This is a genomic window from Nocardiopsis sp. NPDC006198 (assembly GCF_040613895.1).
GTDB lineage: Bacteria > Actinomycetota > Actinomycetes > Streptosporangiales > Streptosporangiaceae > Nocardiopsis > Nocardiopsis tropica.
This window is the reverse complement of sequence record NZ_JBEXSY010000005.1, coordinates 112,272-169,596: the sequence shown is the minus strand read 5'-3', so window position 1 is coordinate 169,596 and position 57,325 is coordinate 112,272. Positions and strand designations below refer to the sequence as shown.

General features: G+C 73.8%; 47 protein-coding genes (1 of these 47 running past the window's edge). 20 read left to right on the top strand and 27 right to left on the bottom strand.

What is annotated here, in order from left to right; all coding sequences use genetic code 11:
• Positions 1-299: 299 nt before the first annotated feature.
• Positions 300-1,646, bottom strand: coding sequence for a lysine 2,3-aminomutase (locus tag ABZ234_RS06035; protein ID WP_267950233.1), 1,347 nt, complete (start codon positions 1,644-1,646; stop codon positions 300-302).
• A 425-nt stretch (positions 1,647-2,071) separates the two neighbouring features.
• On the opposite strand from ABZ234_RS06035, the gene plsX reads away from it, so the two are divergent.
• The 3 genes from plsX (at position 2,072) to ABZ234_RS06020 (ending at position 5,973) form a co-directional block, all read left to right on the top strand.
• Positions 2,072-3,208 carry a phosphate acyltransferase PlsX gene (plsX, locus tag ABZ234_RS06030; protein ID WP_344179895.1) on the top strand — a complete coding sequence of 379 codons (1,137 nt, stop codon included), beginning with the start codon at positions 2,072-2,074 and terminating at the stop codon, positions 3,206-3,208.
• Positions 3,209-3,320: 112 nt separating this feature from the next.
• Entirely contained in the window at positions 3,321-5,066 is a 1,746-nt protein-coding gene (gene argS, locus ABZ234_RS06025; RefSeq protein WP_267947974.1) for an arginine--tRNA ligase, read from the top strand.
• A 301-nt stretch (positions 5,067-5,367) separates the two neighbouring features.
• Positions 5,368-5,973: a YceI family protein gene (locus ABZ234_RS06020; RefSeq protein ID WP_267947973.1), complete on the top strand. Its 606-nt coding sequence runs from the start codon at positions 5,368-5,370 to the stop codon at positions 5,971-5,973.
• Positions 5,974-6,064: 91 nt separating this feature from the next.
• Here the strand turns inward: ABZ234_RS06020 and ABZ234_RS06015 are convergent, their stop codons facing one another.
• Both ABZ234_RS06015 and ABZ234_RS06010 read right to left on the bottom strand, forming a co-directional pair.
• Complete coding sequence (locus ABZ234_RS06015) at positions 6,065-7,021, bottom strand: ribokinase (protein WP_355011191.1); 957 nt, start codon at positions 7,019-7,021, stop codon at positions 6,065-6,067.
• On the bottom strand, positions 7,018-7,851 hold the full coding sequence (locus tag ABZ234_RS06010; protein WP_355011190.1) for an exodeoxyribonuclease III: 834 nt from the start codon (positions 7,849-7,851) through the stop codon (positions 7,018-7,020). The genes ABZ234_RS06015 and ABZ234_RS06010 overlap by 4 nt, the downstream gene beginning before the upstream one ends.
• Before the next feature lie 438 nt (positions 7,852-8,289).
• On the opposite strand from ABZ234_RS06010, the gene ABZ234_RS06005 reads away from it, so the two are divergent.
• Positions 8,290-9,516, top strand: a complete 1,227-nt coding sequence (locus tag ABZ234_RS06005; RefSeq protein WP_355011189.1) for a crosslink repair DNA glycosylase YcaQ family protein — start codon at positions 8,290-8,292, stop codon at positions 9,514-9,516.
• Between the two features lie 75 nt (positions 9,517-9,591).
• Here the strand turns inward: ABZ234_RS06005 and ABZ234_RS06000 are convergent, their stop codons facing one another.
• Both ABZ234_RS06000 and ABZ234_RS05995 read right to left on the bottom strand, forming a co-directional pair.
• Positions 9,592-10,734 carry an acetyl-CoA C-acetyltransferase gene (locus tag ABZ234_RS06000; RefSeq protein ID WP_267947969.1) on the bottom strand — a complete coding sequence of 381 codons (1,143 nt, stop codon included), beginning with the start codon at positions 10,732-10,734 and terminating at the stop codon, positions 9,592-9,594.
• Between the two features lie 80 nt (positions 10,735-10,814).
• Positions 10,815-12,845 (bottom strand): MDR family MFS transporter, encoded by a 2,031-nt coding sequence (locus ABZ234_RS05995; protein WP_355011188.1) that lies wholly within the window; start codon positions 12,843-12,845, stop codon positions 10,815-10,817.
• Between the two features lie 197 nt (positions 12,846-13,042).
• Between ABZ234_RS05995 and ABZ234_RS05990 the strand changes: the two genes are divergently transcribed.
• Together ABZ234_RS05990 and ABZ234_RS05985 are read left to right on the top strand one after the other, a co-directional pair.
• Entirely contained in the window at positions 13,043-14,185 is a 1,143-nt protein-coding gene (locus tag ABZ234_RS05990) for an acyl-CoA dehydrogenase family protein (protein WP_355011187.1), read from the top strand.
• Between the two features lie 32 nt (positions 14,186-14,217).
• Complete coding sequence (locus ABZ234_RS05985) at positions 14,218-14,385, top strand: hypothetical protein (RefSeq protein ID WP_267947966.1); 168 nt, start codon at positions 14,218-14,220, stop codon at positions 14,383-14,385.
• 101 nt (positions 14,386-14,486) lie between these two features.
• Here the strand turns inward: ABZ234_RS05985 and ABZ234_RS05980 are convergent, their stop codons facing one another.
• The 5 genes from ABZ234_RS05980 to ABZ234_RS05960 form a co-directional block, all read right to left on the bottom strand.
• Entirely contained in the window at positions 14,487-15,326 is an 840-nt protein-coding gene (locus ABZ234_RS05980) for an NPP1 family protein (protein ID WP_344179907.1), read from the bottom strand.
• Between the two features lie 402 nt (positions 15,327-15,728).
• On the bottom strand, positions 15,729-18,005 hold the full coding sequence (locus tag ABZ234_RS05975; protein ID WP_267947964.1) for a SpoIIE family protein phosphatase: 2,277 nt from the start codon (positions 18,003-18,005) through the stop codon (positions 15,729-15,731).
• 152 nt (positions 18,006-18,157) lie between these two features.
• Positions 18,158-18,859 carry a metal-dependent transcriptional regulator gene (locus ABZ234_RS05970; RefSeq protein WP_344179910.1) on the bottom strand — a complete coding sequence of 234 codons (702 nt, stop codon included), beginning with the start codon at positions 18,857-18,859 and terminating at the stop codon, positions 18,158-18,160.
• Positions 18,860-19,250: 391 nt separating this feature from the next.
• Positions 19,251-19,904 (bottom strand): pyridoxamine 5'-phosphate oxidase, encoded by a 654-nt coding sequence (gene pdxH, locus ABZ234_RS05965; RefSeq protein WP_267947962.1) that lies wholly within the window; start codon positions 19,902-19,904, stop codon positions 19,251-19,253.
• 60 nt (positions 19,905-19,964) lie between these two features.
• Positions 19,965-23,489, bottom strand: coding sequence for an ABC transporter substrate-binding protein (locus ABZ234_RS05960; RefSeq protein ID WP_355011186.1), 3,525 nt, complete (start codon positions 23,487-23,489; stop codon positions 19,965-19,967).
• 232 nt (positions 23,490-23,721) lie between these two features.
• Here ABZ234_RS05960 and serC point away from each other — a divergent pair, with 232 nt between their 5' ends.
• Together serC and ABZ234_RS05950 are read left to right on the top strand one after the other, a co-directional pair.
• Positions 23,722-24,846, top strand: a complete 1,125-nt coding sequence (gene serC / locus ABZ234_RS05955) for a phosphoserine transaminase (protein WP_355011185.1) — start codon at positions 23,722-23,724, stop codon at positions 24,844-24,846.
• A 97-nt stretch (positions 24,847-24,943) separates the two neighbouring features.
• Entirely contained in the window at positions 24,944-25,957 is a 1,014-nt protein-coding gene (locus tag ABZ234_RS05950) for a glycerophosphodiester phosphodiesterase family protein (RefSeq protein WP_355011184.1), read from the top strand.
• Between the two features lie 78 nt (positions 25,958-26,035).
• On the opposite strand, the gene ABZ234_RS05945 is transcribed toward ABZ234_RS05950, so the two are convergent.
• Positions 26,036-26,485: a VOC family protein gene (locus tag ABZ234_RS05945; RefSeq protein ID WP_355011183.1), complete on the bottom strand. Its 450-nt coding sequence runs from the start codon at positions 26,483-26,485 to the stop codon at positions 26,036-26,038.
• Positions 26,486-26,559: 74 nt separating this feature from the next.
• On the opposite strand from ABZ234_RS05945, the gene ABZ234_RS05940 reads away from it, so the two are divergent.
• On the top strand, positions 26,560-27,171 hold the full coding sequence (locus ABZ234_RS05940; RefSeq protein WP_355011182.1) for an ABATE domain-containing protein: 612 nt from the start codon (positions 26,560-26,562) through the stop codon (positions 27,169-27,171).
• 148 nt (positions 27,172-27,319) lie between these two features.
• On the opposite strand, the gene ABZ234_RS05935 is transcribed toward ABZ234_RS05940, so the two are convergent.
• Complete coding sequence (locus ABZ234_RS05935) at positions 27,320-28,387, bottom strand: hypothetical protein (RefSeq protein WP_267947956.1); 1,068 nt, start codon at positions 28,385-28,387, stop codon at positions 27,320-27,322.
• A 90-nt stretch (positions 28,388-28,477) separates the two neighbouring features.
• Here ABZ234_RS05935 and ABZ234_RS05930 point away from each other — a divergent pair, with 90 nt between their 5' ends.
• On the top strand, positions 28,478-29,203 hold the full coding sequence (locus tag ABZ234_RS05930; RefSeq protein ID WP_267947955.1) for a 3-keto-5-aminohexanoate cleavage protein: 726 nt from the start codon (positions 28,478-28,480) through the stop codon (positions 29,201-29,203).
• Between the two features lie 358 nt (positions 29,204-29,561).
• Here the strand turns inward: ABZ234_RS05930 and thpR are convergent, their stop codons facing one another.
• On the bottom strand, positions 29,562-30,152 hold the full coding sequence (gene thpR, locus ABZ234_RS05925; protein WP_267947954.1) for an RNA 2',3'-cyclic phosphodiesterase: 591 nt from the start codon (positions 30,150-30,152) through the stop codon (positions 29,562-29,564).
• A 90-nt stretch (positions 30,153-30,242) separates the two neighbouring features.
• Between thpR and ABZ234_RS05920 the strand changes: the two genes are divergently transcribed.
• Positions 30,243-30,965 carry a sulfite exporter TauE/SafE family protein gene (locus ABZ234_RS05920; RefSeq protein ID WP_355011181.1) on the top strand — a complete coding sequence of 241 codons (723 nt, stop codon included), beginning with the start codon at positions 30,243-30,245 and terminating at the stop codon, positions 30,963-30,965.
• A 70-nt stretch (positions 30,966-31,035) separates the two neighbouring features.
• Here the strand turns inward: ABZ234_RS05920 and ABZ234_RS05915 are convergent, their stop codons facing one another.
• Together ABZ234_RS05915 and ABZ234_RS05910 are read right to left on the bottom strand one after the other, a co-directional pair.
• On the bottom strand, positions 31,036-32,424 hold the full coding sequence (locus ABZ234_RS05915) for an MFS transporter (protein WP_355011180.1): 1,389 nt from the start codon (positions 32,422-32,424) through the stop codon (positions 31,036-31,038).
• 157 nt (positions 32,425-32,581) lie between these two features.
• A complete protein-coding gene (locus tag ABZ234_RS05910; RefSeq protein ID WP_267947951.1) occupies positions 32,582-34,051 on the bottom strand; it encodes an NCS2 family permease in 1,470 nt (489 codons plus the stop codon).
• A 219-nt stretch (positions 34,052-34,270) separates the two neighbouring features.
• Between ABZ234_RS05910 and ABZ234_RS05905 the strand changes: the two genes are divergently transcribed.
• Entirely contained in the window at positions 34,271-34,537 is a 267-nt protein-coding gene (locus ABZ234_RS05905; protein WP_267947950.1) for a DUF2530 domain-containing protein, read from the top strand.
• A 54-nt stretch (positions 34,538-34,591) separates the two neighbouring features.
• On the top strand, positions 34,592-36,088 hold the full coding sequence (locus tag ABZ234_RS05900; RefSeq protein ID WP_344179927.1) for a methyltransferase: 1,497 nt from the start codon (positions 34,592-34,594) through the stop codon (positions 36,086-36,088).
• Positions 36,089-36,190: 102 nt separating this feature from the next.
• Here the strand turns inward: ABZ234_RS05900 and ABZ234_RS05895 are convergent, their stop codons facing one another.
• From ABZ234_RS05895 to ABZ234_RS05885, 3 genes are read right to left on the bottom strand one after another with little or no spacing between them, the layout of a single operon-like run.
• Positions 36,191-36,826: an SRPBCC family protein gene (locus tag ABZ234_RS05895; protein WP_355011179.1), complete on the bottom strand. Its 636-nt coding sequence runs from the start codon at positions 36,824-36,826 to the stop codon at positions 36,191-36,193.
• A 23-nt stretch (positions 36,827-36,849) separates the two neighbouring features.
• Positions 36,850-37,209 carry a metalloregulator ArsR/SmtB family transcription factor gene (locus ABZ234_RS05890; protein ID WP_344179931.1) on the bottom strand — a complete coding sequence of 120 codons (360 nt, stop codon included), beginning with the start codon at positions 37,207-37,209 and terminating at the stop codon, positions 36,850-36,852.
• A 60-nt stretch (positions 37,210-37,269) separates the two neighbouring features.
• On the bottom strand, positions 37,270-37,689 hold the full coding sequence (locus ABZ234_RS05885; protein ID WP_355011178.1) for a hypothetical protein: 420 nt from the start codon (positions 37,687-37,689) through the stop codon (positions 37,270-37,272).
• A 101-nt stretch (positions 37,690-37,790) separates the two neighbouring features.
• On the opposite strand from ABZ234_RS05885, the gene ABZ234_RS05880 reads away from it, so the two are divergent.
• Positions 37,791-38,651 (top strand): MOSC N-terminal beta barrel domain-containing protein, encoded by an 861-nt coding sequence (locus ABZ234_RS05880; protein ID WP_355011177.1) that lies wholly within the window; start codon positions 37,791-37,793, stop codon positions 38,649-38,651.
• A 46-nt stretch (positions 38,652-38,697) separates the two neighbouring features.
• On the opposite strand, the gene ABZ234_RS05875 is transcribed toward ABZ234_RS05880, so the two are convergent.
• The 4 genes from ABZ234_RS05875 to ABZ234_RS05860 all read right to left on the bottom strand — a co-directional run bounded on the left by ABZ234_RS05875 (position 38,698) and on the right by ABZ234_RS05860 (position 44,857).
• The gene (locus ABZ234_RS05875) at positions 38,698-41,958 is read right to left on the bottom strand and encodes an ATP-binding protein (RefSeq protein ID WP_355011212.1); all 3,261 of its coding nucleotides are present in this window, start codon (positions 41,956-41,958) and stop codon (positions 38,698-38,700) included.
• A gap of 150 nt (positions 41,959-42,108) precedes the next feature.
• Positions 42,109-42,864, bottom strand: coding sequence for a DUF3027 domain-containing protein (locus ABZ234_RS05870; RefSeq protein ID WP_267950231.1), 756 nt, complete (start codon positions 42,862-42,864; stop codon positions 42,109-42,111).
• A 185-nt stretch (positions 42,865-43,049) separates the two neighbouring features.
• Entirely contained in the window at positions 43,050-43,433 is a 384-nt protein-coding gene (locus tag ABZ234_RS05865; protein ID WP_344179937.1) for a cold-shock protein, read from the bottom strand.
• A gap of 629 nt (positions 43,434-44,062) precedes the next feature.
• The gene (locus tag ABZ234_RS05860; protein ID WP_355011176.1) at positions 44,063-44,857 is read right to left on the bottom strand and encodes a hypothetical protein; all 795 of its coding nucleotides are present in this window, start codon (positions 44,855-44,857) and stop codon (positions 44,063-44,065) included.
• A gap of 165 nt (positions 44,858-45,022) precedes the next feature.
• Here ABZ234_RS05860 and ABZ234_RS05855 point away from each other — a divergent pair, with 165 nt between their 5' ends.
• The 5 genes from ABZ234_RS05855 (at position 45,023) to ABZ234_RS05835 (ending at position 51,550) form a co-directional block, all read left to right on the top strand.
• A complete protein-coding gene (locus tag ABZ234_RS05855; RefSeq protein ID WP_355011175.1) occupies positions 45,023-47,584 on the top strand; it encodes a helicase-associated domain-containing protein in 2,562 nt (853 codons plus the stop codon).
• Positions 47,585-47,955: 371 nt separating this feature from the next.
• Positions 47,956-48,471 (top strand): hypothetical protein, encoded by a 516-nt coding sequence (locus ABZ234_RS05850; protein ID WP_355011174.1) that lies wholly within the window; start codon positions 47,956-47,958, stop codon positions 48,469-48,471.
• Positions 48,472-48,605: 134 nt separating this feature from the next.
• A complete protein-coding gene (locus ABZ234_RS05845; RefSeq protein ID WP_355011173.1) occupies positions 48,606-49,064 on the top strand; it encodes a hypothetical protein in 459 nt (152 codons plus the stop codon).
• A 142-nt stretch (positions 49,065-49,206) separates the two neighbouring features.
• Positions 49,207-49,668, top strand: a complete 462-nt coding sequence (locus ABZ234_RS05840; protein WP_355011172.1) for a DUF4190 domain-containing protein — start codon at positions 49,207-49,209, stop codon at positions 49,666-49,668.
• Between the two features lie 235 nt (positions 49,669-49,903).
• A complete protein-coding gene (locus ABZ234_RS05835) occupies positions 49,904-51,550 on the top strand; it encodes a DNA repair helicase XPB (protein WP_355011171.1) in 1,647 nt (548 codons plus the stop codon).
• A gap of 74 nt (positions 51,551-51,624) precedes the next feature.
• Here ABZ234_RS05835 and ABZ234_RS05830 read toward each other — a convergent pair whose 3' ends face one another.
• The 4 genes from ABZ234_RS05830 to ABZ234_RS05815 all read right to left on the bottom strand — a co-directional run bounded on the left by ABZ234_RS05830 (position 51,625) and on the right by ABZ234_RS05815 (position 55,784).
• A complete protein-coding gene (locus ABZ234_RS05830) occupies positions 51,625-54,003 on the bottom strand; it encodes an ABC transporter permease (RefSeq protein ID WP_355011170.1) in 2,379 nt (792 codons plus the stop codon).
• Positions 54,000-54,728, bottom strand: coding sequence for an ABC transporter ATP-binding protein (locus ABZ234_RS05825; RefSeq protein WP_355011169.1), 729 nt, complete (start codon positions 54,726-54,728; stop codon positions 54,000-54,002). Before ABZ234_RS05825 ends, ABZ234_RS05830 begins: the two co-directional genes overlap by 4 nt.
• Positions 54,725-55,252 carry a PadR family transcriptional regulator gene (locus ABZ234_RS05820; RefSeq protein ID WP_355011168.1) on the bottom strand — a complete coding sequence of 176 codons (528 nt, stop codon included), beginning with the start codon at positions 55,250-55,252 and terminating at the stop codon, positions 54,725-54,727. The genes ABZ234_RS05825 and ABZ234_RS05820 overlap by 4 nt, the downstream gene beginning before the upstream one ends.
• Before the next feature lie 295 nt (positions 55,253-55,547).
• A complete protein-coding gene (locus ABZ234_RS05815) occupies positions 55,548-55,784 on the bottom strand; it encodes a hypothetical protein (RefSeq protein WP_267947936.1) in 237 nt (78 codons plus the stop codon).
• Between the two features lie 226 nt (positions 55,785-56,010).
• Between ABZ234_RS05815 and ABZ234_RS05810 the strand changes: the two genes are divergently transcribed.
• The gene (locus tag ABZ234_RS05810; RefSeq protein ID WP_355011167.1) at positions 56,011-57,015 is read left to right on the top strand and encodes a R2-like ligand-binding oxidase; all 1,005 of its coding nucleotides are present in this window, start codon (positions 56,011-56,013) and stop codon (positions 57,013-57,015) included.
• Positions 57,016-57,164: 149 nt separating this feature from the next.
• Here ABZ234_RS05810 and ABZ234_RS05805 read toward each other — a convergent pair whose 3' ends face one another.
• Positions 57,165-57,325, bottom strand: the 3' portion of a protein-coding gene (locus tag ABZ234_RS05805; protein ID WP_355011166.1) for a BldC family transcriptional regulator. 19 nt of this gene lie beyond the right edge of the window; only the last 161 of its 180 coding nucleotides appear in the window; its start codon lies off the right edge, out of view; its stop codon occupies positions 57,165-57,167.

The window sequence follows — 57,325 nt, the reverse complement described above, 5'->3', positions numbered from 1 at the left end:
CCCCCGCCCCCGGTCCCCCGCGACCGCCCCACCGAGACCAGCCCCGGAAGACGTCCGCGCCGATGGCCCCCGTGACCACCCCGGTTCACGGGGAGGCCTCTCCGTCCACGGCGCGGACGCACGCGGAGCCCGGCACCACGATGTGGTGCCGGGCTCCGTCGCGTCCGGCCGGGGCCGCCGGCGCGGCCCGCCCCAGGGACGCTCCAATTCCCCTGGGACGGGGCGCCGACGGCCCCACCGGGCCTCCGCGGTCCTTCCGATGCCCTGCGCCCGGGCCCCGCTCCGCGGACGGGCGGTTCCTACAGGCGGGTGGGGTCCACCGGTCCGCCGCTCCCGCCGACCGGCGGAGCCTCCCACGGGAAGTGGGTGGCGCCCAGGGCGGGCTTGAGGTCGAACAGCCACGCCGCCTTCTCGTCGTACTTGGCGAAGAAGGGGCGGCCGACCAGCTCCGGGTCCCGGGCCTGGATGAAGCGCAGGACGAAGACCTTCTCGCCCGCCACCTCCGCCACGCCGTCGACGCAGACCTTGCCCGGCGTCGCCGACATCGAGGGCCCCCGCACCGTGCGGGCCAGCCCGGACACCTTCGTGTAGGCGCCGCGGAAGATCTCGTAGGCCTCGGCGAGCGGGACCGCGAAGTAGTCCTGGGGACCGGTGTCGCGCTCCACGAACATGTAGTACGGGACCATCCCGTGCCGCAGGTGGGTGCGCCACATGCTCTCCCACACGGCGGGGTCGTCGTTGATCGTGCGGATCAGCGGCGCCTGCGTGCGGATGACCGCCCCGGTCGAGCGGACGCGGCGGACCGCCTCCTGGACCAGCTCGGGACGCATCTCGTTCGGGTGCGAGAAGTGGGCCATGAACGCGAGGTTCTTGCCCGACGCGACGACCTTCTCGAAGAGGCGCAGGGTGTCGTCGGCGTCCGGGTCGGTGACGAAGCGCTGCGGCCAGTAGGCCAGCGCCTTCGTACCGATGCGGATGGCCTCCAGGTGCTCGATCTCCAGCAGCGGCTCGATGTAGCGGGAGATCACCCCCTCGCCCATGATCATCGGGTCGCCGCCGGTGAACAGCACGCTGGTGACCTCGGGGTGCGTGCGGACGTAGTCGACCAGCTGGTCGATCTCGCTCGACGCGAACTTGAGGTCGGCGTCGCCGACGAACTGGGCCCAGCGGAAGCAGTACGTGCAGTACGCGTGACAGGTCTGCCCCTGCTTGGGGAAGAAGAGCACGGTCTCCTTGTACTTGTGCTGGACGCCGGGGATGGGCTCCTCGTCGGCCGTCTTCGGCACGTTGAGGTCCATCTGTCCCGCCGGGTGCGGGTTCAGACTCGCCCTGATCCGGTTGGCCGCGTCGTTGAGCTCCTTGCGCGGAGCGCCGGAACGCAGCAGGTCGGACATCCTGGACACGTCGCCCGGGGGCAGCATGTCGGCTTGTGGGAAGACCAGCCGGTAGATCGGATCGTCCGGAGCGGCATCCCAGTCGATCAGCTCGTCGACGACGTAGCTGTTGACGCGGAACGGCAGCACCGTGGCCACCGCCTGCACCGCGAGCCGCTCATCGGCGGCGAGACCGGCTCGCGCGGTGAGCTCGTCGAGGTGTTTCGTCGTGTAGGCACGAAACCGACGTCCGGCGGACGGGGACTGTGCCACGTCTGGCGTAACGCTCACGCTTCTCCTCTCCTGTGTGTGTGCAGGGCCGCCCCCGGGCAATCGGGCAGCCCTGATCCGGCGGCTCCGGTGCGGGTGCACCGGTCGACCTCCGAAACGGGATCCAGTGTGGTTGTCCTACGCTCTCGGAGCGTGATGAGGCCCTGAGCCAGCGAGCGGATATACCCGGATTAGGGCTTTTGTACCCATCTCACTCCAAGTCCAGCCCTGACCAGGACATACGGGAAGTATCCTCGCATGAGTGGACGAACAGGCCTTACGGCGTCGCCCCGGGAGCGAACCGGTAGCGTGGCACCACACCCTCGCGCGACCCTGGCCCCCGCGTGCCCTCCGGCGCCGCCGGAACAACGGGACCTGCGCGCACACAGTGCGGAACGCCCACCACGACCCGTGAGGGAAGCACCGAGTTGACTGGTACATCCGACGCGGAAGCGCCCGCCCCATCCCGCACCTCCCCGCCGATCATCGCCGTGGACGCCATGGGTGGTGACAACGCGCCCTCCGAGATCGTGAAGGGCGCCGTCATGGCCGTCCGCGAACTCGGGCTCCGTGTGCTCCTCGTGGGCAGGCGCACCGAGATCGCCGCCCTCCTCGCCGAGGAGGGCGCCCTGCGGGACATCCCCGTCGTCCACGCCGAGGACAACCTGGCCATGCACGAGGGCGCCCTCGCCAGCTGGCGCCGCCCCCGCTCCAGCGCGGCCGTCTCCTGCCGCCTCATCCGGCGCGGCGACGCCGACGCCCTCGTCTCCGCGGGCTCCACCGGCGGCATCGTCGCGACGTCCACCGTCCGCCTGCGCACCCAGCCCGGGGTCCTGCGCCCCGCCCTCGCCGTGACGCTCCCCACCGGCGAGACGCCGACGATCATGGTGGACGCCGGGGCCAACGCCGACGCCAAGCCCGAGATGCTCGTCCAGTTCGCCCACCTGGGCTGCGCCTACGCCCAGACCGCCTTCGGCGTGCGCCGTCCGCGCGTGGGCCTGCTGACCATCGGGTCCGAGCCGGGCAAGGGCAACAAGCTCGTCCGCAGGGCCACCGAGCTGCTGTCCGCGACGGCGGAGGGCTCCCCGTCCATGGACTTCCGCGGCAACATCGAGGGCCACGACCTCCTCGCCCGCAAGGTCGACGTGGTGGTCACCGACGGCCACACCGGCAACGTCGCCCTCAAGTCCGTGGAGGGCACCGCCGCCTTCGCCATGGACCTCGTCCGCGACGCGCTGACCTCCACCGCCGCGGCCAAGGCCGGGGCCCTGCTCCAGCGCAGGGCGCTCCGCCGCCTGCGCGAACGGCTCGACAGCGAGACCTACGGCGGCGCCGCCCTCCTCGGCCTCAACGGAACCGTGGTCATCGCCCACGGCGGCAGCCACGCCAAGGGCGTCGCCCGGGCCTGCCAGCTGGCGCACGACCTGGCCGGCGGCCGCATCGGCGAGCAGATCCGCCGCCGGGTGCACCACCGCTCCTCCAACTGGCTCCACCGCCTGGCCCAGTCCGAGGCCCCGCCCCCGTCCCCTCCCGGCGCCCTGCCGCCGGCCCCGGAGGGCCGCTGAGCGGGATCCGGGCCGGGCCTCGCGCCCCGCTCCCGGGCGCAGGAGAGGGCCCCGTGCCGTGTCACCCCGCGAGGGGCGGGGACAGGGGGCTCAGGTCGGTACGCTTAGGGGCATGGCCGACCCGCAGGAAGTACTCTCGCGACGGGTCCAGTCCGCCCTCGGCGCCGCCTTCGGCCCCGAGTTCGCCGACACCGACCCCGTCATCCGCCCGTCCCAGTTCGCCGACTACCAGGCGAACGCCGCCCTCGCGCTCGCCAAGCGCCTGGGCCGAAAGCCGCGCGAGGTCTCCGCGGCGATCATGGAGCACCTCGACGTGGCCGACGTCTGCCGCGCCGTCGAGGTGAGCGGGCCGGGCTTCATCAACCTGACGCTGCGCGAGGACTGGATCGCGGACCAGACCCGCCTGCTCCTGGAGGACCCGCGCGTGGGCGTCCCCGTCCAGGAGCGCCTCGACATCCCCCTCGACTACTCCGCGCCCAACGTGGCCAAGGAGATGCACGTCGGGCACCTGCGCACCACCGTGGTCGGCGACTCCCTCGCCCGCACCCTGGAGTTCCTGGGCCACAACGTCATCCGGCAGAACCACATCGGCGACTGGGGCACCCCCTTCGGCATGCTCATCGAGCACCTGCTGGAGGTCGGCGAGGAGTCCGCCGAGGCGGACCTGCTCACCAGCGACCCCAACGCCTTCTACCAGTCGGCGCGCACCAAGTTCGACTCCTCCGGGCCCGGCGCGGACGACTTCGCCGCGCGTGCGCGCCGCCGGGTGGTGGCCCTCCAGGGCGGGGACGAGGAGACCCTGCGCCTGTGGCGCGAGCTCGTCGGGCTGTCCAGGGTCTACTTCAACAAGGTGTACGCCAAGCTCGGGGTGACCCTCACCGACGACGACCTCGCCGGGGAGAGCACCTACAACGCCGTGCTCGCCGACGTCTGCGACGAGCTGGAGGCCAAGGGCATCGCGGAGGTCAGCGAGGGCGCGCTCTGCGTGTTCCTGGAGGGCTTCATCGGCCGCGAGGACAAGCCGGTCCCCCTGATCATCCGCAAGAGCGACGGCGGCTACGGCTACGCCACCACCGACCTGGCGACCGTCCGCCACCGCGTGGAGGACCTCAAGGCCGACCGCATCCTGTACGTGGTGGGCGCCCCGCAGGCCATGCACTTCAAGATGGTGTGGGCGACCGCCCGCAAGGCCGGGTGGCTGCCGGACGGCGTCGAGGTCACCCACGTGCAGATCGGCAACGTGCTCGGCGGCGACGGCAAGATCCTGCGGACCCGCAGCGGCGCGCCCGTCCGCCTGATGGCGCTGCTGGACGAGGCCGTCGAGCGGGCCGCCGCCGTCGTGGCGGAGAACCGCCCCGACCTCGGCGCCGAGGAGCAGGCCGAGATCGCCCGCCAGGTGGGCATCGGCGCGGTCAAGTACGCGGACCTGTCGGTCTCCCACGACACCGAGTACACGTTCGACTTCGACCGCATGCTGGCCCTGACCGGCAACACCGGCCCCTACCTCCAGTACGCGCAGGCGCGGATCCGGTCCATCTTCCGCAAGGGCGGGCTGGACCTGTCCTCGCCCCGGGGCGGGATCACCGTCTCCGAGGGCGCGGAGCGCGACCTCGCGCTCAAGCTGCTGGAGTTCGGCGCCGTGGTGGAGCAGGTCGGCGCCCTGCTCCAGCCGCACCGCCTCTCCGCGTACCTGTTCGAGCTGGCGCAGACGCTCACGGCGTTCTACGAGCACTGCCCGGTGCTGACCGCCCCGACCGAGGCCGAGCGCGAGTCGCGCCTGGCGCTGGTGTCGGTGGCCTTCCGGGTCCTGGTGCAGGGCCTGGACCTGCTGGGCGTGGAGGCTCCCGAGCACATGTAGCGGCGGCGGACCGCACCGGTCCGGCACGCAGCACGACCACCGGACCCGAGGGGGCCGGGGCGGACGACCGCCCCGGCCCCCTCCGCCGTCCGCGGGCACGCCTGGCCGGTTCCGGCCCCGCTCCCGACCCGGGGCCGCGAAGGGGTGACGTGCCTCGTCAGCGGGGGTTTCGCCGCCGTCGGGGACGACAGAGTCCAATGTCTCGTGCCCGGTCGCGCCAGAACTTCGCGTTCCGGGTGGACGTCAGACCTAAGGTATGTGGACAAAAGCCACAGACCGGACAAATAGGGAGCAAATGGCTATGACATCCACCCCCGAGATCGGACCGGGGCCGGGCACCTGGTACCTGGACCCGCTCCACTCCAGCTTGATCTTCGTCGCCCACTACCTGCGCTTCGGCCGGGTCCAGGGCACGTTCGGACGGGCGCGCGGGCATGTGCTCGTCACCGGGGACCCCGCGCGGTCCGAGGTGGAGGTCGTCCTCGACGCGGCCAGCGTCAACACCGGCGTGGGCGCGCGCGACGCCCACCTGCGCTCGGCCGACTTCCTGGACGTGGACCACCACCCCGAGATCCGCTTCGCCTCCACCGGGCTGGAGCCGAGCCGGCGCGGACAGCACTCCTTCCGGCTGTTCGGCGACCTGACCATCCACGGGACGACCCTCCCGGTCACCCTCGACTCCCAGTGGGTCGGCGAGTCCCCGGACTACGTGTCGCCCGCCGACACCTACGGGCACTTCTTCTCCGCGAACACCCGGATCCGCCTCTCCGACTTCGGCGTGGGCGACGGCGGCGAGGTCCCGTGGGGCGGCCGGCTCGTCGGCGACACCGTCGACATCGTGCTGGAGGTCCGCCTCCAGAACCAGGACCCGCGCCCGTTCCTCCAGCAGATCGGGCACACGGCCTGAGGGGCGCCCGTCCCGGGAACCGCACGGGGCGAGCGCCGACACGTCCCGGGACCGTCCCCCGGAACCCGTCCGCCCCCGCCCCGGACCGGCCTCAGGCGACGCCGCCGAGCAGCGCCTCGACCTCCTCGCGGGTGGGCATGGACGAACTGGCGCCGGGCCGCTGGACCGAGAGCGACGCCGCCGCCGCGGCGAACGCCATCGCCTCCTCCGGCGACCGGCCCTCCGCCCTCGCCACCGCGAACGAACCGCAGAAGGTGTCCCCCGCGGCCGTGGTGTCCACCGCCCTCACCTGCCGTGCGGGCGAGGCCACCGCCGCCCCGCCCCTGCGGCCGTGGAGCGAGCCGTCCTCGCCCAGGGTCAGCAGCACCTCCGGGACCAGCTCCAGCAGGGCGGCCAGCGCCTCGCGCGGGTCCGTGCGGCCGGTGATCGCGGCCGCCTCGTGCTGGTTGGGGACCAGGACGTCCACCGACTCCAGCAGCTCCGCGGGCAGGTCGCGCGCGGGGGCCGGGGTCAGGTAGACCGGCACGCCGAGCGCGCGGCCGGTCCGCGCCGCGGAGACCACGGCCTCCATCGGCAGTTCGAGCTGGAGCAGCAGGGCCGCGCTCCCCTCGATGAGCGCCGCGTCGCCGTCGGCCACGCCGGCGACCCCGCCGTTGGCGCCGGGGACGACGATGATCGAGTTGCCCCCCTTGCCGTCCACGACGATGTGGGCGACGCCCGACACCCCGGGGACCGTGCGCAGACCGGACACGCCGACCCCGGCGGCCGCCAGGTTGGCGCGCAGCTCCTCGCCGAAGGCGTCGTCGCCCACCGCTCCGAGGAAGGCCACGTCGGCCCCCGCCCGTGCCGCGGCCACCGCCTGGTTGGCGCCCTTGCCGCCGGGCACCTGGCGGAAGTCGGTGCCCGTCACGGTCTCGCCGCTCGCGGGCACCTCGTCCACGTAGGCGACCAGGTCCATGTTGACGCTGCCGAAGACGGCCACGCGCGGCGCGCCGCCGGAGGCGCCCCCGCCGTCCGTGGTCCCGACCGCTCTGCTCCCGGCGCTCATGCCCCGGCCTCCTTCACCTTGGCGACGGACGCTCCGTCGTTCCCGTCGAGCCCCACGATGACCGGTGCGTGGTCGGAGGCCCCCTTGCCCTTGCGCTCCTCGCGGTCGATGCTCGCGCCGCTCACGCGGGAGGCGAGCGCCGGGGAGGCGAGGACGAAGTCGATGCGCATGCCCCTGCGCTTGGGGAAGGCCAGCCCCTTGTAGTCCCAGTAGGTGTACACGCCGGGTCCCGGGGTGTGCTCCCGGACGACCTCGCGGAACCCCGCGCCGACGAGCTCCTCGAAGGCCGCGCGCTCGGGCGCGGTGACGTGGGTGCTGCCCTCGAACGCGGCCATGTCCCACACGTCGTCGTCCTGCGGGGCGATGTTGAAGTCGCCGACGTAGGCGATCTGCGCGTCGGGGTCCTGCGCGAGGCTCGCGGCGCCCGCCTCGCGCAGCGCCTTCAGCCAGCGCAGCTTGTAGGCGTAGTGGGGGTGGTCGACCTCGCGGCCGTTGGGCACGTACAGGCTCCACACCTGGACACCGCCGCACGTCGCCCCGACGGCGCGCGCCTCGGACTCCTCGGGGTCACCGTATCCGGGCTGGCCGGGGAAGCCGATCCGCACGTCCTCCAGCCCGACGCGGGAGGCGATCGCGACCCCGTTCCACTGGGAGAGGCCGTGGTGGGCGACCTCGTAGCCGCGGTCGGTGAAGACGGAGGCCGGGAACTGGTCGTCCCTGGCCTTGGTCTCCTGGATGGCGAGGACGTCGACGCCGCTCCGGTCCAGCCAGGCCCCGATCCGGTCGACCCTGGCCCTGGCACTGTTCACATTCCAAGTCGCGATACGCACAGCAGAAGGCTAGGCCATGGAGGGGGCCCGGGTGTTCGACGCGGGCTGTGCACGAGGGGGGAACGCCCAGCTGGGCGGGCAGGAACAAAAGGTGCCCCGGTGCGGCCGTCCTCCGCACCGGGGCGTGTGCGACTCCCGGCACGTGTCCGGTCGTTCGTGTCGCCTCTGTTGTGACGGCCGGGACCCCCTCGGGGTTCGCATTGGGCCAAAGGTTTTTTCCACGGAACCGCCGTGCGCGGCCACGGCGAGTCGTCGATCCGCGCGTCACCGGGCACGACGGCGGCGGACACGTGACGCAGGACACACCGGCCGGAGGGGCGGGCGCCGGCGCCCGCCGGCCTCCCGGCTCCGGCGCCGGCCGGTCCGCTGGAGGCCCGTCCCCGCCCCGGCGCCGACCGCGGCGGGTCGACTGTCGCCACCGGGGGCTACCGTGGCGGCATGGCTGAACCGCACCCCCGCCGAGACGCGGACCTCTCCCTCTCCCAGGCGCGCAGGATCGCCCTCGCCGCCCAGGGCTTCGCCGACCCGCGGCCCAGGGGGAGGGCGACCCTGTCCCACCTGGCCCGGGTGGTGCGCCGGGTGGGGATCCTCCAGATCGACAGCGTGAACGTGCTCGCCCGCAGCCAGTACCTGCCCGTGTTCGCCCGCCTGGGGAGCTACGACACCGCGCTGCTGGACCGGGCCGCCACCACGGCCGCGGGGGCGGGCGGCGCGCGCCTGGTGGAGTGCTGGGCCCACGAGGCCAGCCTGGTGCCGCCGGCCACGCGGCAGCTCATGCGCCACCGGATGGACCGCAACCGCGCCCAGACACGGGTCGGCTGGATGAACGGCATCCGGGAGGAGCGGCCCGAACTCCTGAAGGCGGTCCTGGAGGAGGTCGTCCGGATCGGCCCGGCCACCGCCCGCGGCGTGGAGGCCGCCCTCGCGCACGACGCGCCGCGCGCCAAGGACCACTGGGGCTGGAACTGGTCCGACGTCAAGAAGTGCCTGGAGTACCTGTTCTGGATCGGCGACCTGACCTCCAACGGGCGCAACTCCCAGTTCGAGCGGCTCTACGACCTGCCCGAGCGGGTCCTCCCGCCGGAGGTGCGCGACGCCCCGCCCACCACGCCCGAGGAGGCGCACCGGGAGCTGGTGTCCATCGCCGCGCGCACGCACGGCGTCGCCACCGAGCCCTGCCTCCGCGACTACTTCCGGCTCAAGTCCGCCGAGTCCAGGCCCGCCGTGGCCGACCTCGTGGACTCCGGTGAGCTGGTCCCGGTGCGGGTGGAGGGCTGGAACCGCCCCGCCTACCTGCACCGGGACGCCCGGGTGCCCCGCTCGATGGCGGCCCGGGCGCTGCTCAGCCCGTTCGACTCCCTGGTGTGGACGCGCGACCGCGCCGAGGAGCTGTTCGGGTTCCGCTACCGGCTGGAGATCTACGTGCCCGCCGCCAAGCGGGTGCACGGCTACTACGTGCTGCCGTTCCTGCTGGGCGAGGACCTGGTCGCGCGGGTGGACCTCAAGGCGGACCGCGCGTCGGGGACGCTCCTGGCCCAGAGGATCACCCTGGAGGACGGCGCCCCCGCCGACACCGTGCCGGAGCTGGTGGAGCAGCTGGCCGGGATGGCCGCCTGGCTGGGGCTGGAGAACGGCGTCGGGGGCCCCGCCCTGGCCCGCCGGTGAGCGGCGGGCGCGGACGGCGGGTCCGGGGCGGGGGCCGCGCGCCCGCGGGCGGGCACGCGGCCCCGGCGCTCCGGGTCAGACGCGTTCGATGACGGTGACGTTGGCCTGGCCGCCGCCCTCGCACATGGTCTGGAGGCCGTAGCGTCCGCCGGTCCTGTGCAGCTCGGCGATCAGCTTGGTCATCAGGATCGAGCCGGTGGCGCCCAGCGGGTGGCCCAGGGCGATCGCGCCGCCGTTCGGGTTGACCTTGGCCGGGTCGGCGCCCAGCTCCTCGATCCACGACAGCGGCACGGGGGCGAACGCCTCGTTGATCTCGGTGACGTCGATGTCGTCGATGCCCAGCCCGGCCTTGGCCAGGGCGACCCTGGTCGCGGGGATGGGCGCGGTGAGCATGTACACGGGGTCGTCGCCGACCAGGGCCAGCTGGACGACGCGGGCCAGCGGGGTCAGCCCGTGCTGCTCGATCGCGCGCTCGGACGCGATGAGCAGCGCGCCCGCGCCCACGGAGATCTGGCTCGCGACGGCCGCGGTGAGCTCCCACCCCTCGCGCAGCGGCTTGAGGGCGGCCATCTTCTCCAGGGTGGTGTCGGCGCGGACGCCCTCGTCCCGGCTCACCCCGGCGAGGGGGGCGATCTGGTCGTCGAAGCGCCCCTCCTCCTGCGCGGCGGCGGCGCGCCGGTGGCTCTCCAGGGCGAACTCCTCCAGCCGCTCGCGCTTGTAGCCCCACTTCTCGCACATGAGCTGGGCGCCGCGGAACTGGGAGATCTCCTGGAGGCCGTAGCGCCCGGTCCAGCCCTCGCCGTAGAGGGGGAGGTCGTTGTCGAGGGCGAACTGGACGTTGGCGCCCATGGGGACCATGCCCATGTTCTCGACGCCGGCGGCCACGACCAGGTCCTGGGTGCCGGACATGACGCCCTGGGCGGCGAAGTGGACGGCCTGCTGCGAGGAGCCGCACTGGCGGTCGACCGTGACGCCGGGGACGCTCTCGGGGAGGCCGGCGGAGAGCCACGCGGTGCGGGCCAGGTCGAGGGCCTGGGGGCCCGCCTGGCTGACCACGCCCATGACCACGTCCTCGACGGCGGCGGGGTCGACCCCGGTGCGCCGGACGAGCTCCTTGAGCACGTGCGCGCCCAGGTCCGCCGGGTGCACGGCGGCGAGGGCGCCCTTCCTGGTACCGACGGGGGTGCGTACTGCGCCGACGATGTATGCCTCGGCCACGGTGTCCTCCAAGAGCGTGGGTGACGATAACCGAACTGTATTCGGTTCCCTGGATCCGGCAAGTCCCCGCCCCCGTGCTGCTACAGCCGGTGGGCCCCCTCGCCGAGGCGCGAGGCGTCCCCCTCGTCGCCGAGGGTGTCCGCGGTCATCCGCTCCAGGGCGGCGACCACCTCCGGGTGCTCCCCGGGCCCGTAGTCGGCCAGCAGCGAGCGCAGCGCGGTGCGCTGGGCGTCGAACACCTGTCGGGCCGCGTCCGCCCCGCGCCGGCTCAGCTCCCAGGCCCCGCCCCCGCCCGTCAGGTATCCGGCCTCCTCCAGCTCCCGGCGCACACCCTCCCAGGCGTCCTCGCCCAGCCCCGACATCCGTGCGAGCTCCGCCCCGGTGAGCGGCCCGGTGACGCCGAGGTGGCTGAGCGCCCAGCACGCGCGCGGCGAGATCTCCAGCCCCGCCGCCTCGCGCAGGCGCCCGTACATCTCGTCCGCGCCCTCCCTGCCGCAGGCCCGGTACACCTCGCGCTCGACGTGCTCCATCGCGCTGCGGCTCCCCGCGGCGACGGGCGGGATCGACTCGTCCAGCCCGGGGGAGCCGACGGTGGTGCGCAGGGGCACCTGCCGCAGGAACAGCGCGAGCACGAACCCGGCCGCCGCCACCGGCACCGCCCACAGGAACACGGTGTCCACGGAGTCGGCGTAGGCCTGGAGGAACGACGCCTGCGCCTCCGGGGGCAGCCGGTCCAGACTGCGGGGGTCGCTCTCCAGGGACGCCGGGTCCACCCCCGGCGGCAGCCGGATCTCCCCGGCGCGGGCCGCCAGGTTCGCCGCCAGCTGCCCGGAGAAGACCGCCCCGAACACGGCCGTGCCGAACGAGCCGCCGATCGACCGGAAGAACGTCGCCGAGGAGGTGGCCACCCCGAGGTCCGCGTAGTCGGCCGCGTTCTGCACGACCACGACCACCACCTGCATCACCAGCCCCAGGCCGAACCCCAGGACGAAGAAGTAGAACCCCATCTCCCAGAGCGAGCTCTCGGGGCCGAGGCGGGAGAGGAGCAGCAGCCCGAGCGAGGTGACGGCCATGCCCACCACGGGATAGGCCTTGTAGTGGCCGGTGCGGGTGACCAGGCGACCGCTGGTGATCGAGGTGAGGAACATGCCCAGCACCATCGGGATCAGGTGGAGGCCGGAGGCCGTCGGGGACAGTCCGTGCACGATCTGGAGGAACAGCGGCAGGAACGCCATCGACCCCATCATCGCGAAGCCCACGCAGAACCCGATGGCCATGGCGACCACGATGGTCGGGTTGCGGAACAGGCTGAGCGGCATGACCGGGTCGGCGGCCCTCCTCGCGGTCAGCCACCATCCGACACCGAGGACGACGCCCACGACGGCGAGCCCCACGACCTGGGGCGAGGCCCACGGGTAGACGCTGCCGCCCCAGGCCGCCACCAGGGTGAGGCACACGGCGGTGGCGGCCAGCAGGAGGATCCCGGCGTAGTCGACCCGGCGGCGACCGGTCGGCGTGCTGGCGGGCAGCACCGCCAGCACCGTGGCGAACGCGAGGACCCCCAGGGGGAGGTTCACGTAGAACACCCACCTCCAGGTCAGGTGGTCGACGAACAGGCCGCCGAGCAGGGGCCCCGCCACGCTGGAGATGCCGAAGACGGCGCCGAACAGCCCCTGGTACTTGCCCCGCTCGCGGGGCGAGACGACGTCGCCGATGATCGCGGAGGCGAGCACCATCAGCCCGCCCCCTCCGAGCCCCTGGACCGCCCGGAAGACGATGAGCTGGAGCATGTCCTGCGCGATGCCGCACAGGGCGGAGCCGACCAGGAAGATCCCGATGCACAGGAGGAAGAGCCGCTTGCGGCCGAACTGGTCGCCGAGCTTGCCCCACAGCGGGGTGACGGCGGTGACGGCGAGCAGGTAGGCGGTGATCACCCACGACAGGTGGTTGAGCCCGCCGAGCTCGGACACGATCGTCGGCAGCGCGGTGGAGACGATCGTCTGGTCCAGGGCGGCCAGGAGCACGGTGAGCATCAGCGCGGTCATGATCACCGCGATCCTGCCGCCCCGGTGCTCCCTGCGTTCCCGGTGGTCGGCCTCGTGCTGCGCCATCGGCTCTCCCCCGTGTCGGGCCGCGCACGGCTCACGGCCCCGCTGCGGCCACAGTAGGAACCCGGGGGCTCCCGTGAGCGGGGAACCGCCCACCGGAACAGGAACTTTGCCGTGGCTTGGAGCCGCCCCTTCAAAACCGAATATGGTTCGGTTACTGTGGCGTCAGCCAGTGATCCCCGACACGTCCGGAGCAGAGCATGAAGCGGGAACTCTTCGACGCCGACCACGACCTCTTCCGCGCATCGGTGGCCGAGTTCCTCGAGCGCGAGGTCGTCCCCTTCCACGCGCAGTGGGAGAAGGACGGGATCGTCCCGCGCGATGTGTGGACCCGGGCGGGCGAGGTGGGGCTCCTCGGCCACGGCGTGCCGGAGGAGTACGGGGGCACCGGCCTGGACGACTACCGGTACAACGCCGTCGTCAACGAGGAGATCTGCCGGGCCCGCGCCAGCGGCCTCGGGATGACCCTCCAGAACGACGTCATGGCGCCGTACATGGTCAAGCTGACCGACGACGAGCAGAAGCGCCGCTGGCTGCCCGGATTCGCCTCGGGCCGGCTGATCGCCGCCATCGCCATGACCGAGCCCGGCACCGGCAGCGACCTCCAGGGCATCCGGACGTCGGCGGTCCGCGACGGCGACGCGTACGTGGTCAACGGCTCCAAGACCTTCATCACCAACGGCGTCAACGCCGACCTGGTGATCGTGGTCTGCCGGACCGACCCCGACGCGGGAGCGCAGGGGTTCTCCCTCCTCATGGTCCAGCGCGGCATGCCCGGCTTCAGCCGGGGCCGCAACCTGGACAAGATCGGCATGAAGGCGCAGGACACCGCCGAGCTGTTCTTCGACGACGTGCGCGTCCCCGCGGCCAACCTGATCGGCACGGAGGGCCAGGGCTTCATCCACCTCATGGAGAACCTGCCGCAGGAGCGCCTGTCCATCGCCACCTGCGCGGTCGCCTCCGCCGGCGCCGTGCTGGAGCACACCGTCGAGTACTGCCGGGAGCGCACCGCCTTCGGGCGTCCGATTGGGCGGTTCCAGAACAGTCGTTTTGTTCTGGCCGAGATTGCCACCGAGGTCGACATGGCCCGCACCTACGTGGATCGGGGCATCCAGCTGCTCAACCGGGGTGAGCTGACCGTCGAGGACGCCGCCATGGCCAAGTGGTGGACCACCGAGATGTGCAACAGGGCCGTGGACCGGTGCCTCCAGCTTCACGGCGGGTACGGGTACATGATGGAATACCCCGTGGCACAGGCTTGGCAGGACACCCGCGTCCAGACGATCTACGGTGGCACCACCGAGATCATGAAGGAGATCGTGGGACGCGGCCTCGGCCTGTGACCTGACAACCCCCTGGAAGGGTCGGAGCAGTCATGAGCGGTGCGTGGGACGGCCTCATCGTCATGGGCCTGCTGGTCGTGCTGCTCGTGATCGGCGTGCGCAGACTCCGGCCCAGGATCCACATCCCCTGGGCGACCAGCGGGATCGTGGTCTTCTTCGTCTTCGTGTGCCTGCTGCTCTGGGCGTGGTCCTGGCGGTAGGGACGGCGCGCCGCCTGCCCCGCCCCGGCGGGGCGGAGCACGGACGCGGCCGGCGGGTGCCGCCCCGTCGCGCGACGGGGCGGGCACCCGGCGACCGCGGCCTAGGCGTAGGGGTCGAACTCGATGCCGTCGGGCTGCGCCCTGGCCAGCGCCCCCGGGAACGAGCCGTCCCTGAGGTCGAGCTGCGCGCTCCCGTAGTCCGCCGACGTGAACGCCTCCCGGATGCCCGGCGGGTAGTGGTCCCAGCTCACCAGGTCCGGGTACTGCCACACGCCGTAGTGGTTCTCCGGCGGGTCGTCGTGCCCGGCCGCGAACCGGAAGGCGTGGGTGGAGGCGCCGTCCTTGTGGTAGACGATCTTGGGGTGGGTGCCCTCCCACAGCACCTCGGACGCCGGCCTCGTGTCGTAGTCGCCGTGCGCCGACGCCGAGACGTGGCGCGCCTCGTCGTCGAACACCCACACCACGACGTGTTCGAGGTCGTGCCGGTGTCCGCAGCAGCCGTGGACGGTCTGGTCCTTCTCGAAGTAGAGCGCGTACATGTACGCGCACCATCCGCTCGCATCGCACTTGGAGCGCGAATACGAGTTCGTGTTGTCGAGGTCGGAACGGTCACGGCAGTTGCCGTTCAGGGCGCCGGAGGTCTTCAGCCCCTCGGCGATGGTCCCGTCCGATCCGATGGCGGGGGACGAATAGCAGCCGTCGGTGTCGTAGTCGAAGGCGGGCTGCCATTTCCCGTCCGCCTCCGCGTGGCTCGCCGGAAGCGCGGGGGGCGGCGCCGCGAAGGCGTGGGCCGGGAGCGCGACGACCAGCGCCAGGGCCCCGACGAGGGAGCGGAGGGCCAGGCGCGGGACACGGCGGCCTGCCCTCCTCGCGGCTCCGGCCCCCGTGGCGGGGGAGGGAGCCCTCCGGTCCGCCGGGACGCGTGGGGAACGGGGACCCACGCCCCTCCGGGCGGACTCGGCGATTCTCGGACCTGCAGAATTGGTACGGGGAACCACTTCTGCTTCTTCCATCGATGTCCTCCACTCCCTGCCCGGGAATCGGTTCATCTTTTTCTGTTGTCGTCGGACAAATTAACCGCGACGGTCGTCCACGACAAGAAGGGCAGGGCGGAAAACGCATTGTTCGCCGGGAATTCGACGCCCGGCCGACCGCACGGCGGGGGACGCCCGGGGGGAGCGGGCGGGGGCGGCGCCGCGTCCGCCGGGTCCGGGAGACGGCGGGAGGGGCGGGGCCGTGGGGCGGGGCCGCAGGGGCCCGCGGAACCGCTGGGACGCACGGGGCCGGCGCGTCACGGAACCGGGCGGGCCGACGGGGTCGGCCGCCGCGGCCCGCGGGAGGGCTCAGCCCTGCGAGCCCTCCTCGTCCTCACCGTGCATCGGCATCTCGAACCAGACCGCCTTGCCGTCCGGCGTGGGACGGGAGCCCCACCGGCTCGCCAGCTGCTCCACCAGGTAGAGGCCGCGGCCGCCCTCGTCGTCGGCGGCCGCGCTGCGGATGCGGGGCAGGCGCAGGTCGTGGTCGAAGACCTCCACCCACACGGCGGAGGCGCCGCGCCGCAACCGGAGCAGGAACTCCTTGTCGGCGGTGTCCTCTGCGGGTTCGTCGTCCTCCTCGGCCGCCGCCTCCAGCAGGTCCGTCCAGTCCTCGTCGAACTCGTCCGCCGCCGACCCCGCGCCGAGGGGCGTCTCCGAGTCCAGGACGCCGTTGCCGGTGAACTCGCGGTGCACGGGGTGGGGGGTCGCGTGGATGACGACGTTGGTGACGATCTCCGAGACCAGCAGGCAGGCCAGCTCGGACTGGTCGCGGTCCATCCCCCACTCGTCGAAGGTCTTGGCCGCCAGGTGGCGCGCCTCGCCCACGGTGGAGGCCTCCGAGGGGAACCAGCCCTCGCGCAGGGCCAGTGCGTCGGAGTGGGTGCGCACGACCAGCAGCGCGGTGTCGTCGTCCAGCTCGCCGGGGACGCCGTGCAGGGCCGCCTCGGCGATCTCGTCGACGTCCTTGTCCGCGACCTCGGAGACCCGCTCGGCCAGCCTGGCCAGGGCGCGCTCGGGGTCGGGCGCACCGCCGACCGGGTGCCGGTTCACGAGCCCGTCGGTGTACATGACCAGGGTCGCGCCGAGCGGGAGCCGCAGTTCGGCCTGGTGGTAGACGACGTCCTCGGCCGCCCCGCCCTTGGCCCGCACGCCCAGCATGCGGTCGGCCGCCGCCAGGTCGAGCTTGTCGACCGAGTCGGAGGTGACCAGCAGCGGTGTGGCGTGCCCGGCGTTGGCGTAGGACAGCTCGCGCGACCACGCGTCGTAGACCATGTACAGGCAGCTGACGCTGGGGATCCAGGTGCCGCCGCCGTCCTCGTCCGGCTGGCCGAGCTGGCGGACCCACTCGTCGAGTTCGCGGAGGATGTCCGCGGGCTCGCGGTCGGCCTGGGCGAAGGCCCGCAGGGCGGCGCGCAGCTGCCCCATGACCGCGGCGGCGTGCGGACCGCGGCCCTCCACGTCGCCGATGACCAGCCCGACGCGTCCCGCGGAGAGCGGGATGGCGTCGTAGAAGTCGCCGCCGACCTGGGTCTGCACACCGTAGCCGTGCGCCTGGAGGGGCCCGGCGGGCTGGTAGCGGTGGGCGATGGTCAGCCCGTCCAGGTGCGGGAAGTGGTGCGGGAGCAGGCTCCGCTGGAAGGCGAGGGCGGTGCTGCGCTCCTCCTCGAACAGGCGCGCGTTGTCGATGGTCAGGGCCACCCGGGAGGCGATGGCGCCGACGAGGTCGCGGTCGAACCCGCCGTAGGTGCTCTTCTGGCGGGGGGAGAGTCCCGAGAGCGCCAGGGTGAGCACGCCGAGGACCTCGCCGCGTGCCCGCAGGGGGGCGGCGATGGCGGAGGTGACGCCGACCTGCCGGGAGACGGTGTCGGAGCGGGTGCTGGGAGAGTTCTCGAACAGGTAGTCGCTGCTGACGACGGTCTCCATCCGACGCAGCGCCTGGGTGACGAAGTGGCGTTCGGGGTAGCGGACCTCGTCGCCGACCCCGAACCACGTGCGGGGCGGCGGCGTCCACCCCTCGGCGTGCACCGACACCTGTCTGACCAGGCGGTCGTGGTCGTAGAGGTCGATGAAGCAGTGGTCGGCGAACTGCGGCACCAGGATGCCCGCGACGCCCTTGACCGTGGAGTCGAACTCCAGGGAGCTGGCCAGGCGGCTGCCGATGCGTTCGAGCAGTCCGTACTGCTCCTCCACACGGCCGCTGCGCAGGGCCTCGCGGGCGATGAGGGTGATGCCGTCGATCTCGCCGGACTCGTCGCGCATCGGCACGGCCTGGGCGCGCACGTGGATCCACGTGGAGTCGCCCTTGAGGACGGCGAACGTGCCCTCCCAGTGCTCGCCGCGCAGGACGCGGCGGGCCAGCTGGGAGGCGTGTTCGCGGTCCGACTCGTGGATGCCGATGTCGAGGAGGGAGAGGCCGACGTAGTCCCGGCCGCCGACGAACCCGAAGAGCTCGCGGGCGAAGGGGTTCCAGTAGCGCAGCAGGCTGGACCTGTCGATGACGACGATGGCGATCTGCGCCTGGTCCACCACAGCGGCCGTGGTCAGCGCGCCGCTCTCCCGGAAGGGCTCACCCCACCGTGTCATCTAGCCGCCACCTCGCCGTCATGAGCTGCATACATGCCCGCTCCGGGTACCCCGAACGACCGCACCTTGGGGCGAGCGTAGCAACACCGTCAACGTTCCCGCAGCGCAATGTGACAATCCCGATGAGCAACCAATCAACGTGTTCGCGTGGTTCACGGCTTGGCGACGAAGATGTGTCCGGCGACGACCTCGGAGAGGTCGGTCCCCTCGGACTCGCCGCCGATCACGTGGACGCCCCCGTCGGAGGCCCTGAGCACCACTTCCTGCCCGGGTTGTACCCCGGATTCGCGCAAGGTGAGCATGATGTCGGCGTCCGACTGGATCTGCTCGCTGATGCGCCGTACCGTCACGGTCGTCTCGCTGTTGCCCGCGACGTCGATCATCGGAACGATCGAGTCGTCGGTGAAGGGCTCGGGCGAGTAGTTCTCCAGGCCGAGCTCGTCCAGGCCCGGGATCGGGTTGCCGTGGGGGCACACCGAGGGGGCGTTGAGCAGCGTCACGAGGCGCTCCTCCACCGCCTCGGAGATCACGTGCTCCCAGCGGCAGGCCTCGATGTGCACGTCCTCCCAGGGCAGCCCGATGACGTCGACGAGCAGGCGCTCGGCGAGCCGGTGCTTGCGCATGACGTGCGTGGCCAGTCGACGGCCCTCGGCCGTCATGACGAGGTGCCTGTCGTTCTCGACCCGCAGCAGGCCGTCGCGCTCCATGCGGGCCACCGTCTGGCTGACCGTGGGTCCGCTCTGGTGCAGGCGTTCGGCGATACGCGCCCGAAGCGGGACGATGCCCTCCTCCTCGAGCTCGAAAACCGTCCGGAGGTACATCTCCGTGGTGTCGATCAGCCCGTGTGCGGTCAAGTCTCCCCTCCCAAGGCTCTGCGCCCGACGCGCGGTCGCGGCGGGCACGGCAGGTCTCTCACAACACAGGCCGGGACCACGTGATTCCCAGGGGCCGAGTGGGGACCGGGGCGTCCGCAGGACCGCGGGAGCGACCACCGATACGGCAAGCATATCGCGCATCGGCGAGCCCGAATTTCTCCACCGTCCCACAATGTGGACAGCGGAGGGGCGTCGTCCGCCCCTCGGCGCAGGAGTCGCTGGTCCCGGCCCCTCCGGGCCGTTCGCCCCTGGAGGAATGCCCGACGGACCCTTGCGGAGGGCCCTCCGTCGCCACACGGGCCCGGGGCGCGTACCGGACGCGACGGGGATCACCCCGGGGGCGCCCGCACCGGCCCCTCCGCGGCGGGGTTCAGGGGGACAGGCGGTCGATCTCCCACGCGTCCCCGTCGCCGCGCAGGTAGCGGAACCGGTCGTGCATGCGGTCCGGGCCGCCCTGCCAGAACTCGACCTCCTCCGGGACGAGGCGGTAGCCGCCCCAGTAGGAGGGCCTGGGGACCTCCTCGTCCTCGGCCCACACCGTCTCGAAGCCCCGGTACAGGCGGTCGAGCTCGGCGCGGTCCTCCACGGTCCGGGACTGGCGCTCGCTGGCCCAGGCCCCGAGCTGCGAGCCGCGCGGCCGTGTGGCGAAGTAGCGGTCGTTCTCCGCGTCGGAGAGCCGTTCGACCCGCCCGGCCACCAGGACCTGCCGGCGGATGGCGTGCCAGGGGAAGAGGAGGCCGGCGCGGGGGTCCGCGTCCAGCGCCTCCCCCTTCCTGGAGGTGTAGTTGGTGAAGAAGCGCAGCCCGGTCCTGTCGTAGCCCTTCAGCAGCACCGTCCTGGCCCTGGGCATCCCCGAGGGCTCGACGGAGGCCAGGACCATGGCGTTGGGCTCGGCCAGCCCCGACTCGTAGGCCTCCTCGAACCACAGGTGGAACTGCGTCATCGGATGGGCGGCGAGGGAGGAGCGCACCAGGGGTTCACCCGTGTACGGTTTCCGCAGTTCGGCGGGGTTTCGGTGGTCCACAACGGGCATCTTCTCGCGTCGGGCGGTCCCGCGCCACCCCGCCCCGCCCCCCGCTCCCCCTCATACGCAGCCGGGGTCGGCCGGGGGCAGGTCCGCGCTGCTCATGCCGCACCTGTGGATGACGTGCTGGCGGTCCCCGCCCGAGTCGGGTCCCACCAGGACCAGCTGCACCAGGCGCTCCGGGAACCAGTGGCCGTCGACCGAGCCGTCGAACTCGAGGTAGCCCGACATGCCGGTCAGGCCGCGCGTGTCCCGGATCCCGCCCAGGAGCTGGTCGCGCTTGGCCTCGTAGTCCTCCTGGGTCCGGAGGAACGGCCGCCGTTCCAGTCCGACGAACCCCAGCGGCCCCCGCGCGGCGAGCTCCTCGGGGGTCAGGCCGGTGTGCGGCATCGCCCGCGAGACGACGAGGAGGGCGTCGCTGGCCACCGCGGCGTGCGCGATCGACGGGAGCTCGGTCCGCGGGACCGGTTCCCCCTCCTCGTCCCCGTCCTCCCGGTACAGCTCCTCCACGAGGTCGTCCACCGCCGTGTAGAACCCCTGGGAGTCCTCCTCCGCCAGGGCCTCCGACTCGCCCCAGGACCCGCTGGCCGCGAGCGGCGTGTAGAACACCGGGTGTTCGAGGGACTGGCTGATGCGGTCCTCCTCGTCGGCGACGAACTTGGCGATGTCGTCCCCGCCGAGGATGGTCATGTCCCCTCCCACGCACGCCGCGCCGCCCGCGGTCCTGAAGTAGTCGTGGAAGGCCGTGAAGTCCGCGGAGCGCCCGGCGAAGTAGAGCAGGTCGGGCGGGTCCTCCGTGCACAGCCGGTCGAGGTGGTCCCGGAAGGTGGTGTCCTCCTCCAGGTCGCCGCTCCCGTACAGGAGGGTGCCGTCGGCGTACTCCTGCGGCCCGAGCCCCCGGACGCCCTCCCAGACGGAGCCGCCCTCCCTCTGGAAGGCCGCCATGAACAGCTCGGCCAGGTGCGGGCCGTACTGCTCGTGCGGTCCCCCGTCCTCCGCCGCCCCCGCGCTCGCGATGGCCACGGCCGTGCGGGCGGGCTCCAGCCCGTACTCCACCCCCCGGTCGCCGGTCCACGGCACGCCGTTGTAGGCCCAGTGCGCCGCCTGCTCGGCGATGCGGCTGTTGGCGGGGGCGACGGGGAAGAAGAACTCGTTGTGCTGCCGCTCGCCGGACCGGGCGACGTCGTCGTAGGTGGCGGTGGTGCCGACCATCGGTATCCCGGCGTCGCCGACGATCCGGATGGCCTCGCTGTTGGGCGCGACGCTGTGCCCGAAGCCGACGGCGCCGATCGGGCGGTCCATGCCGAGGTACGTGTTCCCGGACCGCGCGGCGATCTCCCGCGCGGTCTCCTCGGCGTGGGACCACGCCTCCCCCGCGTTGCCGATCAGGATCTTGATCTTGGGCGTGCCGTCCCTGCCGACCAGCTCGTTGTGCTGGTCCTGCTGGAAGGCCAGGCCCAGCAGCTCGCCCTGGACCCCGGACAGCGAGGGGTCGCCGGGGTCGGCGATCTCCAGCTCGGCGATGTAGGCGATGGTGACGTAGGGGTCCCCGCTGTCGTCGACCGCCCGGTTCTGGTCCCGGATGCGCTCGGTCACCTCCTCCAGCCGCTCGTGGAACACGAAGTCCCCGAAGGAGACGCCGACGCACTGGCCGTTCCTCGTGTCGATCCCGGCGGGGACCACCAGGCCCCGCTGCACGCAGGGGTGCAGGGCGGGGACGACCACCGTCCCGAGGAGGACCGCCAGGACGACGCAGGCGGCGGCGCCCGCCGTCCAGAGCCCCGCGAGGGCGGGGGCGGTGAACACCCGGACGGGTTCGGGCCGCAAGGAGCCCCGGGGGCGGTCCCCGCGCAGCGGACCGACGTCCAGGGCGACGAGCCGGTGGGCGCCGAGCCGCCCGGCGGCGTGGCGCGCCCTGGCCCAGCGGCCGACCTCCGGGGCCCGCTGCACGGCGCCCTCCCCCTCGGGGAGGGAGGGGTACCGGGCGGTGTCCACCTCTCCCCGCACGAGCGGAGGGGTGGAGCCGCACCGGACCTGCACGATCAGGAGGGGGTCGGGGAAGCCGCGGCGCAGCCGCTCGTCCTCGACGAGGAGGACGAGGTAGCGGGCCACCGGGTCGAGGCGCTCTTGTTCCAGGAGGAGCACGGGGCGCTGCCTGCGCTTGCGCCTGCGGCGCCCGGCCGCGCCGTAGGCGCGGTGGAGGTCGTCGAGGAAGGCGTTGACGGCGAGCCGGTGGACGCCGGGCGGCCTGGTGTCGGCGCTGATCCGCCCGCCCCCCGCGTCGCGGTCGTTGAGCTGGTTGAGGACGTGGATCCCGCGTTCGCGGTGGTTGGGGAGGGCCTTGTCGCCGCCCGCCTCGTGGGTGACGTAGCGGTGCCGGTTGAGCCAGCGGTAGGGCCACCAGGGCAGGAGCACGAAGAACGCGACGACCGCGTAGGCGGCCGTCAGCGCGACGCCGGCGAGGAGGCCGATCAGCTCGTTGACCTGCTGGGCGACCAGGCCCAGGACGGCGAAGGGCGTGGCGGTGACGACGAGGGAGACGACGAAGGCCAGCGGGGTGAGCAGTCTCTCGTCGAGCTTGCCGAAGGTGACCCGGTCGGAGACGCGGGTCGCCCAGCGGGAGGTGCGGGAGGCGGCGGAGGCGAGCCAGCGCCGGCGCACGACGAAGGAGAGCCGGGACCGCTCCCACCGTGACGGTGCTCCGGCCGGGGCACCGTCGTCCCCGGTGTCCGGGCTCCGCCCGCCGGCCGCGTCGAGGAGGCGCTCGCGCCGTTCCCTGGCGCTGTCCAGCCGGACCCGGCGCAGCTCGTTGATGACCTCCACCTGGGTCTTGCTGTCGCTGGTGAGCGCGACGCCGTCCTGGGGGACCTCGGAGCCGGACACGTTGGCCTGCACGGTGGCCGGCTCGCACCTGCGCAGCCACAGCAGGGAGCTCAGGCGGGCGAAGCGGGGAGGGGAGGGGGGCTTGTGGTACCACTTCTGCCCGGGCTGGTCGCCGAGGCGGGCGAGGCGGCCGTCGACCAGGCGTTCCATCAGGTCGTAGAGCTGGTCGGTGGTGACGGGGGCGTCCTCGCCCGGGGGGCCGGCGCCCGGAGGGGCGGCCAGCGGTGCGCCGGTGCTCTCGACGCCCGGGTGCGGCGCGGTCCGGCGCCGCCCGAACCGCCTCCCGGCCCCGTTCCCGGAGGGAGGGCCGCCGTCGCCGGGCCGAGGAGCGGCGGCCGCCCCTCCGGCCTCCGCGCTCCCCCCGGCCCCGCCGGACGGAAGCGGCTCCGCGGGGTCCTCCGCCTCGGGCAGGCGCCACACGAGGTTCGCCCCGCCCCGCTCGACCAGCATGCGCAGGACCTCCGAGCGGTCCGCCGTACCGCGCACGGCCAGGTCCAGGACGGGGGGCGGCTCGGCGACGTCGCCGCGCTGGAGGCCGTCGTGCTTGTCCGCGGGGAGCCGGCGGGCCACGCGGCGCTCCATGCGGGCCAGGAGGGTGTACCTGCGGCGTGGGGGGCGGGCCCGCAGCGCGTCGAAGACGGCCAGGAAACGGGGCGGCGCCCCGGGGGCGGCGGTCCGGTCGCCGGACTCGTCGTCAACCACTCGCGAAAACCCCTTCACGGCTCGTGTCGGTCCCGTCACTCCCCCCGAAGCTGTTTCTCATTAGACAACAAAGGTGTCGGAAGATTCATCCGTTTTGGCGGAATTGGCACTGACCCATACCGGCCAGAACTTCTGAGAATGTGACAATTCGATCCTCCGGTCACGCGCATGCACGCCGTGAACGGAGGCCCTGACCGGCTGCGTCACCGCTCCCACCACTACCCTGGGGACCGTGACCGACGAGATTCAGATCCCCGCGAACCTGCTGCCCGCCGACGGCCGTTTCGGCAGCGGCCCGTCCAAAGTGCGCCCCGCGCAGCTGGAGGCCCTGGCCTCCTCCGGCTCCCGCTACATGGGGACCTCCCACCGGCAGAAGCCGGTCAAGTCCCTGGTCTCCCGGGTGCGCGCCGGCGTGAGCGACCTCTTCTCCCTGCCCGACGGGTACGAGGTCGTCCTCGGCAACGGCGGGACCACCGCCTTCTGGGACATCGCCGCGCACGGCCTGCTGCGCTCCAGGTCCCAGCACCTGTCCTTCGGCGAGTTCTCCGGCAAGTTCGCGAAGGTCGCCAAGGGCGCCCCGTGGCTGGAGGAGCCCACCGTCATCAGCACCGACCCCGGCAGCCACGGCGAGCCCGTCGCCGAGGCCGGTGTGGACGTGTACGCCCTCACCCACAACGAGACGTCCACCGGCGTGGCCGCCCCCGTCAAGCGGGTCGCGGGCGCCGACGACGACGCGCTCGTCCTGGTGGACGCCACCAGCGGGGCGGGCGGCCTGCCCGTCGACATCACCGAGACGGACGTCTACTACTTCGCCCCGCAGAAGAGCTTCGCCGCCGACGGCGGGCTGTGGCTGGCGGTCATGTCGCCCCGCGCCCTGGCCCGGGTGGACGAGATCGCCGCGAGCGGCCGGTACATCCCCGAGTTCTTCTCGCTGACCACCGCGGTGGACAACTCCCGCAAGGACCAGACGTACAACACCCCGGCCGTGGCCACGCTGCTGCTGCTCGCCGAGCAGCTGGAGTGGATGAACACGCGGGGCGGGCTGGAGTGGACGGTGGCGCGCACCGCCGAGTCCTCCTCCATCCTCTACGACTGGGCCGAGAAGTCCCCGGTCGCGACCCCGTTCGTGACCGACCCGGCCAAGCGCTCCCAGGTGGTCGGCACCATCGACTTCAGCGACGACGTCGACGCCGCCGCCGTCGCGAGGGTCCTGCGCGCCAACGGCGTCGTCGACACCGAGCCGTACCGCAAGCTCGGCCGCAACCAGCTGCGCGTGGCCATGTTCCCGGCCGTCGAGCCGAGCGACGTCCAGGCGCTCACCGCGTGCGTGGACCACGTGCTCACCGAGCTGTCCTGACCCGTTCGCCCCACGTTGCACAATGGTGGCCGACCCGTGTTCCCACGGGTCGGCCACCCTCTTTCCCGGCATCTCGGCTTCTCAGGACGGTTCGGCTGTGCGCAGGAACAAGAACAAGCAGGAAATCCCCATCAAGATCATCTCCCACCGGGGTGCGTCGGGGCACCGTCCCGAGCACACGCTGGCCTCCTACGAGCTGGGCGCCCGGTACGGCGGCGACTTCATCGAGATCGACCTGGTCGCGACCCGGGACGGGAAGCTGATCTGCCGCCACGAGCAGGAGATCGGTGGCACCACGGACGTGGGCGAGCGCCCGGAGTTCGCCGACCGGCGCACCACCCGGACCGTGGACGGGCGCGAGACCACCGGGTTCTTCGCCCAGGACTTCACCCTGGAGGAGATCCGGACCCTGCGCGCCGTGGAGCGCATGCGGGACGTGCGCGCCGTGAACGCCCTGATGGACGGGGACTACGGGATCCCGACCCTGGACGAGGTGATCGGGCTGGCCTTCTCGCTCACCGAGGAGCTGGGGCGGCCGATCGGGATCTACCCCGAGACCAAGCACCCCGCGTACCACGCCGCCCAGGGCCTGGAGCTGGAGCCGGCCCTGATCGGAGCCCTGCGCGAGGCGGGGCTGACCGGCCCGGAGCCGGCCCTGCCGGTGTTCCTCCAGTCCTTCGAGGCCGAGAGCCTGCGCAAGCTCGCCGAGACGGAGCTCCCGCTGGTGTTCCTGCTCGGCACCGAGGACCGCTGGCTGCACTACACGACCCCGGAGGGCCTGGCCGAGGTTGCGGCCTTCGCCCAGGCCATCGGCCCCGCGAAGGGCCTGGTCATCCCCACCGACGAGGACGGCAACCTCGGGGAGCCCACCGACCTCGTCGAGAACGCGCACGCGGCCGGCCTGCTCGTGCACCCGTACACGTTCCGCAGCGAGAACCACTTCCTGCCCCCCGACCTGCGCTCGGACCGCGGGCCGAGCGACTACGGGGGCTTCGCCGCCGAGTACGAGGCGTTCTTCGAGCTCGGCGTGGACGGCGTGTTCACCGACTTCTCCCGGCACGCGTTCCTGGCGCGCGAGCACTTCCTCGACCCCCAGCCCGTCGAGGACTGACGGCCGCGACCGCCGGGCCGCTCCGGCGCCGGCCCCCGTGTCGCGGGAGGCGCGCCGCCGCCCGGCCCCGGGCGGGCGTCACTGCACGTCGAACTCGTTCCCCTCGGGGTCCCGCATGGTGACGTGCGAGGCCCCGGGCTCGTCCACGGCCCGCACGAAGGTCGCCCCCAGGCCCTCCAGCCGCCTGACGGTGTCGGCCCGGCGCGCGGCCCCCACCTTCAGGTCGACGTGCAGGCGGTTCTTCACGGTCTTGGACTCCGGCACGACCTGGAAGAGCACGCGCCGCCCCAGCCCGATGCCGGTGCTGCCGTCCACCGGGTCGTCGGGGTGGCGGATGGCGACGACCGTGGCGAAGACCTTGCGCCCGTCCACCTCCCGGAGGTCCTCCTCCTTCACGAGCCCCTCCGCCAGCAGGCGGTCGATGAGCACGGTGTTGTCCTCGGGCTCGTACTCCATCGCCTGCGCCCAGAACAGCGAGAGGGCGACGGGGTCCGCGCAGTCCACCACGAGCTGCCATTCGACTGCCATCGGGGTTCTCCTCGGCTCTGTGGCGGGACCTTCCGGACATGGCCCCGACCGTTGATTCCAGTTATAGTGGTTACATGACCCGGGACACAACAGGCCTGCCGATGCGCCCCCTGCACGGCTCCCCCTTCGTCTTCGACCCCGGCGCCCTGTGCCTGGAACTGCTCGTCACCGGCGCCCCGGGCGCGTACGCGCACTACGAGATCCTCCACGGGCCCCGGGACCTCGCCGACTGGCTCGCCCTGTCCCGGCTCCGCCTGGACCCGGAGCTGGTCGGGGTCACCGAGGCGGAACTCCGTGCCGCACGGCGCCTGCGCGACTCGCTCTGGCGCCTGGCCGACGCGCGCACGGGCGGCCGCCCCCTCCCGCCGGAGGACGTCGCCGAGGTCAACCTGGCCGCGTCCCACCCTCCCCTGGTCCCGGCCATGGACGCCGGCGCGGGCCGGTCCTGGATCCAGCCGGCCGGTGCCACCGCCGTCCTGTCCACCATCGCCCGCGACGCGGTCGACCTGTTCACCGGCGACCACGCCGACCGGATCCGCGAGTGCGGCTCCCACGACTGCCGGCTGGTCTTCGTGGACACCTCGCGCCCGGGCCGGCGGCGCTGGTGCTCGATGGAGCGCTGCGGCAACCGCCAGAAGGTCCGGGCGCTGCGAGCCCGCAGGGAGGGGGCGGAGGGCCCGCCGTGACCGCGCGGCCACCGCGGTCCCGCGTCCGCGACGGGAACCGGCGGTGGGGAGCGCCACGGGCGGGGCCCGGTTCCGGTGGCCGTGCGGTGCGACGTCCCCACCGCGTCCCGGGACCGGGCGTCGGCCCGCCGTGTCCCGGGGCCCGGTGTCAGCCCCGCCGGGCGAGCAGGACGATCCCGGCGATGAGCACGGCCGCGACGCCGGCCCCGCCCAGGATGAACGGCAGCGCGCTCCCGTCCCCGCCGCCGCCCTCCGCCGCGGTACCGCCGTCCTCCCCGTCGGAGGGCGCGGCCTCCGCCTCGACCTCCACCGGTTCGTCGGTCAGGTACCGGTCCTCCAGGGGGATCCGCCACACCGGGGCGTGCGGCCCCTCGGTACCCGCCATGAGCGCGGTCCCGTCGGGGGTGAACGCCACCGACTCGCCCTGGTCGGACTCGGGAAGGTCGAAGGAGCCGATCGGCCGCCCGGGCACCCCGTCGGTGGAGTCGTAGACCGTGGCGCCCCAGTAGGTGCGGATCACGTAACGGGTGCCGTCCGGGCCGAACGCGGCGTCGGTGGCGAACAGCGGCGCGGAGTCGATCCGCTCCAGGACGTTCGCGCCCTCGGGGTCCAGGACCTCGGGGGCCGCGTAGAGGCCGCCGGAGAACTCCTTGGACACCACGTACACGCGCCCGTCGCGGGGGTCGATCATCATCGACTCCGCGTCCCGGCCGCCGTCCGCGTACGTGAAGGTGAGCGTCACCGGCTCGACCGCCCCGTCGGCGAGGACCGCCGGCTCCGGGAACCGGTACACCCTGTACTCGGCCCAGCTGCCGCCGAAGTTGTCGCCGATGTCGGCCACGAAGACCGCCGGCTCCCCGTCGGGCCCCTCCGCGACGGCGACCGCCTCCCAGTCGCGCCGCTCCAGGCCCAGGGAGAACGTGGCGAGCGTCTGCCCGTCCCCGTCGACCGCGTACACCTCGCTCGGGTGCTCGCCGCTGTCGTTGTGCGTCCACCACACGCCCTCGTGCAGCGCGGAGGGCGCGATGCCGCTGGACTCGGAGATCCTCGCGTCCTGGAACTCGAACGCCACCTCCGAGCCCTCCGGCCCCTCCCCGCCCCTCGGGTAGTCGACCCCGCCGCTCGGCGCGCCCGGGTCCTCGGGGGACGCCGAAGCCGGGGCGGCGGGAAGGGCCGCGAGCAGTGCGGTCGCGACCAGCGCGAGCGGTCTTCTCATGGACGACATCCTGCCAGGGGACGGCGGGGGTGGCTTGCGCCCGGGTGCGAACGGGCACATTCGGCTTACGGAGCGCCGTGAGGAGAGCCCATGAGGATCGTCGCCTGCCTGAACGGGGACCGCCGCCCCGGAGCGCACCCCGCCCTGCCCGTGTCCGTCGACCAGCTGGTGGCGGACGCCCACGCCGTGGTGGCCGCCGGCGCGGACGCCGTCCACGTCCACCCGCGCGACCCCGGGGGCGCAGAGTCGCTGGAACCGCAGGTCGTCGCGTCGCTGATGGAGGCGCTGCGGTCCGAGGGGCCGGACGTCCCGGTGTCCCTGACCACGTCGCTGTCGGCGGAGTCGGACCCGTGGCGCCGCTACGACCTGGTCCAGAGATGGGCGTCCCCGCTGTTACCCGACTCGGTCACGCTGAACCTGCACGAAGCCGGCTCGGTGGACCTGGCCCACCTCCTGGAGGACCGCAGGGTGGACGTGGAGGCGGGCGTGTGGACCGTGGAGGCGGCCCGGATCCTGGTCGCCACGAAGATGCGGGTGTCCGCCGTCCTGGTCGAGCCCACCCAGGTCGCGGTGGAGGACGCCGAGCGCAACGCGAACGCGATCCTCTCCCTCCTGGACCGGGCGCGGGTGGGCGCCCCCCGGATGCTGCACGGGACGGACGCGACCGCGTGGCCGATGCTGGAGGCCGCCGTGGCCTCGGGCCACGACCTCCGGATCGGCCTGGAGGACACCATGCGCCTCCCGGACGGCACGGAGGCGTACGACAACGCGGCGCTGGTGGCGCACGCCGCGAGCCTGGCCGCCGCGGCCGCCTGACCCCGGCCGGACCGGTCCGCCGCCGGACGCCGCTCCGGGCGTGCGCGGGCGGCGGCGCCCACGCCGATCCCCAGGTCCCGGGCGATCTCGGGGAGGAGTCCGGCGACGACGAGGTCGTCGGTGCCGATCGCGAAGGTGGTGAGCGTGAGGCACACCAGCCAGCCGGAGCCGCTGGGAACGCGTGTCCCGGTCGTGTGTGGAGTCATGGCGGCACGTTAGAACCCTGACGCAGGCGTCAAGGTCAAGCGCCGGCCGGGCGGGGCTCAGCCGAGGAGGGCGCCCAGGACCACGATCAGCATGATGGAGCCGAGGACCACGGGCAGCAGCCACCGCTGCTTGCGGTTGTTGGTGAGCATGCTCATGACGTGCTGCGCTCCGGTGGTCGGGTGGGATCCGGCTCCCAGCCTAACGCCCAGGTCCGGACGGTCCGGTAGCGGTCCGCCGACTCGGGCCGGCTCTCCACCAGGTGCATCTCCTGCGCCTCCCACCTGCGGCTGCGCAGGGTCCCGAGGGAGTGGACGGTGCCGGAGAGGTCCCGCGCGGGGCGGCTGCGGGCGACCGTGATGTGCGGCACGTACGGGCGGTGGTCGACCTCGATCCCGATCCGGTCGGCGGCGGCCCTCAGGCGGCCGACGAGGATGCCGAGCGCCTGGGTGTCGCCGTTGACGCCGGCCCACAGCACGGAGGTCCGGGCGTTGCTGCGCGGGAAGGTCCCCCAGCCGCGCGCCGCGAGCTCCAGGGGCCGCCGGTTGCGGGCCACCCTCCCGAGCGCCCCGGTGAGGCCGGGCAGCAGGTCGTCGTCGACCCGGCCGAGGAAGAGCAGGGTCAGGTGCCATTCACCGGGAGGCGTCCACCGCAGGTCGGGGGTGTGCCTGCGCCCCCGGTCGACGGCCTCGCGCACCGTCTCCACCACGTCCGGGGGAGGCGCCAGGGCAACGAACAGTCTCATCCCCCCATCCTTCCCTCCCGTGTCCGCGTCCGCATCCCGGGGAGTAGGGTCTGCGGGTCCCCGCCGCAGCGCCCCCGGAGCCGCCCGCCCATGCTCGTCATCTCCTGTGTCTTCGTGGTCCTCGCCCTGGGGTCCCTGGTGCGCACCACGACCGGGTTCGGCTTCTCGCTGGTGGCGGTGCCGCCGCTGGCCCTGCTCGCGGACCCGGTGACGGCGGTGGTGGTGGCCGGGCTGATGTCGGCGCCGGTGAGCGTGTGGATCACCGCCCGGGACCGCCACCACGTGGACCGTCGCCTGGCGGCCCTGTTCCTGGGGTTCGGGCTGGCCGGGGTGCCGTTCGGCGTGTGGCTGCTCGCCGTGCTGCCCGAGCGGGCCCTGATGGTGGCGATCGCCGTGATGGTCCTGGTGGGGACGTTCCTGGTGTGGCGGAGGACCCCCGTCCCCGGCGGGGCCCCGACACTGGCGGGGGTGAGCGCCCTGTCGGGTGCGTCGTTCGCCTCGACGGGCATCGACGGCCCGCTGATGGTGGCGGCGCTGCAGGGGAGCGGGCTGGAGCCCCGCGTGCAGCGGGCGACCCTGTCGGTGATGTTCTCGGCGACGAGCGCCGCCTCGCTGGCGGGGTTCTGGATCAGCGGCAGGCTGACGCCGGAGGTCGGCTCGCTGCTGCTGGTCGGGGTCCCCGCGATGCTGGTCGGCATGGCGGTGGGCGAGCGGGTCTTCCGCCGGCTGGACGCCGAGCTGTTCCGCCGCGCGGTCCTGTGGCTGCTGCTGATCAGCTCGGTGTCGGTGGTGACGCGGGTGGTCACCTCCTGACCGGTCCGGCGCGGTCGGCGGGGCCCGGTCTCCGGCCGTGCCCCGAGGACGGCGGGGCACGGCCGGGGTCTCAGGTGCGGGTGACCGCGTCCTCCGGGGGCCGTCCGGGGCCGTCGGCCCCCCGGGCGGGCCCGGCCGCGGTCGCGCCGTCCGCCTCGTGCCCGTCCGGGGCCCGTCCGGCTCCGACCTCCTCCGCCGGGGCCGGTCCGGCCGCGGCGGTCCGCCGGCGCCCCGGCAGGAGGTCGCGCACCCTGACTCCGTGGACCCTGAACAGCGGTCCCGTCAGGGCCGCGACCACCAGCACGGTGACCGTGCCCCCGATGACGAGGCTGGCCTGCGGGCCGAACGCGTCGGCCAGCAGCCCCACCACGGGGGCGCCGATGGGCGTCACGCCCATGAACACCAGCAGGAACATGCTCATGACGCGACCGCGCATCTGGGGGTCGACGCTGAGCTGGAAGGTGGCGTTGAGCGTCGTCACGTAGGTCAGGAAGGCCATGCCCATGGGCACCAGCACCACGACGAACGACACGTAGCCGGGCATCAGCCCCGCCGCCACCTGGAGCAGGCCGAAGGCCATCGACCCGATCAGCACCAGGCGTATCCGGGGCCGGTCGCGCCGGGCCGCGAGGAGGGCCCCGATGAGGGCGCCCACGGCCAGGAAGGCGGCGGCCACCCCGAACGCGGCGGCGCCGGCCTCGAAGACGTTGTTGACCACCAGCGCGATCTGGTTCTGCCCGTTCGCCCCGAAGAACTGGGTGGCGGCGGCGAGGACCAGCAGCAGCACGAGGTCGCGCCGGCCCCCGATGTAGCGCAGGCCCTCGCGGATCTGGCCCTTGCCCCGGGGCACCGGCTCGGTGGTGGTGAGCTCGGCGGTGCGGATCATCGCCAGGGCGATGATCGTGAACCCGAACGAGGCGCCGTTGATCAGGAACACGGGACCGCTGCCGATCACGGCGATGAGCAGCCCCGCGATGGCGGGGCCGGTGACCCTGCCGAGCTGGAAGCTGGCGCTGTTGAGGGCGATCGCGTTGGACAGGTGCTCGCGGTCGACCATCTCGGGGACGAAGGCCTGGCGGCCGGGGTTGTCGAGCACGGTGACCAGGCCGAGGGCGAAGGCGAACACGTACACGTGCCAGACCTCGGCCGCGCCGGCGGTCGCGAGGACGCCCAGGGCGACGGCGAGCGCTCCCATGACGCTCTGGGTGCAGATCAGGAGCCTGCGCTTGTCCAGGCGGTCCACCAGCGCGCCGCCCCACAGCCCGAAGAGGAGCAGGGGCAGGAACTGGAGCGCGGTGGTCATGCCGAGCGCGATGCCGCTGCCGCCGCTGAGCTGGAGGACCAGCCAGTCCTGGGCGATGCGCTGCATCCAGGTGCCGGGGTTGGAGAGTAGCTGGCCGAGGGCGTAGAGCCGGTAGTTGCGGACGGCCAGTGAGCGGAACATGGCGATACGCCGCATCAGTTCCTCCCCTCCCGGACGGGTCGCCGGGGAGGGACTGATGCGGCCACCGACCCATGGTGCGGACACATAAGTAAACGGCGTTGACTCATCACTCGGGTCAACGCCGTCCACTGTCGCAGGAATTCCCGCCCCCGCGCGAGGGCGGCGCGCGGGATCAGCCGATGAGCGCGTAGATCGGGGCCTCGGCGAAGTGGAGGAGGAAGACCGCGGAGACCACCCACATGAGGGGGTGGACGTGGCGCGGCCTGCCCTCGACCAGGCGCACGAACGTGTAGACGATGAACGCCATCCCGATGCCGTTGGCGATCGAGTACGTGAACGGCATGATCACGATCGCGAAGAACGACGCCAGGCCGACGGCCGGGTCCGTGAAGTCGATCTTGCCGACCGGCAGCAGCATCATGAAGCCGACGATGACGAGCACCGGCGTGGCGGCCTCGAACGGCACGATGGTGACCAGCGGCGCGAAGAAGGTCGCGACGACCATCATCAGACCGGTGACGATGGGCGCGATGCCGGTGCGCGCGCCCTCCGCGACGCCCGCCGCGGACTCGGCGTACACCGTCGCGATGGACGCGGAGGCCGCGCCGCCGAAGATCGTGCCGAAGGCGTCCATGGCCAGGACCTCGCGGGTCCGGGGCAGGTTGCCGTCCTCGTCGGTCAGCTCCGCCTGGTGGGCGACGCCCACCATGGTGCCCATGGTGTCGAAGAAGTCGGCCAGCATCAGGGTGAACAGCAGCATCACGACGGTGGCGACGCCCACGTCGGACCAGCGGGCCGCGATGTTGAACCCGCCCTCGGCGAACAGGCCGATGAGGGAGAAGTCGGGGAGGGCGACGACGTCGCCGACCGAGGTCGGCAGGCTCGGGGTGGAGCCCGGCAGCTGCCAGGCCAGGCCCTCGCCCCGGTCGCCGAACAGCGCCTGGACGACGATCGCGGCGACCGTGGAGACGATGATGCCCAGCAGCATCGCGCCGGGGACCTTGCGGACGTAGAGCGCGATGGTGACCAGGAGGCCGATGACGAAGACCAGCAGGGGCAGGGTGTTCAGGCCGCCGCTGCCGAGGCTGACGATCGTGCCGCCGCCGCCCTGGATGAAGCCGGAGTTGACGAAGCCGATGATCGTCAGGAACAGGCCCACGCCGACGCCGATGGCGATCTTCAGCCCGCCGGGGATCGCGGCGAAGACGGCGGTGCGGAAGCCGGTCATGACCAGGACCGTGAGGATGAGGCCCTCGACGATCAGCAGGAGGAAGACGTCCGACCAGGCCATCAGCGGGGCGACCCCGTACGCGACGACGGCGTTCAGGCCCATGCCCGCGGCGAGCGCGAACGGGTAGCGGCTGACGATGCCCATCAGGATGCTGCTGATCGCGGCGACCAGGGCGGTGACGGCGACGAGCTGGGGGACCTCCAGGACATCGCCGTTGACGTCCGCGGTGCCGTTCAGGATCAGGGGGTTCAGCACGATGATGTAGGCCATGGCGAAGAAGGTCGCCAGACCGCCGCGGATCTCGGTGCCGAACGTGGAGCCGCGCTCGGAGATGTGGAAGAAGCGGTCCACGCGGCCCCGGGGTGCGGAGGCCGCTCTGTCGTCGGTGGGGGATGGAGTTGGTGCGTTCACGTCGTCAGCCTGACCTGGTCGTGTTACCGGACAACAAGGATTCTGCGCCAGATTAGTTGCATCTTCATACAACAGCTGACACTCGTTTCACGGGAGTTTCATAGAAATCGCCATATGACCGGATGATCGGAGCAGGGAGTGTGACGAACGCTTCCCTGGTCGGAGCGGTCGGCGCCGACACGCCGACGCCGGCCGCGTGCGAGCGGATAGCCTGGAACCGTGCGCACACCTCGCCGGCCCGATCCCGAAGTCCACGAGAGCGACTACCGCGTGCCCGCCGCCATCGGCACCCTCGCGTGGGCCGTCGCCCTCGTCGTCCTCGTCGCCATGGGCGACTCCCTCCCCCAGGCCGAGCGCTGGTGGATCGGCGTCTGCGCGACCGGCGCCGCCCTCGGGGTGTTCGGCTACCTCTACATCCCGCGCCTGCTCCGCAAGAGGGACGAGTCGGCCGAGCGCGGGGCCGCCCGCTTCTCCGAGCCCTCCTGACCAGGCCGGACCGCCTGTCAGCGGGGCACCGCCGTTCTGCCTGATAATGGGCGGGTGTCTGAGACTGAATTCCCGCGCGGCCTCGCCGACCGACTCCGCGGCATCCTCATCGACGCCGACTACACGGTGTCAGGCGTCCGCGACCGGCTCGGCGACGCCGCCGCCCGAGCCCTGGCCCGTGAAGAGCTGGTGCCCGCCCTGCGCGCCACCGGCGGGGAGGAACGGCTCGGACTGCTGCTGCGCCTGTGGTGGCTCCGATCGCCCATCCCCGCGCGGGCCGCGCGGGCCGTCCTCCCCGTGGACGAACTGGCCGAGGCGGGGCTCGTCACCGTCGAGGAGGGACCCCACGGGACCGTCGTCCGCGCCCTGGTCCACCTCGGACCGTGGGACCTGGAGGACGGCCGGCCCGGCTTCGTGGTCTCCGACCCCAAGGTGCGCCCGGGCACCGGGGCCGTCCCCCGCCACGACCACGTGGTCGGCGCGGGCAACGCGTCCGCCACCCTGTCCCAGCTGATCGTCGACGGCCCGGTCGACCGCGCCCTGGACGTCGGCACCGGCTGCGGGGTGCAGGCGCTGCACCTGGCGTCGCGGGCCCGCGAGGTGGTCGCCACCGACCTCAACCCGCGCGCGGTGCGCCTGGCCGGGATCAGCCTGGCCCTGTCCGGGGTCGCGGGCGCCCGCCTGGCCCAGGGCTCCCTCTACGAACCGGTCGAGGGCGAGCGGTTCGACCTCATCGTGTCCAACCCCCCGTTCGTGATCACCCCCGACTCCTCCCGGTACACCTACCGGGAGTCCGACCTGCCCGGCGACACGGTCTGCGCCGAGCTGGTGCGGCAGGCCCCCGCGCACCTCACCGAGGGCGGCTGGTGCCAGATCCTCGCGAACTGGGTGCACTCCGACGGCGACGACTGGGAGGACCGCGTCGGCGGCTGGGTGACCGGGACCGGCTGCTCGGGCTGGGTGGTCCAGCGCGACGTGCAGGACCCCGCCCAGTACGTCGAGCTGTGGCTGCGCGACTCGTGCGAGCACGGCACGCCCGAGTACACGCGCCGCTACGACGCCTGGCTGGACTACTTCGAGCGCGAGGGCATCAAGGGCATCGGGTTCGGGTGGATCAGCCTGCGCAACGACGTCGCCCAGGACGCGACGGTGCGCGTGGAGGAGCTGCGGCACGACATCGAGCAGCCGGTCGGCCCGTACCTGCCCGACGTCGTGGACGGGGCGATGACGGCGCTGCGGCTCACCGACGCCGCCCTGCTGTCGGCGCACGTCGCGCTCGCCCCCGGGGTGGTGGAGGAGCGGGTGGGCAGGCCGGGCGCCCCGGACCCGGAGAAGATCGTGCTGCGCCAGCAGAACGGGCTGCGCAGGGTCGCCCGCGTGGGGACCGTCGAGGCCGCCCTGGCCGGGGTGTGCGACGGCACCATGCCCGTGGGGCCGCTCCTGGACGCCATCGCCCAGCTCATCGGCGAGGACCAGGCGGTCGTGCGGGAGCGGACGCCGGACGCGCTGCGCACCCTCATCTCCGAGGGGTTCTTCCGGGTCGCCCGCTGACCCGCCGTCCGCTCGCGCGGGGCCGCCCGCCGGTCCCGGGCGGCGGGGCCGGAGACGACCACCGCCGTCCGCCCGCGCACGGGCGGCCCCGGCCCGGCCGTCTCAGGCAGAACCCTCCGGCGGCGCCGTGTAGAAGTCGATGGTCCGGTCCGCCGCGGCCTCGGCCCGGTCCGGGTCCTCCCCGGACTCGGCGTGCGCCGTCGCCCAGCGGCGTCCGCTCAGCTCCGTGAACCGCCGCGCGTCCTCCGAGCCCGCCCACTCCCCGGCCTCCGGCGGGACGCTCGCCCCGTGGAGCAGGTGCAGGGTCAGGCCGAACAGCCCCAGGTCCCATCCGATCCCCCCGGCCCCGGGGCCGTACCGCTCCCAGAACTCGTCGAGCGGCGCGGTGTGGGACAGCTCGAACCGCGAGCGGGTGGCGGTCTCCGCGGTCAGGCGGACCTCCACCTCGCTGCTCTCGCCGCCGTACTCCCAGGTGACCCGATAGGAGTGCGGCGGGTCGCAGGACAGGACGCGCCCTCCGGCGTTGCCCTCCAGCTGGTAGGCGCCGCCCTCCCGGAGGTCGCCGGCGACCGGCAGGAACCAGCGCGGGATGCGCTCAGGGCTGGTGCAGGCGTCCCACAGGTCCTCGACCGGGACGTCGTAGGCGCGGCTGACCGTGACGGTGCTCTCGGCGCCCGAGCCGGTCCGCCGGACGCCGACCGACCGGCCGACCGCGTCGATCTCGTGCTCGATGTCCATCGTGCTCCTCCTGGGTGTGGAAGTCATGGCTCCCGTCCGGGGCCCGCGCGGTCGCCGGAGCGGCGTTCGCGCCTCCCCCTGGCGAGCTCGGTGTCGAGCGCCGCCAGGTGCGGCTCCCAGCGGGCGGCGAAGCGCCTCAGCCAGGCGTCGGCGTCACGCAGCGGGCCCGTGTCCACGGTGTACAGCCTGCGACTGCCGTCCTTGCGCACGGTGGCGAACCCGTTCTCCCTGAGTACGCGCAGGTGCTGGGAGACGGCGGGCTGGGAGATCCCGAACTCGTCCCGCACGATCCCGGTCAGCTCCCCCGAGGAGCGCTCGCCGTCGTTGAGCAGCTCCAGCAGGCGGCGCCGGACGGGGTCCCCGAGGACGTCGAAGGCGTGCATGCCCCCACCATATAAGTAACTTCTTATATAAGGCAAAGCCGGTACCCTGCGGACGCCCCGTCACCCCTCCCCCGTGGGGACCACCTCACCCCTACCCCGCTCGACGCCGTCCTCCACCAGGGCGAACCCGGGTTCGTCCACCGGGACCGCGACCTCGGAGCCGCACTCCAGCACGATCGTGTGGGTCTCCCCCGGCGGGAACTCCCGCAACTCGACCGGCAGGTGGGCGCCGCACTCGACGGCCGGCCCCCCGTGCCCGAACTCGATCGAGGGCCGGTACCCGGAGAAGAACGGCGTCCGGCGGCCGTCCTCGCCGTCGTACATGGTGAGCTCCACGGTGATCCGCTCCCCCGGGGCGAAGACGTACTCCGTGGGCTCGGCCTCCGCGGTGGCGGCGGGCGGGTCCTGCGCCTCCCCGCCGCCGCAGCCGGCGGCGAGCAGGAGGGCGCCCAGGGCGAGGAGCGAGGAGGTGGCGCGCATGGGGGTCCCGTCGGTGTCGGGGGCGGTGCGGGGGAAGAGGAGGCTACCCGGTCCGGGCCTCCCCCGGGAGCCGGGGGCGGGCCGGACGGTAGCGTCTGCCCATGGCCCAGATCTCCGAACTCGTCCACTACCCCGTCAAGGGGTGCGCCGGGACCTCCCTGCGCTCCGCCCTCGTGACCCCCGCCGGGATCGCCCACGACCGCACGTTCATGGTGGTCGACGGCGGCGGCGGTTTCCGCAGCCAGCGCAACGACCCGCGGCTGGCGCGCGTGCGCGCCGGGATCACCGGCGACGGGTCCCGCCTGCGGCTGGACACGGACGGGTTCGGCCACGTCGACGTCGGGGTCGACCCCGGGGGTCCCCGGCTGGACGTCGTCCTGCACGGGAAGCCGTTCGTGGGCGTGGACCAGGGGGACGAGGTCTCCGGGTGGCTGACCGAGGTGCTGGGCGCGCCGAGCCGCCTGGTGCGGGTGCCCGACGACCACGCACGCCCGACCGGGGGGAGGACCCCCGGCACCAGCGGGTTCGCGGACAGCACGGCGGTCCTGATGGCGTCCGCGTCCTCCCTGGACCTGCTCGGCGCGCGCATCCTGGAGCGCGGCGCAGAACCCGTGCCGATCGACCGGTTCCGGCCCAACGTCGTCGTGTCGGGGTGGGAGGAGCCGCACACCGAGGACCGGGTGCGCTCCGTCCGCCTGGGGGACGCCGAGCTGGGCTACGCCAAGGTGTGCATCCGCTGCGTGGGGACGACGGTGGACCAGGCGCGGGGCGAGAGGAGCGGCCCGGAGCCGCTGCGGACCCTGGCGGGCTACCGGCGCGCGGACGGCGGCGGGGTGTCCTTCGGCTCCCTGTTCGCCGTCACCCGGCCGGGGAGCGCGGCGGTGGGCGACGAGGTCGAGGTCCTGGAGTGGGACGAGCCGGAAGAGGGGCTGGGAGAGCGCCTCGCCGAGGTCCTGGCCTGACGCGGCCCCCGGGGTCGCCGGGGGCCGCGTCCCGCCCGGAGCCGCGCTACTCCAGGTCGGCCTCGGCGAGGAGCCGGGCGGCGGCGGACGGGTCGCGCAGGGCGGCCGCGACCAGGTGCCGGCGGGACCACTGCCCGGCGCGCCAGCACAGGGCCCGCGCCAGGCCGTCGGTGGTGGACGCGTGCGCCGTGCCGTCGCCGGCGTACCACTCCAGCTCGACGCCGTCCACGGTGAGCGTCCGGTGGTGCATGTAGGTGCGGTCCGGCTCCCCGGCGGGGTCCAGGAACAGGTCGGCCTCGCCGGGGACCGGTCGGACCTCGCCGGCCGACCCGACCTTGCCGGTGACCGTCTCGCTCGCCAGGTCCAGGTCGAGGACGTCGGCCAGGGCCTCGGCGGAGTCGTCCGGGGCCAGGACCAGCGGGCGGTCCTCCAGCAGCGGCAGCAGGTCCGGGGAGTCCACCACCACGGCCTCCTCCGCGTCGGCCACCACGATCGCGCCGCCGCGCACCGCCCGCACGCGGGAGGGCGGGGTCACCAGCTCCGCGTCCACGAGGGCGAGCGCGGTCCACACCAGGCGGAGCGAGGCGCGGTCCACGTGGCGGTCGGGGTCCGCCAGGCGGGCGAGCAGGTCGTCCGGCCCCTCCGGGTCGTTGATCAGGTCGGCGAGGGTGGCGCGCACCCCCAGCGCGCGGGCGAACTCGGGGTCGACGTCGGCCGGGACCTCGTCGTACAGGCCGGTCAGGGACGGGTCGGCGTCGGCGGTGCGCAGCTCGACCGGCGCGCTGCCGCCCAGCAGCGCCCGGGACCGGAGCCACCACGCCGTGTACGAGGGCACGTCCACCACGCGGCCGTCGGGCATCAGCAGCCGCGCGGGCTCGGTCACGGCCTCGCGCAGCGGGCCCCGGGACAGCATCGCCAGGGCCTGCGGCCAGCTGTCGTCCGCGACGCAGTCGAGGTCGGCGACGACCACCAGCTCGGGCACCACCGGGGGCAGCTCGGGGTCGCCGACGCGTTCGAGGACCTCGTCGGCCCAGTCCTCCAGGCCGTCCGGGCCGTCCTCGCCGGCGGCGCCGTCGAACTCCGCGACCAGGTCCTCCCCCAGCGCGGCCTCCTCGACCCGGACCACGCCGAGTTCCCAGAGGGCGCCGACCGCGCGCAGGGCGTCGGTCCCGTGGCGTTCGACGAGGTCCTCGTGGACGGTGCCGAAGGGGGCGTCGTCGACGAGCAGGTCCGCGAGCGGAGCGCCGGGGACGAGGAGTTCGGCGGCGACCGAGTAGCCGTCCTCGTCGTCGCGCAGGGCGAGTTCGGCCAGCCAGGGCGCGTCGGCGACGGTCGTGCCGGAGGCCGCGACGAGGTCGAGGACGGCCTCGGCGATCGGCTCGGGGTCGTCGGCGTCGAGGGAGTCGCGGACGGCCGCCTCGGTCCGGGGGTCGGACAGGACGGTGGCCGCACCGGCCTCCACCGCGCCCAGGCGGCGCAGGAGCGGGTCGACTGCCTCGGGGTGGACCACGCGCACGCCGAGCGCGGCGACGGTCTCCGCGGTGATCCCGCGGCCTCCGGCGCCGTCGGCCCCGGCCCAGTCCTCCCCGGGGAGGAGCAGGGAGCGGGGACCGCGCACGAGGCGGCCGTCCGCCAGGGGCACCGGGAGGGAGCCGAGCTCGTCGAGGTCGGCTCCGCCGCTCCCGGCGGTGTCCAGGGCGGCGTAGAGCGAGGCCCACCAGCGCGGCGGCCGGTCGGTGTCCGCGAGCAGGTCGGCCACGTCGGCCAGGCCCAGGCGGTGGACGCGCAGGGCGGCGAGCGCCGGGTGGCGCGGACTCCACGAGCCGGGGAGCAGCTGGGGGACGAGTTCGGCGAGGACGGCCGCCAGGTCCGCGGCGCCGCCCGACCCGCCGGTGTCGAGCAGGGCCGCGTCGCGCGGGGCGACGGGCGCCCCGGAGGCGGTGGTCAGGAACGCGGTGTCCCGGAGGGGTTCGGCGACGCGCGCGCGGAAGAGGGCGTCGACGGCGCCGCCCCCCACGCGGGTGCCGGGTACGAGGTCGAGGGCGGCCCGGCCGTCGAACCGGCGCAGGAGCGCGCAGTAGGCGTGGGCCGCCTCCGTGAGCAGCAGGTCGGTGGCCGCTCCGGGTTGGACGCCGCGCCGGTCGCTGCCGAGCGGGAAGCTCCCGATGAGGACGGCGGGGAGGGCGAGCTCCGTGTCGGTGGGGGTGGGCGCGTGGACGACGTTCTCGACGTCGGCGGGCAGTGCGGCGACGGTGCCGTCGGGGGCCACGGGGACGGCCCAGGTCAGCGACCAGGAGGTGCGGTCGCGCTCCTCCGTGGGACGGTCGGCCAGCAGGGAGGCGTCGAACTCGCCCGAACGGCCGAGGACCCGCCACAGGGTGGTGCGCGTGCCCTCGGCGTCCCGGCGGCCGGTGACGAGGTCGGCGACGCCGGTCCCCGCCACCGGTGTGGCAGATGTGGATGCGGGGACGGAAGCGGCTTGTGATGCGAGCGAGGTCGCGTCGGCGGGGCCCCCGGGGAGGGGCGGCGCGGTCGTGCCGGGGACGTCCGGGGCCGACGGGTCCGCCGGGACCTCCTGCCGGGTGAGGACGTGCTCCTCGCCGTCCACGTCCACGCGGACCTCCGCGAGGCCGGGCAGGGCGAGCAGCAGGGCCTCGCCGGTGCGGCCGAGGAGTTCGCGCACGCGCAGGCGGACCTGGTCGTCGCGGAGCAGGAGGGTGACGACGGTGTCGTAGTCCCCCGGGGCCGCCGCCCGCGCGGGGAAGGGCAGCCGCAGCATGGGCACGTGCCCGGAGCGGCGCCCCACCTCGTCCGCCAGGTCGGCGTGGGCCCCGCCCCCGGCCAGCAGCTCCGCGACGGCCTCGCGCGCGGCCTCGGCGCTGAAGCGGACCGCCGCGCCGCCGGAGTCGACGGTGACGTCGTCGCTGAGCGCCGCCACCGCGGAGAAGCCGACGCCGAAGCGCCCGGTCGCGCCCTGTTCGCCGCGCTTGGTGGAGGCGCGCAGGGTCGCCAGCGACTCGACCCCCTCGGGGGTCAGCGGCGAGCCCGTGTTCTCGGCGGTCAGCCGGAGGCCGTCCAGCGCCAGGCGCAGCCTTCCCGGGACCCCCGCCCTGCGCGCCGCGTCGGCGGCGTTCTGGGCGAGTTCGACCACGACGCGGTCACGGTAGCCGCCGAGGGCGAAGTCCTCCTCCGCGTTGGCGTCCTCCCGGAACCTGGCCGGGGCGTCGGCCCACGCCGCGAGGACGCGTCGGCGCAGTTCGGCGGTGTTGTAGGGGTCGACCGCCGAAGCGGTCACCGGCTCGGCCATGGTGGGTTCCTCCTGCGCTGCGGGCACGACCCGGCACGGTGCACCCGGGGCGAGGGTGGGTGCGGTAGGAAGACCCTAGCCCACCGGGACGGGGGGCCAGGGTCCGACAGCGCGGCGGGGCGTGCTTTCTCCGGAGGAGGACACGGCCCGTCAGGACTCGGAGGAGACGAGCTCCAGTTCGGCGGTGTCGTCGAAGACGATGTGGTCGTAGCCCATCTCGTCGACGACCGGGCCGCTGGGGCCGGCCTGCGGCTCGGGACGGCGCACCTCGGAGTGGGCCCCGCAGCCGTGGTCCATGGAGACCACCCGGCCGTCGTCGGGGGCGTACTCGTTGGTGCACACGCCGAACATCTGGCGCAGCTCACCGGCGAGCGGGGTCATGAAGCCGCAGGTGATGCAGCGGTCCGGAGCGGCCGCGGCGATCGGGCTGCGCGGCCCGGCCTCGCCGTTGTACCAGCGCTCGGCGGCCTGCTCGCGTCCGACCTCGGAGAGGACCTGGCGACGGCCCAGTCCCAGCTCCCAGACCATCTGCTGGTCCACGCCCTCGGCGTCCAGCTCGCTGTCGGGCACCTGGGCGTAGCCGGGGATGAGGCGCTCGTCGTCCTCCTCCGTGGGCAGGAGGTCGCCGACGCCGAGGTCGCCGGGGAGCAGCCGCTCCTTCCAGGGCAGCCATTCGGGCGCCACGAGTGCGCCCTCGCCGGGGAGCAGAACGACCTCGTTGACCGTGACGTCCTTGGCGCGCGAGGCGCGGACGACGGTGACCGCGTAGTTCCACCCCGGGTAGGCGGGGTCGAGGCAGGTGAAGTAGTGGGTGACCAGGCGCGTGTCCTCGACCTGGGGGGTGAGCGCGTCACCCACCCATTCGGGTCGCCCGGCCTCGGCGGCCACCGAGCGGGCCAACTCCACCGCGTCGACACAGGCCTTGTCCGGTACAGGAGAACGTCGAGAAGGGCTCACGTTCCCCATTCTCACTGATCGCGAGCACCGATTTGACCATAACGCGGGTCAAGGTTCGCCCGATACATCCTCTTGATCAAGTCTTGTGGTGTCGGAGGGGCCCTTCCGGGGGCGGACGGAAGGGCCCGCGGCGGTCAGGCCTCCAGGTCGTCGGCCACCGCGCGCAGCACGGAGGAGATCCGCGCGGCATCCCTGCGCTCCGGGTGGCGGCCCCTGCGGTAGCCGGTGGAGAGGCCCTCCAGGAGCTTGATGAGGTCCTCGGTGAGGGCCACCATCTCGTCGGGCGACTTGCGGCGGGCCCTGGCGACGGAGGGCTGGGCGTCCAGGAGCACGACCTGGAGCGCCTGGGCGCCCTTGCGGCCGTCCGCGACGCCGAACTCGACCCGCTGCCCGGGCCGCAGCGACACGGTGTCCGGGGGCAGGGACGAGGAGTGCACGAAGACCTCGCCGCCGTCGTCGCGCGTGAGGAATCCGAAACCCTTGTCGCCGTCGTACCACTTGACCTTGCCGGTGGGCACGTAGAGACCTCGTGCTTTCGCTGGCGGGCCCCGGGGCAGGGGGCGGCAAAGGCGCACAGGCGGCCCCCGGCCCACCCGTCCGTCCCGGGCTCCCGTGGTTTCCATGGGCTCACCAGGTTAGTGCGGAAGGGCATCCGGACGCGAGGGCATAATTCTCCGCCTCCGGGAGGCGGGAGGAACTCCCCGCCGAACACGGAATGGCTCCCCGGGAACGGGAACGAGGCCCGGATACGGCTCACCCGGGCCTCGTGCGGTGCTGGCGGCCCCCACCGCTGGGTGCGGAGTGTGGGACGGAACTCGGCGGTGAAGCGGGCCGCCTCGACCGAAGTGGCGCCCGAACTGGCCGTCGGGCCACCGTTACCGATACGACCGCCGCGAAGCGAAAACGGCGGTGTAGTGACATGCCTACCCGAATCCGTGGTCCAGGACTCGTAGTAACGGGCGGACCGTAAAAGGTTATTCCCCAGCGTTTGCCAAGCAATGACCAGCCGGAACGGCGCGACCGCGTTCCCGCCCCGCTCCGGAGAAGGCGGGAAGGGGCGGCGGGGGCGAAAGCCCGCGGCGGCCAGGACGTCATTCCCGGGCCCGGCGCTCCCCCGCCCGAACAGGAGAGGGAGGCGGCCGGGGCGTCATTCCCGCGCCCGGCGCTCCTCCGCACCGGCGGAGCGGCGCGCCCTCGGGTACAGGTACACGACGCCCGCCAGGGAGCCCACGGCGAGGCCGACGACGCCGGTGGCGGCCAGGGACTCCTGGACGTACTGGTCGACGAACTCGGCCTCCCCCGACCACAGGGCCATCCCGACCAGGCAGGCCACCAGGGGCAGGCCGACGCCGACCCACTTGTCCACCGCGCTCCACACCTGGCTGAGCACGACAAGCACGGCGCCGAGCACCCACAGGTAGGCGAGGTTCAGGGACCACGGCACCGTGAGCAGCATCAGGACCAGGGCGGCCGCCTCCGCGGGGTGCCGACGCACCAGCGCCACGACCCCGGGCGGACCGCTCCGGCTCCCGGCGTTGCGGGCGGCGCGTTCCGCGCGGTCCGCGCGGCGGCCGGTGACGTGGATGTCCGTCTGGCGCGGGCCCTCCACGAGGGACATCAGCCCGCGGCTGGGGCCGCCCCGCCACGGCGGCGGCGGCCGGTCGGCGTGACGCGGCCTGGGCGGGATCAGCTCCGTGTCCTCGATGTCGAGGTCGCGTCCGGCGATCTCGCGTTCCACCAGGTCCTCCGGGCTGCCGAGGCCCCGGAGGATTCCCCGCACGGCCTCGGGGCCGTCGCCCTCCGCCGCCGCGCGGCGCGCGTCGATCCGCGAGCGGAGCTCCGCGAGGAAGGCGGTGCGCTCCCTCGCCGACATGCGACCGTGCAGGACCAGGCCGACCTCGGACAGATAGTCCAGTACCAGTTGTTCCGAGCGCTGGGTCATGACTCCAATATTGGCCGACAACGACCTGGCATTTAACCCCCCTTCCCAATTTCGGTCACCGAATCGTCTTCGGATACGGACTCACACTCGGTGACGGGTGGTGACAAGGGGGAACCGCCGGGACTCACGCGAACACGGGACCCGGCATCGCTTAGCGTGGACCCGATGACCGAGAACGCAGCACCCGACGAGCACGTGCCCGGCGGGGGGAGCCCCGCGGCCCCCGCCCCGGGACGTCCCCCCACCTTCACCTCCTGGTTGCGCAGCCGGTCGGACGGGGAGCTCGCCGCCCTGCTGTCCGCCCGGCCCGACCTGGCACAGCCGGTCCCGTCCGACATCGGCGCGCTCGCGGCCCGCGCGACCAGCCGCAACGCGGTCCTGAGGGTCCTCGAACGCCTGGACCGGTTCACCCTCCAGGTGCTGGAGGCCGTCATCGCGCTCGGCGACGACCGGCTGTCCGAACCGGTGGGCGTCCAGACCGTGGACCTGGCCGGGGCGCTGGGCACGCTCCCCCTCCCCGGCGCGGCGGGCGGCGGAGGTGCCTCAGGGTCCCAGGGGGGCGCGGCGGAGGACGGCCCCGCCGGGGACCCTCTCGCCGACGCCCTGGACACCCTGCTCGAACTGGCCCTGGTCTGGCCCGACAGGGGCAGGCTCCGCCCCGTCCAGGTGCTGCGCGACCTGATCCCCCACCCGGCACAGCTCGGACCTCCGGCGCGCGTGCTCCTCGCCGGCCTTCCGCACGGCGCCGCCGCGCGGCTCGCCCGCGACCTGGTCCCCGACAGCACCGCGCACACGCCCGTCGAGACGGTCGCGACGCTCCTGGCCGACCCCGGGCGCGTCCTGGGGCTCATCGGGCAGGTCGGCCCGCAGGCGCGCAGGCTGCTCGACGGCATGGCGTGGGGTCCCCCCAACGGGACCGTCTCCGACGCCCGCCGCGAGGTCACCCTCGCGGGCGCCTCCTCCCCGGTCGAGACGCTGATCGCCCGGGCGCTGCTCCTCCCCAGCGGGGACGACACCCTCACCCTGCCGCGCGAGGCCGCCCTCGCCCTCCGCTCGGGGCTGCTGTTCCGCGAGGTCACCACCGCGCCGCCGCCGTTCGAGGGCACCCCGAACCCCGGCGAGGCCGTCACCCGGGCCGCCGCCGGGCAGGCGTTCACCGTGCTGCGGGCGATCGAGGAACTGCTCGAACGCTGGTCGCAGGAGCCGGCCGCGGTGCTCCGCAACGGCGGCCTGGGGGTACGCGACCTCCGCCGCGCGGCCCAGGCGATGGACACCGACGAGACCACCGCCGCCCTGTTCGTGGAGGTCGCCCACGCCGCCGGGCTGCTCGGCGCCGACGACCGCGTCGAGGGCGAGTGGCTGCCCACCCGCGCCTACGACCTGTGGCGGGAGACCCCGCCCGAGCGCCGCTGGCTGCGGCTCGCCTCCGCCTGGCTGGACTCCGACCGGGTCGCCTCCCTCAACGGGTCGCGCGACTCCGGCGGCCGGGTGCGCAACGTGCTCGGGTCCGGGCTGGTCCGGCCCGCGGCCCCCCAGGCCCGCCGCGACCTGCTGGGCGAGATGGCCACCGCCCCGCCCGGGTTCGCCCCGCTGCCCGGGTCGCTGGCCTCGCGCCTGTCGTGGCGCCGCCCGCGCCGCCAGTCGCCGGTCTACGCCGAACTGGTGGAGATCGCCGCCGCGGAGGCCGCCGCGCTCGGGCTGACCGGGCGCGGCGCGCTGGCCGGGCACACCCGCCCCCTGCTGGAGGGGGAGGACGACGACGCCGCGAGGGTCCTCGCGGCGGAGATGCCGAAGCCGCTGGACTACGTGCTGGTGCAGGGCGACCTGACGGCGGTGGCCCCCGGCCCCCTCGTCACCGGTCTCGCCCGCGACCTCGCGCTGGTCGCGGACGTGGAGTCCACCGGCGGCGCCACCGTGTACCGCTTCACGGAGGAGTCCGTGCGCCGCGCCCTGGACGCGGGGCAGGGCGTCGCCGACATCACCGCCCTGCTCGAACGCCACTCGCGCACCCCCCTTCCGCAGGCGTTGCGCTACCTGGTGTCGGACGTGGGGCGCCGGCACGGGCGACTGCGGGCCGGTTCGGCCTCCGGTTACCTGCGCTGCGACGAGCCCGCCCTGCTGGAGGAGTTGCTCGGGGACCGCCGGGCCCAGGACCTGGGGCTGTTCCGGCTGGCCCCCACCGTGGTGGCGAGCCGCTCCAACCGGGCCGCGCTCCTGGAGCGGCTGCGCCGGCTCGGCTACCACCCGGTGCCCGAGAGCGGCGACGGGACCATGCGGCTGAGCCGGCCCGAGGTGCGGCGGTCCGACCCGGCGGACGCCCCGCCGCCGCCCGGGGGGTCGTTCCGGGACATGGCGCGCGCCGCCGTGCGGGCCGTGCGGGCCGGGGACGAGGCGTCCAACGCGGCGCGCACGCCGATCCCCCTTCCGGAGGACGGGCCTCCCGGGTCGAGGAACGCGGCGGTGCTGGAGGCGCTCACCCGGGCGGCGAAGGACGGCCGCCGGGTGTGGATCGGCTACACGGACACGGACGGACGGCAGGTGAGCCGGATCGTGGAGCCCTCGGGCGTGGACGGGGGCTTCCTCACCGCCTACGACGCCACGCGCGCGTCCGTGCACCGGTTCGCCGTGCACCGGGTGAACGCCGTCGCCGAGCTGGACGGGCCGGAGCCCGGCGGCGGGAACGGCGTCCCCGGCGGCGACCGGCGAGGGGCGGCGGGGCCGCACTAGGGCGTGTTCCGTGGATGCCGTCCGTCGCGAGCGGCGCATCCGGTGCGTTCATCGCAAGGCCGAAGAAGGAGTCAGGGTGGGGTCCTGTCGACAGATGAGAACGCAGCGAGGGGCGTGCCGGGGCGACGCGCAGCAGGGCGAGTGTCCGCGGAACACGCCCTAGGGTGTCCGGTGGGTGCCGCCCGTCGCGAGCGGCGTATCCGGTGCTTTCCCCGCGAGGCCGAAGAGGGAGTCAGGGTGGATTCCTGTCGACCGATGAGAACACCGCGAGGGGCGTGCCGGGGCGTCGCGCAGCGGGGTGGGTGCCCGCCGGGCACGCCCTCTAGTGTGGGTGCGAGCCGGTCCGCCCACCGACAGCGAGAGACACCCCCATGAGCGACACATCGCTGCCCCCCGGGGCATCGTCCCCACGCGACCACGGACGCGACGACGACCGCGACGGCGGCCTCGGGCGGAGCCGCGGGGCGGGGCGCCGGGACCCCCGTCGCGGCGGCGGTCCGGACGACCGCACCGCCCGGGACCGCCCCCGCGCCGACGAACCGGACGGGCGGGAGGAGTGGGACGGGCGCGACGACGACCGCGAGGGGTCCCGGACGCCGCTCCCCGGCGGGGCCAACAGTTCGACGATGGCCCTGATCCTGCACGCGCTCACGTTCCTGTGCTGCGCGAACTGGCTGTTCGGGGTCGCCGGGATCGTGTTCGCGGTGCGCGCCGCCCACGCGCGCGACCGGGGCCGCCCCGTCCAGGCGGAGACGCTCACCCGCTACTCCTGGTACTGCCTGGGCGCCGCCGGGGTGATGTTCTTCGTGATGCTGGTGCTGACGTTCGTGATGTTCACCCAGGCGGGCTCGTGGATCCAGGGGATCGTCCCGGTGACCAACTACTGACCGGTGTTTGACGAACCGTGCCGCCGTGCGCCGGGTCCGCGCGCGGCGGGCTGGGTATGCGGCAGTATGGGACGGCCGCGAGGGCGGCTCGGCGACGACGGCCCCCGCGGCCGACGGGAGGCGGACGAGCGGTGATGAGCGGCCAGGGCGGACCCAAGGCCTTCTGGGAGCGCGAGCAGGGCTCCACGCTCGGCTCGGTGCGGCCCCCGGGGCCGGCGGGCCCTTCGCGTCCGGCGTCCGGCGGGCCGTTCGGCCACCGCCCCGGGACCGGCCCCCGTCCCGGAGCCGGTCCCGGAGCCGGCCCCACGGGCCCCCCGGCCAGGCTGGGGGGAGCGGTCGCGGCCCTGGTGGCGGCGCTGCTCAGCCTGGTGGTGCCCGTCCTGGGCCTGTACCTGGGCATGTGGTTCTTCCTCCTCGTGGCGAACCTGCCCGGCATCGGCTTCGGGGTCATGGCGGTCAGGCGCTACCCGGACGCGGCCGAGGTCGAGCGCCACCTCCGGTACGCGTGGGCGTGCAATTTCGCCTACGCCGCGCTGTCGGTGGTGTTCTTCATCCCGCTCATGCTCCTGGCGGTGGTGATCCTCAGCGTCTGACCGGGCCCGCAGGTACCGGCGGACCGGCCGCGCGGACCGGTTCCCGGCCCCCGGCGGCGGACCGGCCCCGAGCGCCGCCCTCCCCCTCCCCGCCGTCCCCGACGGCTCCCCCGTACACCGACACCTCCCGGAGGTCACGACCTTGAGCGAGAACTGGCAGTCCGGTCCCAACGACCCCTACGGCGACCCCTACACCGGGCAGCCCCACCCGCAGGACCTCCCCTACGGCAGCCCCTATCCGCAGCCGCCCGCCGGCTACGGCGACCCCGCGGGGTACCCGCCGCCCCCGGGCGGCTACGGCGGCCCCGTCGCCGGACACGCCCACGGCATGGAGCCGTACGCCGCCCCGTACCAGGAGGCCCCGCCCAGCCAGACGAGCGCCATCGCCGCCCTGGTGGTGTCGATCCTCCTCGTGGTGACCTGCTGCGGGTTCCTGGGCGTCATCGGCCTCGTGTTCTCGGCGCTCTCCCTCACGGAGAAGGTCGACCGGGAGAAGGCGCGGCGGCACCTCCGCTACGCCTGGATCTCCAACGGGGTGATCCTGGCGATCATGGCCGTCCTCGCGTGCCTGATCGGCTTCGCCATCGCCACCTCCGAGACCTGACCGACCGCGCCGCGCGGGCCGCGCCGGTGCGGCGGACGCGGACACGCGGACCCGGGGCCCGGCCCGGGACTCCACGCCGCCCGAACAGCGGCGGACGCGGGCGCGCGGACCCCGGAGGACGCCGTTCCGGCGGCCGGGAACGGGGCCGGGCGGGCATTTCGGCGGCAGGGCATGATCAGGGGCCCGGACGCGTTGCACCTGAGGCCGCCCCCGCCCCGCGAGATTGAAGGTCCGTGTGTCCTGCCTGATCGTCCAGTCCGACAAGACGCTCCTGCTCGAGGTCGACCACGAGCTCGCCGGCGAGTGCCGCCGAGCCATCGCGCCCTTCGCCGAGCTGGAGCGCGCACCCGAGCACGTGCACACCTACCGGATCACTCCGCTGGCGCTGTGGAACTCGCGCGCCGCCGGACACGACGCCGAGCAGGTCGTGGACGCGCTGATCCGCTTCTCCAGGTTCCCGGTGCCGCACTCCCTGCTGGTGGACATCGCCGAGACCATGCAGCGCTACGGGCGCCTGCGCATCGTCGGCGACCCCGTGCGCGGGCTGGTCCTGGAGTCCTCGGACAGGGCCGTCCTGGAGGAGGTCGTCCGGGCCAAGAAGCTCAAGGGCATGCTCGGCGAGCGGCTGGGCGAGGACTCGGTGGCCGTGCACCCCAGCGAGCGCGGCAACCTCAAGCAGGCGCTGCTGAAGATCGGCTGGCCCGCCGAGGACCTGGCCGGGTACGTGGACGGCGAGGCCCACGCCATCGACCTGGACCAGGACGGCTGGGAGCTGCGCGGCTACCAGAAGGAGGCCGCGGAGAGCTTCCACGCGGGCGGCTCCGGCGTCGTCGTGCTGCCGTGCGGCGCGGGCAAGACCGTCGTGGGCGCGGCGGCGATGGCGCTCACCGGGGCGACCACCCTCATCCTCGTGACGAACACCGTGTCGGTCCACCAGTGGAAGACGGAGCTGCTGCGGCGCACCTCCCTCACCGAGGACGAGATCGGCGAGTACTCGGGGACGCGCAAGGAGATCCGGCCGGTCACGATCGCGACCTACCAGGTGATGGCCGCCAGGCGCAAGGGCGTGTACACGCACCTGGAGCTGTTCGACGCCCGCGACTGGGGGCTCGTGGTCTACGACGAGGTCCACCTGCTGCCGGCGCCGATCTTCCGGATGACGGCGAGCCTCCAGGCCCGGCGCCGCCTGGGGCTCACCGCGACGCTGGTGCGGGAGGACGGCCGGGAGGGCGACGTGTTCTCGCTCATCGGCCCCAAGCGCTACGACGCCCCGTGGAAGGACATGGAGAACCAGGGGTGGATCGCCCCCGCGGACTGCGTGGAGGTCCGGGTGGACCTGTCGGAGTCCGAGCGCCTGGCCTACGCCACCGCCGAGCCCGAGGACCGCTACCGGTTCTGCGCCTCCTCCGAGACGAAGACCTCGGTGGTGCGGCAGATCGTGGAGCGCCACCCCGAGGAGCAGGTGCTGGTCATCGGCTCCTACATCGACCAGCTGGACGAGCTGGGCGCCTCCCTGGACGCCCCCGTGATCAAGGGCGAGACCAGGAACAAGGAGCGCGAGAGGCTGTTCGACGCCTTCCGCTCCGGCGAGCTGCGCACGCTGGTGGTCTCCAAGGTCGCGAACTTCTCCATCGACCTGCCCGAGGCGGGCGTGGCGGTGCAGGTGTCCGGCTCCTTCGGGTCCCGGCAGGAGGAGGCCCAGCGCCTGGGCCGGGTCCTGCGGCCCAAGACCGACGGCCGCGCCGCGCGCTTCTACGCGGTGGTCGCCAGGGACACCCTCGACCAGGACTACGCCGCGCACCGGCAGCGCTTCCTCGCCGAGCAGGGGTACGCGTACCGGATCACCGACGCGTCGGATCTGCTGTCCGGCGAGGAGATCTAGGGGCGGGGCCGGGCCCGGGCGGCGGGTCCCCGGTCCCCGTCACCGGGGACCCGTGTCTCCCGACCGGGCCCCGCTCACTCCGAGCGCAGGCCCTCCGGGCGCATGGTCCGCAGCAGCGCGGGCACCGCGAGCAGGGTGGTCAGGGCCGCCACGCCCACGCCGGCGCCCGCGATGACGAGGGTCTCCACCGGGATGAAGCGCACGGGGAGCCCGGCCACCCTCTGGACCATGACCCCGAGGGCTGTCCCGACCGCCGTGGCCAGCACGATGCCCAGGAGCACGGGCAGCGTGGTCTGCCACACCACCGAGGCCACCAGCGTGCTCCGCCGGGCGCCGAACGCGGTGAGCACCGCGTGTACCCGCCGGCGTTCGCGGACCTGCTCGACCGTGCCCACCACCAGCCCGGCGGCGATCACCGCCAGGCAGGCCAGGGCTCCGGCCACGAGCGCGTCACGGATGTCGGCCATGGCCGGGTTGACCACGGTGGTGATCGGGACGGTCAGGCGCGAGGTCGGATCCAGGGACCCGAGGGTGTGCCTGAGCCCCTCCTCCATTCCGGGGACGGCCGGGTCGGCCCTGATCCAGATCGTGCTCCGGACGGCGATCTCCGCGGGCACCGCGGCGGCCTCCGGGGTCGCGAGGACGACGTCCCGCGCCGTGTGCCCCGTGGCGCTCCAGGGGTGTTCGACCAGCGCCCCCTCGAAACCGGAGACCGGGGGCAGCACCCAGGGGCTCTCCGTCGCGTCCTCCCTCGGTCGGACCATGAGGGTGTCGCCGGCTCCCAGCCCGGGCAGCGCGCTGAAGACGTCCCCGGGGGAACAGGCGGGCAGGTCGGCCATCTGCCGCAGGACGTCGCAGTCGGCGATGTGGACCGGGACGTCGGTGCCGTCGCCGGTGGCGCCCCACACCGTACGGAAGGCCGCCGCCTCCTCCACACCGGGCACCCGCGCCACGGTCCCGGCGGGGTCGTCGTCGGCGGGGGGCATCCACAGCTCCGCCTGGACCTGGAACCGGGACGAACCGAACTCGTTCTCCGCGTACGCCTCCTGGGCGGTGTCCGCGAGCGTCACCGACGCATCGGCCCAGGCGTTCGCGAACAGGCTCTGCAGCGCGATGGCCCCCGCGACGGTCACCACGATGCCGCTGACCGCCCGGGTGGGCCCGCCGCCCGCCGCCGCCAGCCGGCGCTGGGCGAGCTGGAGCGCGAGGGGGCCGCCCGAGGCGCGTCGGAACAGCCGGTCCACCAGCCAGGGCAGCACGGCGGTCGTGCCGAACAGCGCGGCCAGGAGCCCGATCGCCGTCATCGGCAGCCCTCCTCCCCCGGGCAGGCCCAGGCGCCCGGCCGTCCGGAGGTCCATGCTCAGCCAGATCAGGACCACGCCGAGCACCAGGAGCAGCAGACGCCACCACACCCTGGGGCGCGGCCGTTCGGCGCGGCGCACGGTGCCGAGCGGTTCGACCACGACCCCGCGCAGGGAGGCGAGCACCACCCACAGGGCGAGCAGCGGGACCCCGGCGAACACCAGTGCGCCGAGCACGGGGTGCGGTGCCACGTCCCCGGCGTAGAGGCCGGGCCCCACCCCCACCGTCTCCACGATCGGACGCCCGGCGTAGAAGAACAGCGCCCCGAGCACCAGGCCGAGCCCGACACCGGGAAGGGTCTCACCGGCCGCGACGCGCCGGACGGCCCGGCGGTCGGCCCCCATGAGCCGCAGCGCCGCCAGGCGGCGCTCACGCTGTTCGCCGCCGAAGCGCACCGCCGCGCCGAGGAAGACCACGACGGGGGTGAGCATGACGACCACGCCCACCAGGCCGAGGAGCACGACGACCGGCCCCCGCACCACGGGGCCGGACTCCCCGCCGAACCCGGTGATCCGTATACCGGCGTTCTCCACGGCCAGGTCCTCGCTGCCGAGGTAGTAGGCCAGTTCGTGCGGTCCCAGGAGCCCTTCGGGGCCGATCTCCCCGACGACGGGGTGGTCGAACCGGCTCCGGAGGGCCTCTGTGCCCGGGGCGTCGAGCAGGTCGGCCAGCGCGGGGGAGAGGAGGAGCTCGCCCGGCCCGGGGATCTCGGTCACGCCGGGTGGGAGCGGGGGGTCGGCCCCCTCGGCCCGGAGGAGCCGCCCGTGGACCTCCTGCCCCTCGTGGACGGTGGTGGCGATGCCGATCAGCAGGGTGTCGTCGCCCGCCGGGGGCGCCGGGTGGGGGGCGGCCTGGTGGTCCATGCGGGCCGCGTTCCGCTCGGCCAGGTGGTCCAGGGCGGTCGGCAGGCCGGCGGCCAGGAGCAGACCGGCGGTGGCCACGCCGACCCCGATCGCCGTGAGGACGCTCCGGAGGACGACCTCACGGCCTCCGCGCAGGGCGAGCTGCGCGCCCAGCAGGAGTTCGCCGAGGGGGGACGGGCGGTCGCGTTCCGGACCGGTTCCGGCGGGTGTGCGGTCTCGCGGGCTCATCCCGGCCCTCCGGTGTCGAGGGTGCGGCCGTCCCGGCAGACGACCTCGCGGTCGGCGTAGGCGGCCACTCGGGCCTCGTGCGTCACCACGACCACGGCGGCCCCGGACTCCCGAGCCGCGTCGGTGAGCATGCGGATCACCCGTTCCCCGTTCAGGGAGTCGAGTGCGCCCGTGGGTTCGTCGGCGAACACCACCCGGGGGCGGGTGATGAGGGCGCGGGCGACCGCGACCCTCTGGCCCTGGCCGCCCGAGCACTCGCCGGGGGTCTTGTGCGCGAGTTCGCCCACGTCCAGCCGGTCCAGCCACTCGGCGGCGGCGTGCTCCGCCCGGCGGCGGGGCCGCCCGCCGAGCCTCAGGGGGAGCGCGACGTTCTCCAGGCAGGACAGTTCGGGGACGAGCTGACCGAACTGGAACAGGAAGCCGAACTCCGAGCGGCGCAGCGCGCTGAGCCGGGTGTCCGAGGCGGCGACCAGGTCCTGTCCGTCGTACTCGATGGTCCCGGCGTCCGGCCGCACCACGCCGGCGAGGCAGTGCAAAAGGGTGGACTTCCCCGAGCCCGAGGGGCCCATGACGGCGACGACCTCGCCGGGGTACAGGTCGAGGGAGGCGTCCTCCAGGGCCCGGGTGAGGCCGAAGGACTTGCGCAGGCCGGAGCCGGTCAGCAGGGGGGTTCCGGGAGCCTCGGGGAGGCGGTCGGGGAGGGCGCGGGGGGCGGGTCGTCTCATCTGCCGCGCACCTCGTCGGCGAGGTCGTTCAGCCGGGCGGCGGTCAGTTCCAGCCACCGCAGGTCGGCTTCCAGGTGGAACAGGGCGTGGTCGCAGATGAGCTGGTCGGACAGGTCCCCGGCGGTCTTGCGGCGGGTGAGCTCGCGCATCAGGCGCAGGTGCTCGGCGCGCTGGACGTCGAGGATCCCGTCGGCCGGACGACCGGTGAGCAGGGCGAGCACGACCTTGGCGTACAGGGTGCTCTGGAGGTAGGGCTCGGGGTTCTCCGGTGTGGCGAGCCACTGTTCGACGTCGGTGACCCCGGCGTCGGTCACGGTGTAGCGCTTGCGCTCGGGTCCCGCGCCGGCCTCCACCGCCTCCACCTCCACCAGCCCGTGCTTGAGCAGGCGGGAGAGGGTGGCGTACACCTGCCCGTAGGCGAGCGGCCGTTGGCCGGCGAAGCGCTCGTCGTAGGCCCGTTTGAGGTCGTATCCGTGCTGGGAGCGGGTTTCGAGCAGCCCCAGGAATGTCTGGCCGAGAGTCATGCCGGTGACTATACACGTCGCGTATACACGCCGCGTATAGAGTGACAGCCGCACAGGGCGACGGGAGCGAACCGCACCGGGGGTTCACCGCTCGCCGGGGTCCGGCGCTCTCGGTCGGCAGACCGGCCACGGGGCGGCCCGCGCCACCGGGTCGAGCGGGGACCGGCCGGAGCGGGGCAGGGCGGGGCGGGGACGCCGCCTCCGGGTGCGGGAGCAGGGCAGGGGTGCACCTTGGGAGGGGCGGGGCGGACACGGGCCCGGGGGCGTCCCGTCCGGGGGGCGGCCCCCGAGGCCGTCAGACGGAGGGCAGCCCGCCCATGACGTAGGTGCCCGCCGCGATGCCCCACGCCACGAGGGAGTAGCTGAGGGTGCGGGTGCGCAGGATCCGGTCTCCGCGGACGGACGGGGCGGTGAAGGCCGTGATGAGGAGCGCCATCCCGAGGAGTGCGGGGATGGCGGAGGCCAGCGCGAAGAGCTGGGTCTGGGCGGCGCAGGCGGCGTAACCGGCGGTGCCGGGATCACCACAGAACACGTCGTCCCCCGATCGGATCGTTCAGTGCGGGCGGTACTCCCCGACCGTACCGTTTCGGCGGGGGGCGGCTCGCCGTGATGCCGACCGGGGCGCGGCACGGGGAGGCGGAGCGGCCTTCCGACCGAACCGAATTCGGTTTTCGCGGGGCGGATGCCGCCCATCCCCTTTACACGAGAGGCTTCCGTGTCCAATCATGAGGGCAGTCCACCCCCCAGGAGGTCCTCCCGTGCCCGACGAGCCCGCCCCCGCCACCGGATCGCCGACCCCCGCCCCCTCCGGTCACCGGACGGGGTTCCACACCCTCCGGAACGGCGGCCTGAACTGGGACTCCCTCCCCCTCAGACTGTTCGCCAAGGGCAACGCCCGCTTCTGGAACCCGGCGGACGTCGACCTCTCCCGGGACGCGGAGGACTGGCAGGGCCTCGGCGGTGAGGCCCGCGAGCGCATCCTCAGGCTGTGCGCGTTCTTCGTGGCGGGCGAGGAGGCCGTGACCGAGGACCTCCAGCCGTTCCTGCGCGCGATGGCGGCGGAGGGCCGGCTCGGCGACGAGATGTACCTGACCCAGTTCGCCTTCGAGGAGGCCAAGCACGTGCAGGCGTTCCGGCTGTGGCTGGACGCCCTCGGGGTGCACGAGGACCTGCACGGGTACGTGGACGACAACCCCGGCTACCGGGCGCTGTTCTACGAGGAGCTGCCCGGTTCGCTGGAGGCGCTCCTGGACGACCCGAGCCCCCGGAACCAGGTGCGGGCGTCGGTGACCTACAACCACGTCATCGAGGGCTCGCTCGCGCTCACCGGCTACTACGCCTGGAACCACGTGTGCACGGTCCGGGGCGTCTTCCCCGGGATGAGGGAGATCGTGCGGCGGATCGGGGACGACGAGCGCCGGCACATGGCGTGGGGCACCTTCACGTGCCGCAGGCACGTCGCGGCCGACGACGCCAACTGGGACGCGGTACGGGAGCGGCTGGACGAGCTGCTGCCGCACGTGATGTCGACGGTGGAGCGGGGCGAGGAGTTCTCGGAGAACCCCGGCATGCGGCGCTACGAGCTGCCGCCGGGCGAGCTGGTGAGGTACGCCGGCGACCGGGCGCTGCGGCGGCTCGGCGCGATCGAGTCCGCGCGCGGGGTGCCGCTGTCGCGGATCGACGTGGACGCCGCCCCGGAGGAGCTGGAGGAGAGGTTCGGCGAGGAGGACCGGCAGGCCATGGCCGGACTGACCGGGGAGTAGGGACGGGCCCGAGCCTGCGGTCCGCCCCCAGGAGGGGCTGTCCCCGCCCGGCTCCGCGAGGGAGCGGTGGGGCACGGGGCGGACGACGGGGGCGGACGGCTCGGCGGCGGTCCCGCGCGCCCGGCCCGGTCGGGGCCGGGCGCGGGGGGTCACCGGTATCCGAGCAGTCGCCTGACCTCGCTCTCGCGGTAGCGCCTGTGGCCGCCCAGGGTCTTGACCGAGCTGAGGTGTCCGGTCCTGGCCCACTTGGCGACGGTCTTGGGGTCCACCCGGAACAGCCGCGCCACCTCGGCGGGGGTGAGCAGTTCCT

What these genes read in the sequence shown, in the direction of transcription:
- argS (WP_267947974.1), top strand. Translation starts at nt 3,321, where the DNA reads ATGGCCGACCCGCAGGAAGTACTCTCGCGACGGGTCCAGTCCGCCCTC.
- ABZ234_RS06020 (WP_267947973.1), top strand. Translation starts at nt 5,368, where the DNA reads ATGACATCCACCCCCGAGATCGGACCGGGGCCGGGCACCTGGTACCTG.
- ABZ234_RS06015 (WP_355011191.1), bottom strand. Translation starts at nt 7,021, where the DNA reads ATGAGCGCCGGGAGCAGAGCGGTCGGGACCACGGACGGCGGGGGCGCC.
- ABZ234_RS06005 (WP_355011189.1), top strand. Translation starts at nt 8,290, where the DNA reads ATGGCTGAACCGCACCCCCGCCGAGACGCGGACCTCTCCCTCTCCCAG.
- ABZ234_RS05995 (WP_355011188.1), bottom strand. Translation starts at nt 12,845, where the DNA reads ATGGCGCAGCACGAGGCCGACCACCGGGAACGCAGGGAGCACCGGGGC.
- ABZ234_RS05990 (WP_355011187.1), top strand. Translation starts at nt 13,043, where the DNA reads ATGAAGCGGGAACTCTTCGACGCCGACCACGACCTCTTCCGCGCATCG.
- ABZ234_RS05985 (WP_267947966.1), top strand. Translation starts at nt 14,218, where the DNA reads ATGAGCGGTGCGTGGGACGGCCTCATCGTCATGGGCCTGCTGGTCGTG.
- ABZ234_RS05975 (WP_267947964.1), bottom strand. Translation starts at nt 18,005, where the DNA reads ATGACACGGTGGGGTGAGCCCTTCCGGGAGAGCGGCGCGCTGACCACG.
- ABZ234_RS05945 (WP_355011183.1), bottom strand. Translation starts at nt 26,485, where the DNA reads ATGGCAGTCGAATGGCAGCTCGTGGTGGACTGCGCGGACCCCGTCGCC.
- ABZ234_RS05940 (WP_355011182.1), top strand. Translation starts at nt 26,560, where the DNA reads ATGACCCGGGACACAACAGGCCTGCCGATGCGCCCCCTGCACGGCTCC.
- ABZ234_RS05935 (WP_267947956.1), bottom strand. Translation starts at nt 28,387, where the DNA reads ATGAGAAGACCGCTCGCGCTGGTCGCGACCGCACTGCTCGCGGCCCTT.
- ABZ234_RS05930 (WP_267947955.1), top strand. Translation starts at nt 28,478, where the DNA reads ATGAGGATCGTCGCCTGCCTGAACGGGGACCGCCGCCCCGGAGCGCAC.
- thpR (WP_267947954.1), bottom strand. Translation starts at nt 30,152, where the DNA reads ATGAGACTGTTCGTTGCCCTGGCGCCTCCCCCGGACGTGGTGGAGACG.
- ABZ234_RS05920 (WP_355011181.1), top strand. Translation starts at nt 30,243, where the DNA reads ATGCTCGTCATCTCCTGTGTCTTCGTGGTCCTCGCCCTGGGGTCCCTG.
- ABZ234_RS05915 (WP_355011180.1), bottom strand. Translation starts at nt 32,424, where the DNA reads ATGCGGCGTATCGCCATGTTCCGCTCACTGGCCGTCCGCAACTACCGG.
- ABZ234_RS05895 (WP_355011179.1), bottom strand. Translation starts at nt 36,826, where the DNA reads ATGGACATCGAGCACGAGATCGACGCGGTCGGCCGGTCGGTCGGCGTC.
- ABZ234_RS05890 (WP_344179931.1), bottom strand. Translation starts at nt 37,209, where the DNA reads ATGCACGCCTTCGACGTCCTCGGGGACCCCGTCCGGCGCCGCCTGCTG.
- ABZ234_RS05885 (WP_355011178.1), bottom strand. Translation starts at nt 37,689, where the DNA reads ATGCGCGCCACCTCCTCGCTCCTCGCCCTGGGCGCCCTCCTGCTCGCC.
- ABZ234_RS05880 (WP_355011177.1), top strand. Translation starts at nt 37,791, where the DNA reads ATGGCCCAGATCTCCGAACTCGTCCACTACCCCGTCAAGGGGTGCGCC.
- ABZ234_RS05875 (WP_355011212.1), bottom strand. Translation starts at nt 41,958, where the DNA reads ATGGCCGAGCCGGTGACCGCTTCGGCGGTCGACCCCTACAACACCGCC.
- ABZ234_RS05860 (WP_355011176.1), bottom strand. Translation starts at nt 44,857, where the DNA reads ATGACCCAGCGCTCGGAACAACTGGTACTGGACTATCTGTCCGAGGTC.
- ABZ234_RS05855 (WP_355011175.1), top strand. Translation starts at nt 45,023, where the DNA reads ATGACCGAGAACGCAGCACCCGACGAGCACGTGCCCGGCGGGGGGAGC.
- ABZ234_RS05850 (WP_355011174.1), top strand. Translation starts at nt 47,956, where the DNA reads ATGAGCGACACATCGCTGCCCCCCGGGGCATCGTCCCCACGCGACCAC.
- ABZ234_RS05845 (WP_355011173.1), top strand. Translation starts at nt 48,606, where the DNA reads ATGAGCGGCCAGGGCGGACCCAAGGCCTTCTGGGAGCGCGAGCAGGGC.
- ABZ234_RS05830 (WP_355011170.1), bottom strand. Translation starts at nt 54,003, where the DNA reads ATGAGCCCGCGAGACCGCACACCCGCCGGAACCGGTCCGGAACGCGAC.
- ABZ234_RS05825 (WP_355011169.1), bottom strand. Translation starts at nt 54,728, where the DNA reads ATGAGACGACCCGCCCCCCGCGCCCTCCCCGACCGCCTCCCCGAGGCT.
- ABZ234_RS05820 (WP_355011168.1), bottom strand. Translation starts at nt 55,252, where the DNA reads ATGACTCTCGGCCAGACATTCCTGGGGCTGCTCGAAACCCGCTCCCAG.